The organism is Rhodococcus sp. NPDC058639, assembly GCF_042717545.1.
Lineage (GTDB): Bacteria > Actinomycetota > Actinomycetes > Mycobacteriales > Mycobacteriaceae > Rhodococcus.
On the sequence record NZ_JBHXRF010000003.1, the window covers coordinates 229,664 to 287,047 of the forward strand.

General features: G+C 66.5%; 53 protein-coding genes (2 of these 53 only partly in view). 26 read left to right on the forward strand and 27 right to left on the reverse strand.

The genetic code is table 11. From position 1 onward, the window contains the following. The 3 genes from ACFWU2_RS06790 to ACFWU2_RS06800 all read right to left on the reverse strand — a co-directional run. Window positions 1-559 carry the beginning of an NERD domain-containing protein gene (locus ACFWU2_RS06790; RefSeq protein WP_378602919.1) on the reverse strand. 1,100 nt of this gene lie to the left of the window's left edge, so only the first 559 of its 1,659 coding nucleotides appear in the window; its start codon is at window positions 557-559; the stop codon falls past the left edge of the window. A gap of 33 nt (window positions 560-592) precedes the next feature. After that, entirely contained in the window at window positions 593-2,434 is a 1,842-nt protein-coding gene (locus ACFWU2_RS06795) for a TerD family protein (RefSeq protein WP_378602922.1), read from the reverse strand. A gap of 159 nt (window positions 2,435-2,593) precedes the next feature. Next, complete coding sequence (locus ACFWU2_RS06800; RefSeq protein ID WP_378602925.1) at window positions 2,594-3,646, reverse strand: zinc-dependent alcohol dehydrogenase family protein; 1,053 nt, start codon at window positions 3,644-3,646, stop codon at window positions 2,594-2,596. 554 nt (window positions 3,647-4,200) lie between these two features. Here ACFWU2_RS06800 and ACFWU2_RS06805 point away from each other — a divergent pair. The 3 genes from ACFWU2_RS06805 (at window position 4,201) to ACFWU2_RS06815 (ending at window position 6,948) form a co-directional block, all read left to right on the forward strand. Then, window positions 4,201-5,877, forward strand: coding sequence for an alpha/beta hydrolase (locus ACFWU2_RS06805; RefSeq protein ID WP_378602928.1), 1,677 nt, complete (start codon window positions 4,201-4,203; stop codon window positions 5,875-5,877). Window positions 5,878-6,035: 158 nt separating this feature from the next. Continuing rightward, window positions 6,036-6,596, forward strand: a complete 561-nt coding sequence (locus ACFWU2_RS06810) for a DUF3558 domain-containing protein (RefSeq protein ID WP_378602931.1) — start codon at window positions 6,036-6,038, stop codon at window positions 6,594-6,596. Window positions 6,597-6,618: 22 nt separating this feature from the next. Then, window positions 6,619-6,948 carry a hypothetical protein gene (locus ACFWU2_RS06815; RefSeq protein WP_378602934.1) on the forward strand — a complete coding sequence of 110 codons (330 nt, stop codon included), beginning with the start codon at window positions 6,619-6,621 and terminating at the stop codon, window positions 6,946-6,948. 89 nt (window positions 6,949-7,037) lie between these two features. Here ACFWU2_RS06815 and ACFWU2_RS06820 read toward each other — a convergent pair whose 3' ends face one another. Continuing rightward, a complete protein-coding gene (locus ACFWU2_RS06820) occupies window positions 7,038-8,213 on the reverse strand; it encodes an oxygenase MpaB family protein (RefSeq protein WP_378602937.1) in 1,176 nt (391 codons plus the stop codon). A 121-nt stretch (window positions 8,214-8,334) separates the two neighbouring features. Here ACFWU2_RS06820 and ACFWU2_RS06825 point away from each other — a divergent pair, with 121 nt between their 5' ends. After that, complete coding sequence (locus tag ACFWU2_RS06825; protein ID WP_378602940.1) at window positions 8,335-8,892, forward strand: TetR/AcrR family transcriptional regulator; 558 nt, start codon at window positions 8,335-8,337, stop codon at window positions 8,890-8,892. Between the two features lie 4 nt (window positions 8,893-8,896). On the opposite strand, the gene ACFWU2_RS06830 is transcribed toward ACFWU2_RS06825, so the two are convergent. After that, the gene (locus ACFWU2_RS06830; RefSeq protein ID WP_378602943.1) at window positions 8,897-9,523 is read right to left on the reverse strand and encodes an endonuclease; all 627 of its coding nucleotides are present in this window, start codon (window positions 9,521-9,523) and stop codon (window positions 8,897-8,899) included. Window positions 9,524-9,634: 111 nt separating this feature from the next. Between ACFWU2_RS06830 and ACFWU2_RS06835 the strand changes: the two genes are divergently transcribed. From ACFWU2_RS06835 to ACFWU2_RS06860, 6 genes are all read left to right on the forward strand, one after another. Beyond that, a complete protein-coding gene (locus ACFWU2_RS06835; protein WP_378602946.1) occupies window positions 9,635-9,832 on the forward strand; it encodes a hypothetical protein in 198 nt (65 codons plus the stop codon). A gap of 425 nt (window positions 9,833-10,257) precedes the next feature. Then, entirely contained in the window at window positions 10,258-10,815 is a 558-nt protein-coding gene (locus ACFWU2_RS06840) for a DUF3558 domain-containing protein (protein WP_378603748.1), read from the forward strand. 18 nt (window positions 10,816-10,833) lie between these two features. Then, window positions 10,834-11,163 (forward strand): hypothetical protein, encoded by a 330-nt coding sequence (locus ACFWU2_RS06845; protein ID WP_378602949.1) that lies wholly within the window; start codon window positions 10,834-10,836, stop codon window positions 11,161-11,163. Window positions 11,164-11,221: 58 nt separating this feature from the next. Continuing rightward, complete coding sequence (locus ACFWU2_RS06850) at window positions 11,222-11,992, forward strand: hypothetical protein (protein ID WP_378602951.1); 771 nt, start codon at window positions 11,222-11,224, stop codon at window positions 11,990-11,992. A gap of 102 nt (window positions 11,993-12,094) precedes the next feature. Beyond that, window positions 12,095-13,006, forward strand: coding sequence for a hypothetical protein (locus ACFWU2_RS06855; RefSeq protein ID WP_378602954.1), 912 nt, complete (start codon window positions 12,095-12,097; stop codon window positions 13,004-13,006). A gap of 117 nt (window positions 13,007-13,123) precedes the next feature. After that, entirely contained in the window at window positions 13,124-13,435 is a 312-nt protein-coding gene (locus ACFWU2_RS06860; protein WP_378602957.1) for an antibiotic biosynthesis monooxygenase family protein, read from the forward strand. Window positions 13,436-13,509: 74 nt separating this feature from the next. Here the strand turns inward: ACFWU2_RS06860 and ACFWU2_RS06865 are convergent, their stop codons facing one another. The 6 genes from ACFWU2_RS06865 to ACFWU2_RS06890 are packed head-to-tail and all read right to left on the reverse strand — an operon-like array spanning window position 13,510 to window position 20,297. Then, complete coding sequence (locus tag ACFWU2_RS06865) at window positions 13,510-14,997, reverse strand: sodium:solute symporter family protein (RefSeq protein ID WP_378602962.1); 1,488 nt, start codon at window positions 14,995-14,997, stop codon at window positions 13,510-13,512. 20 nt (window positions 14,998-15,017) lie between these two features. Next, window positions 15,018-16,049 (reverse strand): isopenicillin N synthase family dioxygenase, encoded by a 1,032-nt coding sequence (locus ACFWU2_RS06870; RefSeq protein ID WP_378602965.1) that lies wholly within the window; start codon window positions 16,047-16,049, stop codon window positions 15,018-15,020. Next, window positions 16,046-16,822 (reverse strand): hypothetical protein, encoded by a 777-nt coding sequence (locus tag ACFWU2_RS06875; RefSeq protein WP_378602967.1) that lies wholly within the window; start codon window positions 16,820-16,822, stop codon window positions 16,046-16,048. Before ACFWU2_RS06875 ends, ACFWU2_RS06870 begins: the two co-directional genes overlap by 4 nt. Beyond that, complete coding sequence (locus ACFWU2_RS06880) at window positions 16,819-18,789, reverse strand: 5-oxoprolinase/urea amidolyase family protein (RefSeq protein ID WP_378602970.1); 1,971 nt, start codon at window positions 18,787-18,789, stop codon at window positions 16,819-16,821. Before ACFWU2_RS06880 ends, ACFWU2_RS06875 begins: the two co-directional genes overlap by 4 nt. Before the next feature lie 7 nt (window positions 18,790-18,796). Continuing rightward, entirely contained in the window at window positions 18,797-19,453 is a 657-nt protein-coding gene (locus tag ACFWU2_RS06885; RefSeq protein ID WP_378602973.1) for an urea amidolyase associated protein UAAP2, read from the reverse strand. 1 nt (window position 19,454) lies between these two features. Further along, window positions 19,455-20,297: an urea amidolyase associated protein UAAP1 gene (locus ACFWU2_RS06890; RefSeq protein ID WP_378602976.1), complete on the reverse strand. Its 843-nt coding sequence runs from the start codon at window positions 20,295-20,297 to the stop codon at window positions 19,455-19,457. 175 nt (window positions 20,298-20,472) lie between these two features. Here ACFWU2_RS06890 and ACFWU2_RS06895 point away from each other — a divergent pair, with 175 nt between their 5' ends. Beyond that, on the forward strand, window positions 20,473-21,132 hold the full coding sequence (locus ACFWU2_RS06895; RefSeq protein ID WP_378602978.1) for a TetR/AcrR family transcriptional regulator: 660 nt from the start codon (window positions 20,473-20,475) through the stop codon (window positions 21,130-21,132). 16 nt (window positions 21,133-21,148) lie between these two features. Here the strand turns inward: ACFWU2_RS06895 and ctaD are convergent, their stop codons facing one another. Beyond that, window positions 21,149-22,903: a cytochrome c oxidase subunit I gene (ctaD, locus tag ACFWU2_RS06900; RefSeq protein ID WP_378602980.1), complete on the reverse strand. Its 1,755-nt coding sequence runs from the start codon at window positions 22,901-22,903 to the stop codon at window positions 21,149-21,151. Window positions 22,904-23,024: 121 nt separating this feature from the next. Then, entirely contained in the window at window positions 23,025-24,056 is a 1,032-nt protein-coding gene (locus ACFWU2_RS06905; protein WP_378602983.1) for an LLM class flavin-dependent oxidoreductase, read from the reverse strand. Between the two features lie 147 nt (window positions 24,057-24,203). On the opposite strand from ACFWU2_RS06905, the gene ACFWU2_RS06910 reads away from it, so the two are divergent. The 4 genes from ACFWU2_RS06910 to fadD1 all read left to right on the forward strand — a co-directional run bounded on the left by ACFWU2_RS06910 (window position 24,204) and on the right by fadD1 (window position 29,024). Then, complete coding sequence (locus tag ACFWU2_RS06910; protein ID WP_378602986.1) at window positions 24,204-25,013, forward strand: SDR family NAD(P)-dependent oxidoreductase; 810 nt, start codon at window positions 24,204-24,206, stop codon at window positions 25,011-25,013. A 134-nt stretch (window positions 25,014-25,147) separates the two neighbouring features. Further along, entirely contained in the window at window positions 25,148-26,473 is a 1,326-nt protein-coding gene (locus ACFWU2_RS06915; RefSeq protein ID WP_378602989.1) for a flavin-containing monooxygenase, read from the forward strand. Beyond that, window positions 26,470-27,441, forward strand: a complete 972-nt coding sequence (locus tag ACFWU2_RS06920) for an alpha/beta hydrolase (protein ID WP_378602992.1) — start codon at window positions 26,470-26,472, stop codon at window positions 27,439-27,441. Before ACFWU2_RS06915 ends, ACFWU2_RS06920 begins: the two co-directional genes overlap by 4 nt. Window positions 27,442-27,452: 11 nt before the next feature. Next, entirely contained in the window at window positions 27,453-29,024 is a 1,572-nt protein-coding gene (gene fadD1, locus ACFWU2_RS06925) for a fatty-acid--CoA ligase FadD1 (RefSeq protein WP_378602995.1), read from the forward strand. A 48-nt stretch (window positions 29,025-29,072) separates the two neighbouring features. Here fadD1 and ACFWU2_RS06930 read toward each other — a convergent pair whose 3' ends face one another. The 5 genes from ACFWU2_RS06930 to ACFWU2_RS06950 form a co-directional block, all read right to left on the reverse strand. After that, a complete protein-coding gene (locus ACFWU2_RS06930) occupies window positions 29,073-29,834 on the reverse strand; it encodes a hypothetical protein (protein ID WP_378602998.1) in 762 nt (253 codons plus the stop codon). A 126-nt stretch (window positions 29,835-29,960) separates the two neighbouring features. After that, complete coding sequence (locus tag ACFWU2_RS06935; protein WP_378603751.1) at window positions 29,961-30,452, reverse strand: hypothetical protein; 492 nt, start codon at window positions 30,450-30,452, stop codon at window positions 29,961-29,963. A 32-nt stretch (window positions 30,453-30,484) separates the two neighbouring features. Beyond that, a complete protein-coding gene (locus ACFWU2_RS06940) occupies window positions 30,485-31,342 on the reverse strand; it encodes a ParA family protein (RefSeq protein ID WP_169622677.1) in 858 nt (285 codons plus the stop codon). A gap of 78 nt (window positions 31,343-31,420) precedes the next feature. Then, a complete protein-coding gene (locus ACFWU2_RS06945; protein ID WP_378603001.1) occupies window positions 31,421-31,801 on the reverse strand; it encodes a hypothetical protein in 381 nt (126 codons plus the stop codon). A gap of 234 nt (window positions 31,802-32,035) precedes the next feature. Then, on the reverse strand, window positions 32,036-33,235 hold the full coding sequence (locus ACFWU2_RS06950) for a hypothetical protein (protein WP_378603004.1): 1,200 nt from the start codon (window positions 33,233-33,235) through the stop codon (window positions 32,036-32,038). A gap of 773 nt (window positions 33,236-34,008) precedes the next feature. On the opposite strand from ACFWU2_RS06950, the gene ACFWU2_RS06955 reads away from it, so the two are divergent. From ACFWU2_RS06955 to ACFWU2_RS06965, 3 genes are all read left to right on the forward strand, one after another. Beyond that, the gene (locus ACFWU2_RS06955) at window positions 34,009-39,486 is read left to right on the forward strand and encodes a carboxyl transferase domain-containing protein (RefSeq protein ID WP_378603754.1); all 5,478 of its coding nucleotides are present in this window, start codon (window positions 34,009-34,011) and stop codon (window positions 39,484-39,486) included. A gap of 193 nt (window positions 39,487-39,679) precedes the next feature. Further along, window positions 39,680-40,129, forward strand: coding sequence for a hypothetical protein (locus tag ACFWU2_RS06960; protein WP_378603007.1), 450 nt, complete (start codon window positions 39,680-39,682; stop codon window positions 40,127-40,129). Between the two features lie 195 nt (window positions 40,130-40,324). After that, on the forward strand, window positions 40,325-40,672 hold the full coding sequence (locus tag ACFWU2_RS06965; RefSeq protein WP_378603010.1) for an excalibur calcium-binding domain-containing protein: 348 nt from the start codon (window positions 40,325-40,327) through the stop codon (window positions 40,670-40,672). A gap of 62 nt (window positions 40,673-40,734) precedes the next feature. On the opposite strand, the gene ACFWU2_RS06970 is transcribed toward ACFWU2_RS06965, so the two are convergent. The 4 genes from ACFWU2_RS06970 to ACFWU2_RS06985 form a co-directional block, all read right to left on the reverse strand. After that, window positions 40,735-41,448 carry a maleylpyruvate isomerase family mycothiol-dependent enzyme gene (locus ACFWU2_RS06970; RefSeq protein WP_378603012.1) on the reverse strand — a complete coding sequence of 238 codons (714 nt, stop codon included), beginning with the start codon at window positions 41,446-41,448 and terminating at the stop codon, window positions 40,735-40,737. A 13-nt stretch (window positions 41,449-41,461) separates the two neighbouring features. Then, on the reverse strand, window positions 41,462-42,283 hold the full coding sequence (locus ACFWU2_RS06975) for a fumarylacetoacetate hydrolase family protein (protein WP_378603015.1): 822 nt from the start codon (window positions 42,281-42,283) through the stop codon (window positions 41,462-41,464). A 6-nt stretch (window positions 42,284-42,289) separates the two neighbouring features. Then, a complete protein-coding gene (locus ACFWU2_RS06980; RefSeq protein ID WP_378603018.1) occupies window positions 42,290-43,351 on the reverse strand; it encodes a cupin domain-containing protein in 1,062 nt (353 codons plus the stop codon). A gap of 107 nt (window positions 43,352-43,458) precedes the next feature. After that, on the reverse strand, window positions 43,459-44,289 hold the full coding sequence (locus ACFWU2_RS06985; RefSeq protein WP_378603021.1) for an IclR family transcriptional regulator: 831 nt from the start codon (window positions 44,287-44,289) through the stop codon (window positions 43,459-43,461). 99 nt (window positions 44,290-44,388) lie between these two features. Between ACFWU2_RS06985 and ACFWU2_RS06990 the strand changes: the two genes are divergently transcribed. Both ACFWU2_RS06990 and ACFWU2_RS06995 read left to right on the forward strand, forming a co-directional pair. After that, entirely contained in the window at window positions 44,389-45,594 is a 1,206-nt protein-coding gene (locus ACFWU2_RS06990) for an MFS transporter (RefSeq protein WP_378603756.1), read from the forward strand. Window positions 45,595-45,626: 32 nt separating this feature from the next. Further along, complete coding sequence (locus tag ACFWU2_RS06995; RefSeq protein WP_378603024.1) at window positions 45,627-46,823, forward strand: FAD-dependent monooxygenase; 1,197 nt, start codon at window positions 45,627-45,629, stop codon at window positions 46,821-46,823. 88 nt (window positions 46,824-46,911) lie between these two features. Here ACFWU2_RS06995 and ACFWU2_RS07000 read toward each other — a convergent pair whose 3' ends face one another. Further along, window positions 46,912-47,253 (reverse strand): winged helix-turn-helix domain-containing protein, encoded by a 342-nt coding sequence (locus ACFWU2_RS07000; RefSeq protein WP_378603027.1) that lies wholly within the window; start codon window positions 47,251-47,253, stop codon window positions 46,912-46,914. A 72-nt stretch (window positions 47,254-47,325) separates the two neighbouring features. Here ACFWU2_RS07000 and lhgO point away from each other — a divergent pair, with 72 nt between their 5' ends. From lhgO to ACFWU2_RS07025, 5 genes are all read left to right on the forward strand, one after another. Continuing rightward, window positions 47,326-48,522, forward strand: a complete 1,197-nt coding sequence (gene lhgO / locus ACFWU2_RS07005) for an L-2-hydroxyglutarate oxidase (RefSeq protein WP_378603030.1) — start codon at window positions 47,326-47,328, stop codon at window positions 48,520-48,522. Window positions 48,523-48,599: 77 nt separating this feature from the next. Beyond that, window positions 48,600-49,259, forward strand: a complete 660-nt coding sequence (locus tag ACFWU2_RS07010) for an SDR family oxidoreductase (RefSeq protein WP_378603033.1) — start codon at window positions 48,600-48,602, stop codon at window positions 49,257-49,259. Between the two features lie 81 nt (window positions 49,260-49,340). Then, complete coding sequence (locus tag ACFWU2_RS07015) at window positions 49,341-49,877, forward strand: DUF1772 domain-containing protein (RefSeq protein ID WP_378603036.1); 537 nt, start codon at window positions 49,341-49,343, stop codon at window positions 49,875-49,877. Between the two features lie 341 nt (window positions 49,878-50,218). Next, a complete protein-coding gene (locus tag ACFWU2_RS07020; protein WP_378603039.1) occupies window positions 50,219-51,328 on the forward strand; it encodes a sensor histidine kinase in 1,110 nt (369 codons plus the stop codon). Next, on the forward strand, window positions 51,325-51,984 hold the full coding sequence (locus ACFWU2_RS07025; RefSeq protein WP_378603042.1) for a response regulator: 660 nt from the start codon (window positions 51,325-51,327) through the stop codon (window positions 51,982-51,984). The genes ACFWU2_RS07020 and ACFWU2_RS07025 overlap by 4 nt, the downstream gene beginning before the upstream one ends. Before the next feature lie 9 nt (window positions 51,985-51,993). Here the strand turns inward: ACFWU2_RS07025 and ACFWU2_RS07030 are convergent, their stop codons facing one another. The 3 genes from ACFWU2_RS07030 to ACFWU2_RS07040 all read right to left on the reverse strand — a co-directional run bounded on the left by ACFWU2_RS07030 (window position 51,994) and on the right by ACFWU2_RS07040 (window position 54,655). After that, window positions 51,994-53,340, reverse strand: a complete 1,347-nt coding sequence (locus ACFWU2_RS07030; protein ID WP_378603759.1) for a permease prefix domain 1-containing protein — start codon at window positions 53,338-53,340, stop codon at window positions 51,994-51,996. Beyond that, on the reverse strand, window positions 53,340-53,696 hold the full coding sequence (locus ACFWU2_RS07035) for a PadR family transcriptional regulator (protein ID WP_378603045.1): 357 nt from the start codon (window positions 53,694-53,696) through the stop codon (window positions 53,340-53,342). Before ACFWU2_RS07035 ends, ACFWU2_RS07030 begins: the two co-directional genes overlap by 1 nt. A gap of 74 nt (window positions 53,697-53,770) precedes the next feature. After that, complete coding sequence (locus tag ACFWU2_RS07040) at window positions 53,771-54,655, reverse strand: hypothetical protein (RefSeq protein WP_378603048.1); 885 nt, start codon at window positions 54,653-54,655, stop codon at window positions 53,771-53,773. 184 nt (window positions 54,656-54,839) lie between these two features. Here ACFWU2_RS07040 and ACFWU2_RS07045 point away from each other — a divergent pair, with 184 nt between their 5' ends. Beyond that, complete coding sequence (locus ACFWU2_RS07045) at window positions 54,840-56,210, forward strand: wax ester/triacylglycerol synthase domain-containing protein (RefSeq protein ID WP_378603051.1); 1,371 nt, start codon at window positions 54,840-54,842, stop codon at window positions 56,208-56,210. Window positions 56,211-56,236: 26 nt separating this feature from the next. On the opposite strand, the gene ACFWU2_RS07050 is transcribed toward ACFWU2_RS07045, so the two are convergent. Next, on the reverse strand, window positions 56,237-57,384 hold the 3' portion of the coding sequence (locus ACFWU2_RS07050; RefSeq protein ID WP_378603054.1) for a hypothetical protein. Its footprint extends 1,048 nt past the window's final position; 1,148 of the gene's 2,196 nt are visible here — the last part of the coding sequence; its start codon lies off the right edge, out of view — the gene reads right to left on this strand; it ends in the stop codon at window positions 56,237-56,239.

The window sequence follows — 57,384 nt, forward strand, 5'->3', positions numbered from 1 at the left end:
CTCGTCCCGACAGCACCTCTGCCAGGTCGAGAATCGACTCGGCGTCGATACCGGTCCGCGCAACATGTTGTTCGAAGAGCACCCGCCTCAGTTTGGAAACGATGCCCTTCAGATCCTCGCGATCGACGACCTTCCAGCGCGGACATTCCGGGCGCCCGAAATCGGCAGACACGGAACTGTTGGGGAACACGACGACGTGGTCCCAGCGTGCGCGGCCGGATGCGCTGGTTCGCCTCGGATCGTTCTCCACGTAGCGACGCAACGCGTACATCGCCCCTCGTACCTGACCCACCGGATCGATAGGGGCCGGCCCATCGGGGCGACGCTGGTACCAGGTGTCGTTCTCGTGCCAGATCTCGCCGCCCTTGACCTCGAGGCAGATCACACCGTAGCCCTCCAGCGCCACGACGAAATCGATCTCGTGGTCCTTGTCGTGGTCGGTGACACGCTGGTTCGCGACCACGAGGTCGTTCGGGCCGAGCTGGTCGATCAGTGCACGCCACACCACTTCTTCGGTGACATGCGCGAACCTCGGCTCCTGGGGAATGCGAATGCTCATCGCGGGTCTCGCGAAGGCAGTCCTCGTGAACGTTCAGGCATCGACGTCGACCCCGTAGCGCACAGCAAGGGCCGCAAGGTCGTCGTCGTAGCCCTGCCCCACCGCCCGCAGACGCCACTTGCCCGCCCGGCGGTAGATTTCGGTGAGCACCATCGTGCGTTCGGTGGTCCCGGCGTCGAGGACGAAGGTCGCCGCGGTGCCTTCGTCGCTGTCGACGCTGACGGAGACCGCGCCGAGGTCACCGAAGGTACGGTCGCCGTCGATGGCCGCCGCGATGGCGATGCGCTCGCACTCGGCGGGCAGCGACGCTAGATCGACGCGGACGCACTGCTCGCTGCTGCCGTCGATGGTCAGTTCCACCGCCCCGTCGTCGAACACCGGGTTGTTGTAGAAGACGAAATCGTCATCGGTGTCGACCTTTTCGTCGGAGCCGAGCAGGAACGCGACGATGTCGATGTCGAACTCGTCGTCGACAGCTTCGGCTTTCCACGCGATGTTCACCGACCAGGACGTGATCTTCGCGGGCAGGTCGGTCACCTCTCCTAGCGACAGCACCGGCGCGGAAATCCGGGATTCGGTCCGCATGTGCGGTGGGATCACACCCTTCTCCACCGCGGCGTTGACGTCGTCGGGGGTGAGGACGGGCAGCGCGCGTTGCAGCACCCGGGACATCCGCTTGTCGCTTTCGCCGCCGCCGAGGACCAGCGCGTCGGTGACCGCGGCCGTGAAGTTGAGGGCGGGCCTGGCACCGAGTTGCGCGATGCGTGACCGCATCATCACCGCTTCGAGATGGGTTCCGCCCAGCAACAGCACTTTTCGGCCCGACCACAACTTGGGCTTGTGGCCCTGCAGCGCCCAGCCCTGTGCCGGCGCCGTGTCGTCGGGGGCGGGGACGGTGACGACCTGCGGAGTCTCCACCGCGATCTGTGCCTGCGGCACGACATCGATGACGGTGGCGACGTTGGGCTCGCCGGGAGCGACCCGGGTGAGAAGGTCGTCGAGGTGTCGCTCGCTGATGACGGGAATGCCTTCGGCCATCGCCTTGCGTACCTTGGCGGTCTGCACGACGGGGTCGTTGCACACCAGCACACTGGTCTGCCGGCTCACCTGGTTGAGGACGTCGAGCCCTGCTTCGGTGAGGCGCTCGGCGAGTGCCGTCCGCGGCGTGGCGGTCGACCCGCTGATCACGACCTTCATACCCTGCACGAGACCGGCGTCCGTGAGCTTGCCCGGGTTCTTCCACTGGCAGGGCACCCGGGTCACCGATGCCGGGTACACCGACTTGCTGCTCCGGCAGTTCACAACCGGAAGCGGAAGTTGCAGTGTCTCAGCCATTCCGGCGCTGCGCAGGAAGATTTCGGTCAGCACGCGCGCGTCGTCGTACGCATCGTGCGCCTGGAGCTGCTGGATCTGCCAGTGCTCGGCGAGCGTCGAGAGCCGGTAGTTCGGAAGGTCGAGGTCGAGGCGGCGCGACAGCGCGAGCGTGCACAGCCGTTGCTGCACCGGAAGTGCCTTTCCGGCCCGCCGGAACTCGGCGTCGAGAAAGCCGTAGTCGAACGACGCGTTGTGGGCGACGACTGTCCTACCGTCGAGAATGTCCGCCAGCTCCGACGCGATGTCTTCGAAGCGCGGCGCTCCCGCCAGCCGCTCGCGGGTGAGGTTGTGGATGTGCACCGGGCCGGGGTCGCAACCGGGATCGACGAGCGACGAGAACTCCCGCTCGACCGAACCGTCCTCACGCAATGCGAGCGCGGCGACGCTGAGCACGCGGTGAGCGTTCGCACGCACACCGGAGGTCTCGACATCGACCACCACCCAGCGATGGCCTCGGGGCAGCGTGACGGTTCCACTCGCCGGCGCACGAAGATCGATCACGTCTACCCCTCCGGATGTCCTCCCGGCCGAGCTGAAACTCGGTCCGATCGGACATTCTTACCGGAGGATTCGACGCCTGAAAACTCGCCCCCACACTTCTGCCGGCGCTGTAACGCCGCCGCTCATCCTGTCGATATGTGTGGTTCCACCAACCGCCGGTCAGGTCGAAGAATGTGCCGTGAGCAGCACTTTCAGTGCCCCTGTCTCCCCTGCCCGGCCGAATACGTCATATGCCTCTTCGAAGTCGTCGAGGTTGAACCGATGGGTGATCATCGGCGACGTGTCGAGCCGTCCACTCTCCACGAGCCCGATGAGCGTCGGGGTGGAATACGTGTCGACGAGGCCCGTCGTGATGGTCAGATCCTTGATCCAGATGTCTTCGAGATGCAGTGTCGCGGGCGAGCCGTGGACGCCCAGGTTCGCGACGTGTCCACCGGGTCGGACAAGCGCCACCGCCTGCTCGAACGTCTGGGGCACACCCACCGCTTCCATCGTGACGTCGGCTCCGAGCCCACCGGTGAGGTCCCGCACGACCGCCGCGACGTCGTCGCGGCCGCCGTTCAGAGCGATGTCCGCTCCGAAGGACTTCGCGGCTTCCAGGCGACTGTCGGCGAGGTCGACGGCCACGATGTGGCTCGGACTGAACAACTTGGTGCCGAGGATTGCGGCGAGACCGATCGGCCCGGCGCCGATGATGACCACCACGTCGGCCGGCCGCACACACCCGTTGAGTACTCCCACCTCGTACGACGTGGGCAGGATGTCGGCGAGCATGAGCATCTGCTCGTCACTGACCCCTTCGGGGATTTTGTAGGTCGAGTTGTCTGCGAAAGGAACTCGCACCAGTTCGGCCTGGGTTCCGTCGATCAGATGTCCGAGAATCCAGCCGCCTCCGTTGAGACATTGGCCGTACCGCGCCTCGCGGCAGTATCGGCATCGGCCGCAGGCGGACACGCACGAGACCAATACGCGGTCACCGGCCATGAGATTGCGAACACCCGAGCCGACTTCGACGACAGTGCCCACTGCTTCGTGACCGAGGATTCGTCCGTCCGTCACCGCCGGAACGTCTCCGCCGAGTATGTGCAGATCGGTGCCGCAGATCGTCACCGCGTCGACGCGCACGATCGCGTCGGTCGGTTCCGTGATCGTGGGGTCGGGGACGTCTTCCCACGCGCGTTGTCCCGGACCATGAAATACCAGTGCTTTCATCCTCGGCCTCCCGCCGATCGATGGTGATTCACCCTCCAGAATGACACCGGCCGGGACGTCTCCGGGGCATATCCGGGCTTTCGGACGCCACGACCGCACGCATGCCGAGCACGCCGAATCCCGTCCGGAGCAACCGATATGCCGCTTCCGTCCGCATCGAGACGCAACGGCCCCGGCGCGGACGAGACCACTCCTCATCACCGGCACGTACCCGTCGTAACCGGCCCGGTCCGCGCCGAGCGACCCCACGAGTGCTGCGCGGCGCGGTCCACTCCGAACCGTGACCGGATGCGGCTCCGGAAAAAGCGGGGCTGTCGATTGGTATTGCGTCGGCTCTTCTCCCGAGAATTACCCCCGCATTCTGCTAGTTTTCGTCGAACGGCATCGAATTCCGTCTCCTCGACGTGGCTCCGGCGCAAAGTCGAAACGGAATGGACGAGCTTTTGCAGCCCGCCGGCAGGACGTCCTTACGACGAAAGCGACCGCCCGTGATCACGACGACCGACACCGCTCCGGCCCCTGCCCCTCGTGAACGCGCCTCCCTCCCCGGACGAATGCGGCATGGAATCGTGAAGTGGCTCAGTCGGTTCAGCTTCCTCGGGCTTGTGGTCGCGTTGCTGTTCTACTGCTGGTCGCTTACGCCCTCGCTGCTTCCGCGTGCGTGGTATCTGCAGGGAGTCGCCACCGGAATCAGCATCGTGACGGGCTACGGGATCGGCGTCCTGGTGGCATGGGGGATACGCAAATGCGGATTCGACGTCCGATTGCCACCGAAAGCCGCAAGGGTTCTCTGGATAATGCTCGCAGTGGTGGCGATCGTGGTGGTGCCGACGTTCCTCGCGCTCGGGTCGCGGTGGCAGAACATCAGCCGCGAACTTGTGGGCATCGAGAGCGGGAGCAACTGGGACTATCCCGGTGTGCTGGCCGTAGCCCTGCTCCTCGCGCTGATCCTCCTGTTCATAGCTCGAGGTCTGCGTCGTATCGCGCAATTCGTCGCTCGGCAGGTCGTGCGGATTCTGCCGGCGCCGGTCGCGCGGGCAGTGAGTGTCGTGGTGGTGGGAGCCGTCGTGTTGCTGGCGCTCCAGGGCCTGCTCGCGGCCGGGATCACGCGTATCGCCGACGGATCGGCGAAGGTGGTGGACGAGGGGACCGCAGCGGGCGTCGTGCAACCGCAGTCCCCCGACCGTTCCGGATCCGACGCGTCGGACCAACCGTGGGACTCGCTCGGACGCGAAGGACGGACGTTCGTCGCCGGCGGACCGACACCGGAGCAGATCGGTGCGGTCACGGGTACGCCGGCCATGATGCCGATCCGGGTTTACGCGGGTTACCGCTCGATCGAGAACGCCGGAGGGCAGTCCGAACTCGAAGAGATGGAAACACTGGCTTCGCGTGTGGTGGCGGAACTCGACCGCACGAATGCGTTCGATCGGGAATATCTGGCCGTCGCCACCACGACGGGACGCGGATGGGTCAACGAAGACGTCGCGTCGAGCCTCGAATACCTCGCGGACGGAAACTCGGCGATCGCCGCAATGCAGTACTCCTTCCTGGCGAGCCCGCTGGCGTTCCTCGCCGACCGGGTTTCGCCGCGCAACGCCGGTCGCGCACTGTTCGAGGCCGTGTACGACCGCTGGAGCGACCTGGACCCGAACACACGGCCGAAGCTTCTGGTCTTCGGTGAATCTCTCGGATCGTACGGCGGCCAGTCGGCGTTCTCCGGGGCACAGGACATGATCACCCGCACCGACGGCGCCCTGTGGGTGGGCACCCCCAATTTCACCGAGCAGTGGCGCAGGATCACCGAATCGCGCGACCCGGGCAGCCGCGAAATCCTCCCCGTCATCTACGGCGGTCAGAATGTGCGTTTTGCGGCGACACCCGCCGATCTGACCGATCTCGCCGGGCTGCGCCAATGGGAGTTCCCTCGCATCGTGTACTGGCAGCACCCGAGCGACCCGATCGTGTGGTGGTCCACCGACCTGATCCTGAATCGTCCCGATTGGCTCCGGGAAGAGCGCGGCGCCGATGTCGACAAGAGCATGTCGTGGATCCCTTTCGTGACGTTCTGGCAGGTGACCCTGGACATGGTGTTCGCCGCTGACGTACCCAGCGGCCACGGCCATGATTACGCCACCGACGCAGCGTATTTCTGGGCGGACATCCTGGGAATTGAGGACCAGGCATTCGTTCAGCGCGTCTTCGATGCCCTCTCTGCGGGAACGGGCTGAGGGCGCGGACTCCGCCCGAAGTCCGTTTCACGAACGGCGCCGATGCGTGCTTCACCGCCTGCTCCGCCGATCCGGGTGTGCTAGCGTCTGGCGCCAACTGCGGATCCGGGGGGCTCATGAGCAGGCGGGGCTTGGTGACGTGTTCTCTAGTGGCCGCAATGGCTGTCACGACAGGATGCGGGTCTCCACCACCCCCCGACGAACTTGCCCGACCCGACACAGTTGTCGAGACGTCGGATATGCGCACGCCGCGCGTCGTCGACGACTCCGGACGTCCTCCCGTCACCTTCGATCCCTGCCTCGACCTCCCCGACGGAGTGATGCGGGAAGCGGGATACGACGCGGACCACAAAGAGTTCTCGGATATGCCGATGGGGTCGTACACGTTCTTGGGTTGCACATACCGGAAGTCCGACCCGATTCCCGGCGTAAGACGGGGATACAGCCTCAGTGTTCTCGCAGGCAACGTATCCCTCGACGAAGAGATCGCGAAGAACGGACACGTGGCTACCGCCACCACGGTAAACGGCCGAACCGCGCTCCTGGAACTCGACCCGAGCATCAAGGACGCATGTACATACGTCCTACAGAGCATGTTCGGAGTCGTCATATTCAGCAGGCTCTACAACAAGGATCATGCCGGCCCGGTTCCACAGAATGAGTGGTGCGCAGATATGGAACCTCTCGTGCGAGCGGCTGAACCATTCATCGGTAGTTGATCCGCCCATCCCAAAGGGAGCCATGTCAGAATTCATCAGACTCGACCCACCCGTCATTGCTGAGATCGTCGCCATTTGCGACACGATGCTCGCCGAGTTCGAAAGCTCGAGGATCAGAGCAAAAAACCTCGTCTCCGCGAATGGCTTCGGCGACCTCGAATCCGCCCGGCAACTCGCCGCCGGTTACAGCCGTAAAGGCGCCGGCACACCCGAATCCGCCTACGAACGGATCGAGCAATTCATCGAAACTCTGACCCAACTGCGCGACGCGTTCGCGGCTGGAGGTGAGGACTTCCTCGACACGCAATTCGACTGGGCACGCGCACTCGACACCGTGGACAGGGACATGTAGATCCTGGATTCGCGAGCCGAACGGAGATCCGCTCACGATGTTCACCGCGCAAATCTCCGTCCGGCGCGCATTTCCTCCCCTACAGGTGGTCAATGAGGAGCGGCGTCCACCAGGTCGTGGTCGACGCCGTAGTCCACGCGCATACGATCCATCGCTGCGTCCCGAACCTTGTACGCCCGCGCTGTGGTCCGAACCCTGTCCGGGTAGCGCCGCTCCTGGATCCGGTTGACGAGGGCGAGCGCGGGGCCGGCCCGACGCACCACGTGCTTGAGTGGGCTGTCCGGGATACCCAGCGCATCAGCATCCGCATCACCTACGAAGACACGCTGCAGACTGTGCATCAGCGTGAGAGCGAGAGATGTTCGCACACGGTCGTTTCCGGGCAGAAGATTCGCAAGTTCAGGGACGAGATAATCGTCGGTGAGCGCGGCCACGAAATCCCGGTCGTCCTGGCTCGGTCCCGGAGAGGTCAATCGGTACAACTCCTCGACGAGCACGTGATCGGCTTCTTTACACAGGTTGAGTTCGTCGCTCATGCCGATCACATGCCCGACGTAACGCCACAGGTGGTAGATGTCGTCGAGTTCCGTCTGGGTGAAGCGCACGCCGAGCGTCTGCATCGCTTCGACGCAGATATGCCCGAATTCGGCGATGGTGAACGCCATGTAGGACTGAGGGATCGGCACACCCCATGCGTCCTCGTCCCAGAGTCCGCTCGCGACGATGCCCCGGCGCACATGTGCGTGGATGAGCCGCACCCGGACAGTGAACGCGAAACCTTCTCCGTTGCGGCGCATTCCGTCACGCGCGATCACGTGCCGCAGCCACTCCCCCACCTCGACGGAGCGCACCGCGGGCTGGCTCACGTACCGACCGGTCAGCGCGAGAGGCTTCCCGGCGATCTCGCTGGCGGCACCACGAAGGAGGGACGCCGCGCCGAGCACCATGCCCATCACGGGGGTGTGACGGATGAGGGCATCGGCAGCGTTGTCCAGGCGGTCGTGGTCGAGCCAGTCGGGTTCGTCGTCGAGGCGTGCGAACAGCGCTCGAAGCGACTCGGGAGCGTTCGGGACAGCGTCGATCCCGTCTGCTAACGCCCTGCGTACTTCGGCTGTGGCCGAGGAGGAATCGAAGTCGTCGGCGACGACCGCGTCGGCCAGTGGGTCGGCCTGCCACATCCCGTCCAGCCACCTGCTGCCGAGGTCGCCGTAGCGGCGCACGGCGAGATCTGCGTTGACAAGTTCGCGCGGAATGCGTCGATTCATACATTCCATGCAAACACGAGAATTCCTCACTTACTATTCATTTCTTGTGACCACTACACCGAATGGCAATTCAGCAGGTAGAGGGGTACGAACATCCCCGACTCAGCGGCGTGCCAGAGAGATGCGCACGCACCTTCTCACGTCTACTCACGAACTCCTCGCGCGCCGGCCGGGGGCACGCGTGAGCACGACCGCTCTCGCCGAACACGCCCATGTGAGCATCGGTACCGTCTACCGCTACTTCCCGGACATGGACGCCATCATCGACGAACTGAGGATGACGGCCGTCCACAACATCACCACGGCGCTGTCGACGGCAATCGCCCGCGCGATGGACCAGGCACCCCTCGACTCGATGGCCACGGTCGTGGAGGGACTCACCTCGGCGTTCGAGAAGCACGCCGCGGTCCTCCGGGTGTCCTACACCTCGAACGAGGCCGAGTTCGGCTTCGCCTGGGCCGAAATCGAGGCCCCCCTCCGCCCCTTGGCCCGCATCATTCCCACACGCCTGCGCCCCGATCTCGACGACGACGCACTCGACGATCTGGTCTTCATCGTCATGGGTGCCACTGCGAGTCTGTGCTCCCGGATCGCCCTGCTCCGGCCCCCGGGTGCCGACCGGACGAAGCTGATCGCGGTAGCGGCGAAGATGCTCCTGGCGGCAGTCGAAGGTGCGTGACGGATCAGCCGCGCACGTCGTCGAGTAGTTCGTCGTCCAGCGACACCCGTACGAGCGCCGCGGCAAGCGGTGCGAACCGCCCATCGGGAGCGTGCTTTTCCAACTGTTCCGACTCGGCGGGCACCCCGAGCGCTTCGGCGCCTTGCTGTGCACGTTTGTCGAGGTAGGGCCGGAGCCAGGTCCACACGTCCTGGACTTCGCGCAGGAAGATCTCCGCACCCACAGGTCCGATACCGTCGAATTCCTCCAGCAGACGGGCCGCGGCCGCAGCGTCACCGTCTGCGCGCTGTGCCAGTTTTCTCAGGTCGCCCTGGTACTCGGACTCGACTCGTTCGCCCATCTCGCGCAACCGCGTGGCGGTGCTCTCGTCGTACCGAACGTAGTGACCGCGTCCTAGCGCAGCAATGACGTCCGCACGTGGCGCTTTCGCCATTGCCTCCGGAGTGCGCCATCCTGCCTGGAAGAGTTCCTTCGCGGCAGCGACGGCGATGTCCGCCGATATTCGCGTACTCGACAGCAGCGCGAGGACAAGGAGTTCGAACAGGGGCTTCGGGGTGTCTTTCAGTGTGATGCCCGCGTCCTCCGCATACGTTCGTCCGGCGCGATCGAGCAATTTGGTCACGGTGTCCATCGACATCCTCCTGGGAGCGGCTGGTTCTGTCGTGGTACCCGAATTCCCGACACGCACACTCACCCACATCGACGGGGATACGCTGCTTCGAAGCCCCTTCGAAGGAGCCTGATGACCGAGGACGCACCGAATCGCTCCCCCGCCGGAGCAACCCTCGACGAGAAGGCGGGTTTGACCAGCGGGCTGAACTTCTGGTTCACCAAACCGATTACACGGTGGTGGAGGGCGGTGTGTACACCGTCGATGCCGGCGCGTCGAGCCGCGATATCCGGGTCTCGGCGACTGCGGAAGTCGCCGGAGATCCCGTGAACATGCCGTTGACGTTGGAGTCGTCGATCGGTGAAGTTCTGGCGACCCGGCTGCCGCCGAGACGTGCTCGAATACCTTCGCGGCATCGGGAGACCTGCAGGCTCCGGCCCTCGACCCTGCGGTCCTCACCATGGCCGCGTCGATGCCCATCGGGAGGATTCTCAGCTTCGGCGATTTGGGGGTCGGCGAGGATGAGATTCAGTGTCTGCTCGATTCCGCCAACGAATAAGCCTTCTAATTTGCGCGGTGAATTGTTATCTGCCAACACTATTGCGTGAGCAGGTCGCGATTGAGCGCGCAGATCACGGCAATACGGTTCTGCGTTCCCTGTGCTAGCGTCTGCGGCAATCAGCGGATCGGGGGGTCGCGTGGGTGGGTGGAATCGTGTCGTGCGAACGGTCCTATCACTGGCTGTTGTGGTGACAGTGGCAGGATGCGCATCCGGGGCGGCGACGCCGAGCGAATCGGAAGCTGTCGACACCCCGACCTCGACGACGAGGACGCCCCGGGTCGTGGACGACTCGGGTCGCCCGCAGATCACGTTCGACCCGTGCCTGGATATCCCCGACGAACTGTTGCTAGAGGCTGGTTACGACACGCGGAGCAAGGAACCGACGGACTACCCAATGGGCACATACTCGTTCATTGGTTGCCGGTTCAAGGGCACACTCCACATTCCGGGGGTGCTCCGACGGTATGGGCTCAATATTCTGTCCGGCAATGTAACTCTCGAAGAGGAACTCGCCAAAGATCGACTCATCGCAACCGAAACAACGATCAATGGTCGACGAGCGCTCTTGGAAGTCGACAGCAACAACCAAAATTCCTGTGCGATCGCGGTAGAGTCCGAGTTCGGCATCGTCATCTTCAGCCGTACATACTTCCCCGATCACACACGTGGCGTACCCAGAGAGCAATGGTGCAGCGGTCTCGGTGAGCTCGTGTCATCGATCGAACCGCTTCTCGACCTGCCTCACAGCTGACTCGGAAGGATCACATCCATGGCTGAGTTCGTCCGCCTTGACCCTGGTGTCGTCGACGAGATTGTCGCAATCTGCAACACGATGCTCGATGAACTGACTTCTGCACAGGGCATCGCCGACGGGCTTGTCGAGACCCGCGGTTTCGGGGACTGTGAGTCCGCCCGACAACTCGCCGACGGCTACGCACGCAAAGCCGCCGGAACCCCGGAATCCGCACGCGAGCGCATCGACCAATTCATCACGACCCTCACCGACCTACGCGACGCTTTCGCTTCGGGAGGGGAAGCATTTCTCGAGGCCGAATTCGACTGGGCTCGGCAACTCCAGGGGATGGAAACCGAGCTGTGATGATGCTGCCGTGTGTGTCGGACATGGAACGTCGAGCGCCCGTGGCAGGCTCACGAGAATGCATCTGTACGACGAAGGATTCGAGCCTCCGAAGGCGTGTGCCGAGTGGTGCCGGGCACGGCCCTTCGAACTTCAGGTGCTCGACGACGGCGTGACCGTCGATCTGCAGTGGTGGAACGATCATCTCGACGACGCGGGACACGAGATCAGGTTGCGTGGGCGAAACCTCGACGGCCGCATCGTGACCACCGGCACTGCGGTCGTGCAGCGCAACGACCTTCGATTGGGTAGCGACCTTATCGATGCCGACCATGAGGGTCTCGGCCTGTTGTTCCTGTGTGCGGCATGGCGCAGCGCACATCCACGACGAAAAGCGGTGCGGCGGTTCCCCGACGTCCGCGACGTGCGTACCCCGAAAGGTCGCCACCCGCTCGCGAAGATCAAGGGTGTCCTCGACTATTGCGCAAAGACGAAAGGGCTGCCCGACACGTCTCGTCAGACCTGGTCGGGCTGGCCCGACACTCCGGGAGTGGGTGTGCCGTTGATGGCGACCTACCTGTGGGCGGTGGAGGCGCGCACGGACACCGGTCCCGCGCAGATGCTGGACCAGTACGGCGTGTCGACGCTCGTCCACGAGGGATGGCTCGAGGACCCGTCGGTCGCAGACTTCACTGTGCGTCGCTATCACCGGTACGTCGAACTGCTCAACACGTGGGCTGGTCTCATGTCCACGCGACCGGAATTGGTCGAGATGTGGCTGGTCGATCGGTGGCATGCGCGCGTCGTCGAAGCCCGCGACGGATCCCAGGCGACGCCGCGCCTGTTCTGATCCGCGCGTACTTGTCCGCAGACATAGCATTTGTCCACAAGGGCGCCGGCACGTCGCCTTCGAAAGCTCGGACCCGTGACCTGATCGGGCACGATCCCCTGCATGGGCGAGCCGGAAGCACTGACGAGGAAGTCGCTCACCGCGGCTGGCACATCGGACAACGACTTACGAAACTCGCTGCGCGCGGGCACACTCGTCCTGCTTGCCCGCGGTGTCTACCTGCGGCGGACCGATTACGACGCGCTCGACGAGGCGGGGCGCCATCGCGTACACGCGCGCCACGTCGGTTCGCATCTCGAATCGGGTGAAGCGATCAGCCATGTGTCCGCGGCGGTTCTGCATCATCTCGATATTTGGAAGGTGCCTCTCGCCCGCGTGCACGTCTCGCGTCCGGGGCGAAGCGGGCGGGTCACGCCACACCTGCACGCGCACCGCACGACGTGGGGCGATGACGATCTCGTGGATATCCGCGGAGTCGCGGTCACGTCGGTCGCCAGGACGGTCGTCGATCTCGCCCGCACGCTGCCGCGCGACGAGGCAGTGGCAATCGGAGACTCCGCTCTACGCCTTCACCCGAACACACGCCCACACTTGGCCCGGGTACTTGCGCGGGCACGACACCGCACCGGTACGACTGCCGCGGCGTCGATTCTGGAGTTCCTGGACGGGAGAAGCGAGAGCGTCGGTGAATCGCTGTCGCGGATCCGTATGCGGGAGGCCGGTTTACCCGTACCGGATCTGCAACGCGAGGTGGTCGTGCGCGACGGACGACGATACCGTCTCGACTTCTTCTGGGACGGCCTCGGCATCGTCGGCGAGTTCGACGGCAACATCAAATACCGCGACCGTCGTGACCTCCTCGCCGAGAAACGACGTGAAGACGCATTGCGCGACCTGGGGCTGGAAGTGGTCCGCTGGAACTGGGCAGAGTTGGATCGGTTCGAGGTGGTCGCCGGCCGGTTCGCACGCGCCGTCGCCCGTGCACGCTCCCGGTATGCCGCAGTTGCGCGGTGAGTGGAGAGTTGCGCACGCTGTTTCGCGAGTCGATCCCCACTTACCGCGCAATATCCCCGGCCACCTGCGGCGTATGATTTCCGAAGAAGCACCACCATTGCCGAGAAAGGCCCCACCGTGTACGTCATCACCAACCGCATCGAGGTTCCCGCCGAGACGGCAGAGGCATTCGAGAAGGTCTTCGTCGACAGCATGCGTGAGACCCTCGACGGCGTTCCCGGTCTCAACCGCACGACGCTCCTCCGTCCGGCAGCCGAGGGCCTCCCCTACCTGTCCACGATGGAGTTCGACTCGAAGGACGACTTCCTCGCCTGGTTGCGTTCCGATTCGTTCAAGGCCGCGCACTCCGACGATCAGGCACCGGGTATGCAGGCGCCGTCCGCCGTCGAGCAGCACACCCTCGTCGAGGACATCGTCTTCGAGAAGTAGGAAACACCCTCTTACATGCGGCGGCGCCACCGGAGAACTTTTCCGGTGGCGCCGCCTCATGCGGTCGGGACGGCCTACACCGCGACGGGCTGCCGTTCGGGCGCCACGACCGGCACGACCACCGGCGCCTGCGGCTGCGTCGCAGGCCGGGTGAGCAGTGCGACCGTCACGTAGGCGACGAGTGCCACGATCGCCCCGAGGAAGGTTGTCCAACCGTCGGCGGCTGCGGTGACGAGATCGTTCGGGATGTAGAACAGGGTGTTGTCGACGCCGTAGATCGTCGGGGTGAGTACGAAGAACCCGACGCGCACGCCGATGCCGCAGATCGCTGCCGCTGCGACGGCCCGGCCGTCACCCCGCTTCCAGAACAACCCGAGGATGAACGGCACCACGAGCGACGCCAGCAGCAGGTCGAAGGTCAAGGTGAGCAGGATGCCGGTCTGCGGAACGCGCAGCGCGACCAGCGCACCGAACGCCGCCATGGGCAGCATGCACAGGCGGGTGGCCCGCATCACGTCCGAGGACATCGCGGCGTGCTCTCCGCCGACGCGGAACAGGTTGCGTACCAGCACCGTGGCAGTGGAGAGCAGGACACCGCTGATGGTGGTGAGCGAGGCCGTCACGAGTCCGGAGAGCACCAGGATCGACAGCCACTTCGGGGCGTACTCGCCGAGCAGCACATACAGGATCGGGCCGTCCACGGCGCTGTCCCCCACGATGGAGATTGCCGCAAGCGCGACGAACGAGAGCGGTACGCACAGGACGAGGATGCCGGTAGCCGCCGAGAAGCAGGCCCGCTGCGCGGCGTGCGGGCTCTTCGCCGAGAACACCCGCTGCATCAGGTCGATCGCGACGATGTTGCCGAGTCCGAGGGCGATCAGCGTCGCCCAGTTGATCGCGGCACCCTGCGCAGGGTCGGTGAGTTGCCCGAGACCCCCGATGCCGAGCCCCTCCGGAGCCGAGAATCCGGGACCGAACGCCACCCATCCCAACAGGCAGACGATGCCGACCGCCATGACCGCGAACTGCACGACACCGGTGTAGACACTCGCGAACATTCCGCCCGCCATCGTGTAGGCCAGAACGAACGGGATCAGAACCAGCACCGCGACGGTGTAGTTGAGCCCCACGAAGTATTCGAGAAGGTATCCGAGCGCGACGAGGTTGCCGGCGAGGAGGATGCCGAAGCTTCCGACCGTCAGGACGGACGCGGTGATCTCGGTGCCGCGCCCGAAACGCTGCGCGAAATACTCGGGCAGGGTGACGACACCGGTCGCCCTCAGCTTCTTCGCGAAGAACAGCCCGACGAGCAGCACGCTCAGCGCGACGCCCAGCGGCATCGCGGCGCCGGCCCAGAATCCGAAACCGGCAGCGAGATCCGCGCTCCCGAGCGTGGCGTTGGAGTCGATGACCTGCGACATGAGCAGCACCGCGAGGATCGGTGCCCCGAGCGATCGTCCTGCAAGGAGGAAGTTCCCCGCATCGCCCCGGACCTTACGGGTGGAATAGAAGCCCGCGCCGAGAAGAACGACGAGGCATACGGCAACACCGGTGATGATCATGGCAACTCCAGATGAGGAGGTCAGACGGCAGGAGCGCTGCGTTGGGCTTCGCGTCCGAGCGAATAGAGGGGTCGTGCGTTGTCGGGAAGGGTGATCTCGCCCGAGGCGAGTCGGCGCTGCAGGTAGGTGAAGCTCTGCGCGGTTTGCGCGAACAGGTGGTCGCCTGCCCGCACACCGTCGTATCGCGGTCCGTCCGTGGTGACGAACTGAGGCAACGGCTCGACCCACGTGTTGTAGTCGACGTTGAAGAACAACGGGAACGAATAACGCTCGTGCGATACCTTACGCACCCGATGTGACGTCGCCGTAAACTCTCCGTTGGTCCAGATCTCCAGCAGGTCACCGATATTCAACACAAACGCATCGTCGGCGTAGGGAACTTCGATCCACGTCCCGTCGGCGTTGACGACCTCGAGCCCGGGCGCGGTGGGCCGGAGCAGCGTGAACACCTCGTAGTCCGTGTGGGCGCCGATGCCGGGACGGTCTGCGGCGCTGGGATCGTGCGGATAGTGGATCAACCGCAACTGGGCGGGCGGGGTGCTCACGTGTCTGTCGAAGAGGTCCGCGGGTTCTCCGAGCGCTTCGGCGAAGGCGCGCAACAACAGTCGCCCCAGCGAGAAGACCTCGTCGTAATAGGTGGAGACGGGTTCGGCGAAGTCGTCCAGTTCGGGCCATTGGTTGGGACCGAGCAGGGGGTTACCGGCCAGGTAGTCCGGGTGATCGGACGGGAGGTCTATCGACAGGTCGTAGGCTTCCTTGTGGTCGGGAGTCGCACCCGCGAACACTTCCTCACCGGCGGGGACGTACCCCCTGTGGTTGGTCGAATTGCCGATGTACACCTTCATTTTCACATCGGACGGTTGCGCGAAGAACCGCTCGGCGGCACGCTGCACCGCCGCGAACGACGCGGGGTCGATGCCGTGTCCTACGATCTGCGCGAACCCTACTTCTCGTGCGGCACGACCCAATTCGTCGATGACGGCGCTGCGTCGCGCCGGATCACCGGTGACGAGTCCTGTGACGTCGATGGTCGGAATGCTGGTGAACGTCACGCTGTGCCTTTCCGTTCTGTTTCGGGAAGATCGAGTCGGCGCCAGCGGCGCGCCACCGGGTGGCCGTCGACATCGATGTCGGACGTCGACAGGATCTCTCCCGGCAGGGGGTCGAGGGCGGCGCCCACTCGGTACGGGAGCGTGGAGGCGGCGATGCGCCACGATCCGAGTCGTATTCTCCCGAAGGATATTTCACAGTTCATCAGTTCTCTCGCAGCCGAGAGTGTGCCGGCGCCCCGGATCTGCTCGTGCAGCGGCGCCCCCGCGATCGGGCGGGTTCGCCCTCGGGCGAAGGCGAAGTCTTCGCCGACGCGGACCAGGATTCCGGGAGCACCGGTCTCGACGTCTTCGAGCAGGTACTCGTCGATGCTCGACGACGTGGCACCGATACGCCAGTGCTCGAGGTAGTCCTCGAAGACACCGTGCTCGGCCACGGTCGTGGCGTCGAGCAGCTCCAGACTGCCCGCGTCCGGATGTGGGCCGGCCGGGTGGACCGCCACTGTGCGGGTCCATTCCACATGCCCGCCATGGGAGAGCAGACGCCCCGCGAACCCGTCCTGGGTCGCCAGGACGAGCAGGTCGTCGATGCTCGTCGCGCCCAGCGACCGGGCCTGCACCGGGACTTCCGCCGCGGGCTGACGCAGGTCGCAGTACAGGCTCGCACCCTGCAGCCAGACGACCCGGCTGGTGGTGTCGGGCGCCGCGCCCGGGCGCGCCAGCAAGGTGCGCTCGAAACGGGTGCCCGAGATCGCCAGGGTGTCGACGGCACTCATGCGCCGCCGGCTTCCCAGCGCGCCCGTTCCTGCGCGAAGGCAACAGACTGGACCGCCTGGAAGGACTCGATCGATTCGGTGTTCTCCGAGAGGAATTCGCGATGCTGCGCGAGCGAGAACGTGCCGTCGGTGATGTCCACTCCCCCGCCTCTGCCGGCCGCGAGGTCGGCCCGCAGGTCGAGGAGTTCCTCGGGGTCGACCGGGTACCACGAGATGCGGTCGAAGAACCTGAGCAGCCACGGGGTGCCGTTCTCGAACGCGCCCGCGGGTTGCGGGTGCCGGTGGTTCCACACCTGGGTGGTCCGGCCGACGAACTGGTACCCGCCGGGTCCTTCCATGCCGTAGATGCACAGGTAGGCGCCACCGATACCCACCGCGTTCTCCGGTGTCCACGTGCGGGCCGGGTTGTACTTGGTGGTGACGAGGCGGTGCCGCGGATCGAGCGGCGTGGCGACCGGCGCTCCGAGGTAGACGTCGCCGAGACCGAGCACCATGTAGTCGGCAGCGAAGACGGTGTCGAACACGTCGGCAACCGTGTCGAGACCATTCATCCGGCGGATGAATTCGATGTTCCACGGGCACCACGGCGCGTCTGCGCGCACACCGTGCATGTAGCGCTGGATGGCCTCCCGGGTCGCGGGGTCGTCCCACGACAGCGGCAGGCGCACCTGCCGGCTCGGCACTTCGAGTTCGTCGCTGTCACCGATGGCTTCTTCGGCTTCGGCGAGCAGACCCAGGAGCTTCGGGACGGGCAGCACGTCGGGATCCACCTTGACCTGCAGGGACCGGATGCCCGGGGTGAGTTCGAGAAGGCCGGACGGACGCTCACCTTCGAGACGCTGGTGCAGCGCGTGGACGCGAGCCCGCAGCGCGAGATCCAATGTCATGTCGCCGTATTCGACGAGCACGTTGTCGTCACCGCTGCGCCGGTAGGTGACGGCGGTGTTGCCGTCGCGGCGAGCGAGCACTCCGTCGTCGCCGTCCCCTCCGGCCGACGACACGAGCGAAAGGCCCGCACGTCGTGCAACGCCGAGGTCGCGACGTGACGCCGCGTGCTCCGACCGCACGGGCACGAAACGGATGGTGTTGCCCGGGGCGAGTTGCCCCAGCTTCCAGCGGTCTGCTGCGACGACCGTGACGGGGCACACGAAGCCACCGAGGCTCGGTCCGTCCGGGCCGAGCAGGATCGGAGTGTCACCGGTGAAGTCGAGTGCGCCGATCGAGTACGCGTTGTCGTGAATGTTGGACGGGTGCAGGCCCGCTTCCCCACCGTCGGCGCGTGCCCACTGCGGCTTGGGACCGATGAGCCGGACGCCGGTGCGGTCGGAATTGAAGTGCACCTCGTATTCGGTGGCGTAGAGCGCGTCGATGTCGTCGCGTGTGAAGAATTCGGGCGCTCCGTGCGGTCCTTCGGTCACCGCGATCTCCCAGTGACTGCTCAACGCGGGCACGTGCTCGGAGGGCACCGCAGCGCAGTGCCCCTCGGTGACGTCGCCGACGACGAGGACATCACCGTCGCGGAGGGTGCGGCCTTCGTGTCCGCCGAAAGTACCGAGGGTGAATGTCGAGGCGCTGCCGAGGAATTCGGGTACGTCGAGCCCGCCGCGTACGAGAATGTAGGCGCGGAGTCCGGGGCCGGTCACCGCCCCGACGTCGAGCAGACCACCCTCGGGGACGATGACGGGCCGCCACTGCGGGACGGGGGTGCCGTCGACGCGCACCGTGACGGGCGCTCCGGTCACGCAGACCTCGGTGGCTTCGGTGAAGCGGAGCGCCGGCCCGGCCATGGTGGTCTCGAGCCCGGGGGCACCCTCGGGGTTCCCGAGCGCGACGTTGCCGAGGCGGAACGACAGGTCGTCCATCGGCCCCGACGGGGGCACTCCGACCTGCCAGTAGCCGGTGCGGCCCGGGTAGTCCTGGACGGTGGTGAGCATTCCCGGTCGTTCGACCGTGATCTTGGTGGTCATGGGCGTCTCACGCCTCCCGCGGCCGGGTGACGATCATCCGCACCGGAGTCGGATCGAAACCGTTGCAGGGGTTGTTGATCTGGGGGCAGTTCGACACGAGAACGAGCACGTCGCGTTCGGCCCGGATCGCGAGGCGTTTGCCCGGGGCCGACAGACCGTCGACGATGCCGAGCGTGCCGTCGGCCTCGACGGGCACGTTCATGAAGAAGTTGATGTTGGACACGAGGTCACGCTTGCCGAGGCCCCATTTCGCGCCTTCGATGAGGAAGTTCTCGACGCATGCGTGCTGGTGCTTGGTGTGATGCCCGTAGCGCAGGGTGTTCGATTCCTGCGAGCAGGCGCCGCCGACCGTGTCGTGGATTCCCACCTCGTCGGCGACGAGCGTCATCAGCGGTCCGCCGTCGGCGTCGCGCAGTACCGATCCCGTGGTCAGGAACAGGTTGCCCTGCCCCGCGACGGTGGCTGCGGCGCTGTAGCGGGCGGCGTGGTCGTGTGCGTCGTAGACAAGGGTGTCGACAGCCTGGTTGCCGTGGAGATCGACGATGGTGAGCACGTCGCCCGCGGCGACGACGGTGGACCAGGGTCCGCGTACCCCGACGACCTCGTCGAGCAGGACGCGGCCGGAAACGAGGGCGAGGTCCGTGGAGTCGAGCGTGGCGGTCATGTCAGTTCTCCATTCCGGAAGCAGCGGCAGCCCAGGCGTCTTCGGTGTTGAGCACGGCGCGCTGGTATTCGGGGTCGGTAGCGGGGAGCGAGTCGAGGTCGGCGGGTGCACGCCACGCGAGGATTTCGAGCGTGCTGGTCGGGAACTGTTCTGCCGGATCCAGCGGATGCGCGGTGTTGGCGAGCAGCACGATCACCGGCAGGTGGAGAATCAACTCGACGTAGGTGTCGGGCCCCGCCGAGCCGGTGCTCGTCAGCGTGCCGTCGTCCTCGACACGCACGCCGTGGAACAACGACAGCGACGGGGGCAGGTCACGCGGGGCGAGATCGTGTTTTGCGGCGGCGACAGTGAAGAGTTCCCGTCCGGCGGGGGCCTCCGAGTGCAGCGCTCCCGCTCCATATTTCGCGGTGTTTCCCGCGAGGTGGGTGGTGCCGCACAGCGCGTCGTGGCGGCCGGAGGTATCGGCGACGATCGTGGCGAGCACTCGGCCCTGATCCGACAGCAGCGGATGGCCGGTTCCGAGATACGCCTGCCACGGCACTTTCAGGGTGTCGGCGACGTTGAGCCGCTCGTGCGGGGCGTCGGCACGGAACAACAGGAGGTTCGCGCAGGCCGCACCGTGGATGTCGCGGAGCCGCAAGCGGGTTCCCCGGGCGAGCACCTTGCTCGTGTAGCGGCCACCGGGCACGGTCTCGGCCCAGACGAGGGAGGCGGCACGTCCGGTGGGAGCCGCCGGCCACGCGGACGCCGGAACGGTCGGCATGCCGTCGGTGACGATGCCCGACTGTGCCCGTGCATGGGCGCGGGCGGCGTGGGTGGTGGCCGTCGCGAGGGTCTCGGTCATGGTGCTCCGATCGTGGCGCTCGGGGAAACTGTCACTCGACAGTTTTCCGGTCGCGCATATTCGGCGAATTGCCGCGCCGTAACGTCTCCGTGACCGATGTTTCGTCCGGATTTCGGAATTCTCACGCCGGGTTCCGGCCGTGCGTCACGCGCCTCGGCTGTGCCATGGTGAGTGGGTGACCCAAGCAGGACCGGGCCGACCCCGGCTACGAGAACCGCGTCGCCCCGGCGCCACCGCGCGTGCCGAAATCCTCGATGCCGCAGCCGAACTCTTCACCACCCGAGGGTTCGCCTCGACGTCGACCCGGCTCATCGCCGACGCGGTGGGCATCCGGCAGGCGTCGCTCTACAACCACTTCGCGACGAAGAACGACATCCTCGTCGCTCTGCTGGAGGACACCGTCGAACCCACGATCGAATTCGACGCGAGTCTGGACGGCAACCATCCCGCGGCGGTGCGATTGTGCGCACTGGCATGGTTCGACACCGCCCAGTTGTGCGCGGGCAGATGGAATCTCGGTGCGCTGTATCTGCTGCCCGAGGTGCGCACCGAGCGGTTCGGGCATTTCCGGGCGGAGCGGGAGCAGTTGGCGGTTCGTTATCGAGATCTGGCGACCGAGATCGTCGGGGAGAACGATCCCCGGGCGGGCCTACCGTTCCGGCTCGTCGAGTCGGCCATCGCGATCCGCGCCGACGACGAACGAGTCGACGCGAAGCTTCCCGAAATGCTCGCGACAGCGTCACTCGACGTTCTCGGCGTCAACGACACCGCCACTGTGAAGCGCCGCGCACGCGCTCTCGTGATCGGGGTCCCCGACCCGTCTCCCGGCCCCTGAGGCACGGGAGGTCGGGTCACCGGCTTTCGTCGGTGCTATCCGACGGGGAACGATCGGCCCCCTCGAGCACATTGACCTCGCGCTTGTTGCTTCCCGGTCCGACGTGCGCCTCGGTGCGCATCTTCTCGGACATGTGCGGGTAGTGCAGTTCGAACGCGGGACGCTCCGACCGGATGCGCGGCAGTTCGGTGAAGTTGTGCCGCGGCGGCGGACAACTGGTTGCCCACTCGAGCGAGTTACCGAAGCCCCACGGGTCGTCGACCGTGACGACCTGGCCGTAGCGGTAGCTCTTGAACACGTTCCACACAAACGGCAGCGTGGAGGCACCCACGATGAAGGCCCCGACGGTCGAGATCGTGTTGAGCGTGGTGAACCCGTCCGACGGCAGGTAGTCCGCGTAGCGGCGCGGCATGCCCTCGTTACCGAGCCAGTGCTGCACCAGGAAGGTGGTGTGGAAGCCGATGAAGGTCAGCCAGAAGTGCCACTTGCCGAGGCGTTCGTCGAGCATGCGCCCGGTCATCTTCGGGAACCAGAAGTAGATGCCGGCGTACGTCGCGAACACGATGGTGCCGAAGAGCACGTAGTGGAAGTGCGCCACGACGAAGTACGAGTCGTGCAGGTGGAAGTCGAGCGGCGGGCTTGCCAGGATGATGCCGGACAGGCCGCCGAACAGGAACGTGATGATGAAGCCGACGGCAAACAGCATGGGTGTCTCGAAGGTGATCTGCCCTTTCCAGATCGTGCCGATCCAGTTGAAGAACTTCACGCCCGTCGGGACTGCGATCAGGAACGTCATGAAGGCGAAGAACGGCAGCAGCACCGCGCCGGTGGCGTACATGTGGTGCGCCCACACCGCGATCGACAGCGCGGCGATGGCGATCGTCGCGTAGACCAGACCGCTGTAGCCGAAGATCGGCTTGCGGCTGAAGACCGGGAAGATCTCCGAGACGATGCCGAAGAACGGCAGCGCGATGACGTACACCTCCGGGTGGCCGAAGAACCAGAACAAGTGTTGCCAGAGCATCGCGCCACCGGTCGCGGGATCGTAGATGTGACCTCCGAGCACCCTATCGACAATCGCGCCCATGAACGCTGCCGCGAGCAGCGGGAACACCAGCAGGATCAGGATCATCGTGATGAAGATGTTCCAGGTGAAGATGGGCATGCGGAACATCGTCATACCCGGAGCGCGCATGCAGACCACCGTGGTGATCATGTTGACAGCGCCGAGGATGGTGCCGAGACCCGTGATGACCAGGCCGAGGAACCAGAGGTTCGCGCCCACACCGGGAGTGTGTTCCTCCGAGGCCAGCGGCATGTACGACGTCCACCCGAAATCGGCGGCACCCCGGGGGGTGACCAGGCTGTAGACGACCGTGAGCGAGCCGAACAGGAAGAGCCAGTAACTGAACGCGTTCAGCCGGGGAAAGGCGACGTCGGGGGCGCCGATCTGCAGCGGGAGGATGTAGTTCGCGAACCCGAACACCACCGGGGTCGCGTACATCAGCAGCATGATTCCGCCGTGCACGGTGAAGAGCTGGTTGTACTGCTCGTTGGACAGGAACTGCAAGCCGGGACGCGCAAGCTCGGTGCGCATCAGCAACGCCAGCAGGCCGCCGATGAGGAAGAAGACGAAGGAGGTGACGATGTACATCAACCCGAGCGTCTTCGGATCGGTCGTGGTGATCAGGTCGCGAATGACCGCGCCCTTCGGCTTGCGTCGAGGGGGATACGGCCGCTTCGCCTCGACCGGAGCAATCACCGCGTTCATCGGGCCTCCTCACGCCGCACCGGGCGACGATCTCGACGATGCAGACGGACCAGCGCGCGTGCGACGGCGCGCGTCGTCAGCCTGCGGGGCAAGCAGATGCGTCTCAGCGTAAGGCGTGTACCTATCCCGCGGAGCGGTTCTCGGTGATTACTTTTCGATCCTCACGCAGTGCCGGCACTACCTTCTCTCCGAGCAACCGCATGCTCTCCCACGAGGGATCCTCCGGCATTCCGGCACACAGCGGATGGGTGGTGACGACCGGGAGAATCCCCTCCCTGCACCGGCGGATCAGGCCGTCGGGCGTATCCACGAGATAGGTGCCCGCGGCACGGAGTTCTTCGATCGTCGTGGATCGATCGAACACGTGCGACAACGCTGTACCGCTCTGCTGCCAAGCGGCATAGCCACGGGCGTCGGCGAGCAGATGATGCCCGTATCGCGCCCAGAACTCGTCCGGATCGGCGGCGCAGAACACCGTCGCCGGTCCGGGCGGCGGCATCATCACGTGCCCGGGCCGACGCCCGAGCCTCTCGCATTCCGCGCGGTAGAGGTCGCGCAGCGCTTCGTCGGCGATCTGCGGCTGGAAATTGAGGCCGAGCCTCGCCGCCCGGCGCGCAGCCGTCGGCGTGCCACCGCCGTAGTAGGCGAAGGGGTGCGGGCGGGACAGGGGTGCCGGGGTCACGGCGCCGACCCGCCCGGCGCGGTCCACGCGCTGGGTCCGCAGCGCCTCGAGCACCAGTTCGAGTGCGGTTTCCGTGTCTTGCCCGCGACTGGTCCACGGTCGCCGGTAGAGCGCGTACTCCTCGGTGCGATACCCGAGCGCGAACACGTACGACACGCGGCCACCGGACAGCAGGTCGATCACGGCGATGTCCTCGGCGAGCCGCACGGGGTCGTAGAGATTGACGATCAGCGCAGAGACGGTGATGGGGATCGTGTGGGTCCGGGCTGCGAACGCCGCAGCGACCGGGAGAGGGCTGGGCAGATACCCGTCCTCCGAACCGTGATGTTCGGAGAGCATGACGACGTCGTGCCCGGTGGATTCCGCGTACTCGACCTGTTCGAGTGCGCGCGCGAACAGCGCCTGCCGGTCGCGCGGTGTCGCATCGGGCGCACGGAAGTCGAAACGGGTCGCGAACAGGGTTCTGGACACGGCAACACTCGTTTCTCTCCGGCGTAACTCGGCACGGCCACAGCGTCGTCGTTTCACGCTGTGGGCGATTACCTTGCCGAATCACCGGACAACTGTCCAGACTCCTCGGTACGCGTGTTCCGGATGTCGACTCAGGAGGATCGGTCCATGGACGGCAAAACAGCAGTGGTGATCGGCGGAGCGTCGGGGATCGGCTGGGCCACGGCCCGGCTTCTCCACACTCGCGGAGCGACCGTGGTGATCGCGGACATCGACGGGCGCGCCGCCCGCGCGCGGGCCGGCGAACTGGGCAATGGGGCGCGGGCGAGCACCGCCGACGTCACGGACGAGAGCAGCGTAGAAAGCCTCTTCGCCGACGTGGTGGCGAGCGAAGGCGCTCCGGACACGATCGTCGAATGTGCCGGAGTGTCGATGCCGGGGCGGATCACCGATCTCGCCCTCGAGGACTGGCGGACCACTGTCGATGTGTGCCTGACCGGTGCGTTTCTGGTGATGAAGCATGCGGGGCGCGTGGTGCGCGACGGCGGCAGCATCACCACGATCGCGTCGCTCAACGGGCGGCAACCCGCTCCCGGGATGGCTGCGTACTGCGCGGCGAAGGCGGGTGTCCTCATGCTCACCGAGGTTGCGGCGCTCGAACTCGGTGCACGAGGAGTACGAGTGAACGCCGTCTCCCCCGGCCTGGTCGACACCCCGCTCACGGCAGGGGTCGCGCTGGTGCCCGGTCTCCGCGAGGACTATCTCGAGAACACCCCTCTCGGACGCGCGGGACGTCCGGAGGAGGTCGCCGAGGTGGTCGCGTTCCTCGCCTCCGATGCGGCGACGTGGATGACCGGCGCGACGATCGACCTCAACGGCGGCGCCCACACGCGCCGCTATCCCGACCTGCTCGCGCACCTCGCCGCGATGGCATCGCCGCACGAGGCGGTGCCGGGCGCCACCAACCCGGGAACGTAACCGCAATCCACGCCGGTCGGGCGGTGCGTCCCGGCAGCGCGGACGAGGCATGGCCCAACCCGAGAACGTGTTCTACATTGTGACCGTCGTCACCGAACAATCCGGATCCACCCGACGTTGGGGGAAGGTCAAACATGTCGGCACCGAGTACCGCTGTCATCGGCGCGGGAATCAGCGGCCTGACCACGAGCAAGATGCTGTCCGATTACGGCGTGCCCTACACGTGCTTCGAGATGTCCGATCGCGTGGGCGGGAACTGGGCCTTCGGTAACCCCAACGGACGCAGTAGTGCCTACCGTTCGCTGCACATCGACACGTCGAAGCATCAGTTGTCGTTCAAGGACTATCCGATGCCGACGTCGTATCCCGATTTTCCTCACCACTCCCAGATCAAGGACTACCTCGACGGCTATACCGACGCCTTCGGCCTCCGCGACAACATCGAGTTCGGCAACGAGGTGCTCCGCGCCCGGCGCCTGCACGGAGGCGGCTGGGAACTCGACCTGGCAGACGGCGGAACGCGGCGGTTCGAGTTCCTCGTTGTCGCCAACGGGCATCACTGGGACCCACGAGTCCCACGATTCCCGGGCGAATTCACCGGGGAGGCGATTCACTCCCACCACTACATCGACCCGCAGACTCCGCTCGATTTCGCGGGCAAACGCATTCTTGTCGTCGGCATCGGCAACAGTGCCGCCGACATCGCCGTCGAACTGTCGTCGAGGACGCTCCGGACGGAGGTCACCCTCTCGACTCGGTCGAGTGCGTGGATCGTCCCCAAGTACATCGCCGGGCGCCCCGCCGACAAGTACTACCGGACGGTCCCCTACGTGCCGCTCGCCTGGCAGCGCAAGCTCGCACAATGGGGGCAACCCCTGCTCTCCGGCAGGCCGGAGTTGTACGGCCTCCCGTCGCCCAACCACAAATTCTTCGAAGCCCACCCCACACAGTCGGTGGAGTTGCCACTACGTCTGGGTTCGGGCGACATCACCCCGAAACCCGATATCGAGCGATTCGACGGCCGCACAGTGCATTTCGTCGACGGTAGCTCAACCGAGATCGATATCGCCGTCTACGCAACCGGATACAACATCACTTTTCCGTTCTTCGATCCCGATTTCCTCAGTGCGCCGGACAATCACATCGCGCTCTACAAGCGGATCTTCGCGCCGGGACTCCCCGACCTCGCCTTCGCCGGTTTCGCCCAGGCGACGCCGACACTGTTCCCCTTCGTCGAATGTCAGGCGCGGGTGATCGCCGCGTACGCCGTCGGCCGCTACGCGCTGCCCGCGGACGACGAGATGGAACGGATCATCGCCGCGGACCAGCAGAAATTCACCGGGCACATGCTCGACCGTCCACGGCACACCCAGCAACTCGATTACTTCGCGTACGAGCACGACATCCGCACACACGAACTGCCGGCCGGACTTGCCCGTGCCCACGGAGGCGACCGATGACATTCCACTCCTTGCAGTTCCGGTCACGCGACGCCGATGTCGACGCCTGGCACTTTCCCGCGAAACCGGGACGGCTCGACACGTCCGGACGAGAGCCGGTCGTCATCATGGCGCACGGACTCGGAGGAACGAAGGACTCCGGGCTCGCCCCGTTCGCGGAACGCTTCGCGGATGCGGGGATGCACGTCGTGGCGTTCGACTATCGGGGGTTCGGCTCGTCCGGCGGTGACGACCGTCAGCGCGTGGACCTCGACGGCCAGCTCGCCGATTACCGTGCCGCGATCGATGCGGCGCGACGCCTCGAGGGAGTGGACCCGGATCGCGTCGTGCTGTGGGGTGTCTCGCTGTCGGGCGGTCATGTCCTGACGATCGCCGCACACGACTCGGGTATCGCAGCGGTTGTGGCACTCACACCACTGGTCGACGGCCTCGCCGCCGGACTGCTCGCCGCGCGCCACACACCTACGACCGCCCTACTGCGATCCACCGCCACGGGTGTTCTGAGCAGGGTCGGATCGCGAATCGGTCGCGGGGCCAACCTTATTCCGCTGGTCGGGGAACCGGGCGACACCGCAGCGTTGAATCTCGACGGGCATCGCGAGGACTATCTCGCGATCGCGGGCCCGACGTGGCGCAACGAAGTCGACGCGACGATCGTGCTGGAGCTCGGTACCTACCGTCCCGGTCGCCACGCCGCGTCGATCCGGTGCCCGGTACTGGTGCAGATCGCGGACTTCGATCGCAGTGCGCCACCCCACTCCGCTGCCCAGGCGGCATTCCGCGCGCGCGCCGAGGTTCGCCACTATCCCTGCGACCACTTCGACGTATGGCCCGGCAACGACTGGTTCGAGTCGGCAGTGACGCACCAGATCTTCTTCCTGACACGGCATCTCGTGGATTCTTCGACTCCGAAGCCGGACACCCCGGAGGTCTCCGGCCACCCCGTCTCTCCCCTCCCACCACACTGAGGACGACCACCATGGCCGACACCGTTCAGCAGGCACTGCGCGCACTACTCGACGACGACACCGCGGCGATCGTTCACGACACCGGACGCTGGACCTGGCGAGAGCATCTGGCGGAGGCGTCGGCACAGGCCTCGGCACTGCTCTCGATTCTCGACCACACCCGGCCGGTACATGTCGGCACGCTACTCGGCAATACACCCGACATGCTGCACGCCGTGGCGGCCGCAGGGCTCGGAGGGTTTCCACTCGTCGGTATCAACACCACGCGACGTGGTGAGGGCCTGGCCGGAGACATCCGGCGCGCCGATTGCCAGGTGGTGCTCACCGATCCGGCGCATGCGCCTCTCCTCGACGGACTCGATCTCGGCGACATCACGGTGCTCGACGTCGCGAGCCCGCAGTGGCGGTTGCTCGTCGAAGGTGCTTCTCCGCTCGAGCCGTACCGCGAAGTGGAGATGATGGATCCGTTCATGCTGATCTTCACATCCGGTACGAGCGGCGACCCCAAACCCGTTCTGCTCGCTCAGATCATGGTGATCTTCGCGGGCAACAACCTGGTCTCGCGCTTCTCGATCACCCCGGACGACGTCGCCTACCTGTCGATGCCGATGTTCCACTCGAACGCGATTCTCGCCGGGTGGTGCGTGTCGCTGTGCAGCGGCGCAGCCATGGCGCCGGCAACGTTCTCCGCGTCAGGCTTCCTCGACGACATCCGTCGTTACGGAGCGACGTACATGAATTATGTCGGCAAGCCTCTCGCATACCTTCTGGCGACGACCGAACAGCCGGGCGACGCCGACAATCCGCTGCGGGTGGCCTTCGGCAACGAAGCAACCGACCGCGACATCGACGAATTCGCGAGGCGGTTCGGGTGCACCGTATGGGACGGCTTCGGTTCGACGGAGACAGCCGTCATCATCACCCGAGAGGAGGGCACGCCCGAAGGGTCCATCGGAAAAGGACTCGCCGGCGTCGAGGTGTACGACCCTGTCACCGTCACGCAGTGCGCGTCGGCCGAGTTCGACCACAACGGTGCCTTGATCAACTCGGACAAGGCCATCGGCGAACTCGTCAACACGCAAGGGGGCGGCTTCTTCACCGGCTACTACAACGATCAGGACTCCACCGACGAACGGATGCGGCACGGCATGTTCTGGTCGGGAGATCTGGCATACAAGGACGCCGACGGCTGGATCTATCTCGCCGGCCGAACCGCGGACTGGATGCGCGTGGACGGTGAGAATCTCGCGGCAGCGCCGATCGAGCGGATCCTCCAGCGGCTTCCGCAACTGAGCCGGGTCGCGGTCTACGGCGTTCCCGACGCACATGTCGGCGACCAGGTGATGGCAGCCATGGTACTCCGCGACGACACCACACTGACTCCGGACGAATTCTCCGAATTCCTTGCTGCTCAGGCAGATCTGTCACCGAAGGCGTGGCCGCGCTACGTCCGGATCGACGCCGACCTGCCGGTCACGGCGACCAACAAGATCCTCAAACGCGAACTGAAGGGACAGGGAGCAACCGCCGGAGCCGGCGCGCTGTGGGTGCGGTCGGGTACCGACTACGCCGTCGTGTCGTAAACCGCCGGCCACGCGGGCACGGGTCGTGCAGGGCCGCTCGCCGACCGCTCAGCTACTACGCGCGAGGTATTCACCGAGCGCGGGAGCGTTCGGTCCGTCGAGGCGCCAGAAGGTGTCTCCGTCGTGCGACTCGATGTCCCCGCTGAGGAAGCCCGCGACAGCGTCGGCGGCGGTGGTGGGGTCGGGGAAACGTCGTCCCTCCATCGGTCCCCGCGTGATCTCGAGCGCGCCCGTAGTCGCGTCGAAGCGTCCCTGCACGCGGTAACCGCCGACATCGGCGCACACCGCGACGCGCGGGTCGATCTCTTCCGGCAGCGCTGCGGGACGTGCGGCGGGGGCTGTGGCCCGGCGTGTGCTCCGCCGTGTGGGAGCGCACGTGCGAGTGGTGTCCTTGACGGCGTCGAGCCCGAGCAGGTCCCAGCGGTCGAGACCGTGTGCGACACCACTGAGCGGGATGGGATGACTCCCGGTCGCGGTCCGGCCCGGACGCTCGGTGAGCCACAGCGCGACCTCTTCCTCGATCCCGGCCTCGATCTCGGCCGACTCGACGATATAGAACGCGGGGGGCTTCTGCCCGAGGTCGACGAAGACCCAGTGCGACGAGCCGGTCTCGTCACTGCCGGCGATGCCGTCCTGCCGGCGAGCGAGCCACGGTCCGCCCGCAGTGGTCCGGACCCGGACCACCCGTTTGACCCCGTCCGCACCACGGACCTTGACGGTGCGGTGGTCGTCGAGCGGATCTGCGCGTCCGCCGCGCTGTTGAACGTCCGTCACAAAAGCGGCCATGCCCTGACCTGCGATATCACCCATGCCTGCTGTCCTTCTCTCGTGCACGAAAACCGACGCGAGGTGGCGTGACGGCGTCGCCGCACAACTCGGGGGGTCTGTTGGTAACCCTACGGGTCTCAGCCTGGTAACGACAGTTTCTGTGAAGCATCACCTAAATACGTCCCCCTTCGTGGTCAGGGACTGGACCCGTTCGACGATGCGATCACGTAGTTTCGAGGGCGTGCGCCACCGCATCGCGAGCTTGTCGTAGTCCATCGCGTGCTCGGCGATGATGTCCTTGAGCCGCTCGACGTCGAGGTCGCCGAGTTGGGTCCGCAAGCCGGGCTCGCCGGCCTCGCGGTACACGGCGAACGGGTCGAACGGGCCGGGTGCGCGCTTGCCGCGACGAGCAGGCGCTCTCTGCGCCGGGGCTGTGTTCTCCGGGTCGGCCGTACCAAGCGCATGTCGGACGCTCGAGGCGCCTCCTGCCCCGGCTGGTGCCGCTCCAGGCGACAGCACAGCCGACAGCGACTTCGCGAAGCGGGGCGTGCGGGCCGCTTCGTCGGCGATGACCCGGACGAGTGCGACGAGTTGTCCCGCCGTCCCCGGCGCGGCTTCGTCGAGCCTGAGCAGTGCGGCAGTCGCTTCGCCGATCTGCATGCGCAGACGAGCCTCGCCGGTATCCGGTTTCGTCACAGGTACACCTGCGCGTTCATCAGAATCGTCTCGGTGAGAATCCGCAACGCGTCGAACTGCCCCGTATTGCCGTACTTGCGCTTGAGCGTGCCGTACGGCACGAACTCCGCGGAGGCGGCGATCTGGTTCGCTTCAGGAACCCACGCGGGTACGACATCGGCGATCCGGTCGTCACGCTGCAACTGTTCGATGATGCTGCGGTGGAGGTTGGACGCGCTGCGGTACTTCGTGATGACCAGGCCGATTTCCCGGAGGGGATGGCCCGTGCGCTGCGCGAACTCCTGAATACGCTTCTGCAGCTGCGGAATTCCGTAAGTCGACAGGATGTCGGGAATGGTCGGGATCAGATATCCGTCGGCCGACCTCAAACCGTTGAGGGTGAGCATGCCCAGGTTGGGCGGGCAGTCGAGGAGTATGTAGTCGTATCGATCGGCGATCGGTTCGATCGCCTTCGTGAGGATCTCGATCGGCCGGTGCGACCCGGGGTCCGCGTACTGCCGGTGGCTGAGACCCTCCTGGATCTCGATGAGATCGAGCGATGACGCGAGGAGGTCCACCCCGCGCACGGCCCGGACCGGCGAGACGTCGTGCTGAAGTGCCTTTTCGATGTCGAACGAGGCGGTATCGGATTCGATCGCACCCCGGAACAGCGCCGCGAGGGTGCGATCGAGTTCGTTGAGTTCCTTCCAGCGCTCCTCACCGATCATCATGGTGGTGAGGTTCGTCTGAGGATCGAGGTCGACGAGCAGTACCCGCTGCCCGAATTCGGCGGCCATGAACTCGCCCAACGCCGCGGTCGTCGTGGTCTTGCCGACGCCACCTTTCAGGTTGATCGTCGCGATTACCCGCGCCACCGTGCACCTCTTCGGAAAGATCGACTGCTCTTCCCGTAGAAACGTACACCGCGATCCGGACAAACATGACGCCCGGTCTTATCTGCCCTTCGCCTCGACACCGACTCTCTCCAGCCCGCCCGAGGTATCCGCGCGGACCACCGAGTCGGCAGTTGCGAACCCACTGAGCGCAAGCGCAGGCGCGCGGTCGACGACCGCGTACACCACGCGACCTTCCGACATGAACACGATCATTCCTTCGGCACCCACCGCCGGGAGGTCCTTCCACACGAGACCCGAGGTATCGAGGATGCGGTTGACCTCGCTCATGAGAAGAGGAACACGGAAGTAGTACATCCGGTCCCAGTCCTCCCCCTGCAGGTCCGCAACCTGCGCGAGATCACCGAGCGTGCGTTCCTGACCGTCGGCGAGCACCGCCCCGAAGGCCGATTCGAGTTGTGGATCGTCCACCACCGTCACCGCAGGATCCCCCCCGCACCCTGCGACGACCATCGCCATCATTCCGGCCGCTATTCCTGCCGATACCCGTCGTGCAAACACCCACGCCACCCCCGTCATTCGACCCCCAGATGAACGCGTGGAAGCTACCACCGAATCGGACATTTACACCAGTGAAGCGTCTCACATTTTGAGGACTGGGTGGCCGGACCCTGCCGCACGCGAGAAACCTGTGACCGGACACAACGGACACGGTCAATCCTTGCCGGTGAGCTCCGCGATGTCGCTCCGGAGCGCGGTATGCAGCGAACCGATGAGTTCCGCGGCCGACCCGAACTGGTCTCCCACGAAGTCGGTGTTCTCGGCCGAGAGCTCGCGCGCGCCCGACCGCCCGATGAGATCGTCGATGCGCTCGTCGAGACTCGCGGTGCGGCGCGCGACGTCGACCATGCCCATCCGGCTTTCCGCATTTCCGAGCAGATCGCCGATCCTGGCGAGCGCCGCCACCCGGGCGAGAAGCTGATCCCAGACGGGATCGAGCGCCGCGACACGCGTGTCCAGCGCAGCCCGTGCACCGGCGCCCCGTTCACCCGGGATGCTCCCGATCGCGGCGCCCAATTCCGCGAGCAGTCCACGCAGCGCCACCGTATCGACGGCAATCTGCGTGATTTCCTCGGCCAGATCGAGTTGGGCACGCTGTACCGCGAAGTACTCGGAGCGCCAGGCGGCCGACGACTCGATCCGGTCGAAGAGAGAGCCCGCCAGGAACAACAGGGTGTCGTACCGGTCGACGAACCGGTCGTCGTCCTCCGGCATCCGGCGCGCGAGGAGATCGGCCGCGCGACGGCCGGCGTCTGCGGCCGGTGTGCGCTCCGACCATCGCGACACACGGTCCACCGCAACGGACAGGGCAGCACCTCGGGCCTGATCGGCGGGCGCGACCGGCAGCGGCGCCGGAGTCTTCCGCAACGCCGCGAACAGGGCTTCCCGCTGATCGAGTTCCAGGTGGAGCCCGTCGCGGCGATCCCGGCGTACCGCACGCACGCCCTGCGCGTAGTGCGACGGCGAATGCACGATCGTCTGCTCCGCGGCACGCAGGCGCTTGGCGAGTTCGTTCGCGCGGTATTCGAGGACCAGGCGCGAGGCCCCGGGACGCTGCTTGCCCAGGCGCGCCACGAGATGAGCATGCTCGTCCGAGAGAAGGCGCAGCGCGCCGAAACCGTCGACGGTGGGGAATCGCCGCCCGGCACGCCGCCGGTTCGCGAGTACCGTGCGTGCCGATTCGTCGAGATGACCCGCGGCCAGCGCGAGTGCCGCCGCGTCCGAGAGCGGGCCGTGCCTGCCGTCGATGGCGCACCGGTCGCACCAACGGCGCACCTGTGCCGCGATGCGTGTCCGTCGCCGGTCGGGCGTCTCGAACTCGTCGGATACTTCGGGTCGGTCTGAGCCGGGCATCGGGGCCTCCTCGTCGCCTTACTGCCTTCCACTGTCCCAGAAAACCGCGGACTTCGATCTGCCCGACGAACGGACGACGCAATGGTCGGACGACGCCCCCACCGCGCGTGTGCGGGTGCATCAGTTCGATTGAGCGAACGCCGTATTCACAATTCGTGATCGATGTCACAGAAAGAGCCGGGGTTGATCTCCCGTCGGGCCGCATGCACCCCCGGATTGCCAAAATTGTTGCGGCACAATCGCCTACCCGGCGGTACGACGAGGGAAGGAAACCCCGCTGTAAGTTACCCACCGGTGTTACCGCGCGGTATGGGCGAACGGGCCCGCCCGAGCCGACCCCTTTTCCCGCGAACCACCCGCGAAAAGCCCTGTACGGCAACGTTCGAAACCTGCACAATGACTAGTTTCCGCTGGTCACACCGGTTCCGGAAGCCAAACGTGACAAAGCCTCATGTTTCGGCCATGCTGTTAGCCGTACGGGGCGTTTCCATCCGCACGGGGGTGTGTGTCGTCGATGGCGACGGCCACCGGATGAGGACAGGGGCGCGTTCGCACCGCCTTGACAATTCGGTTCGACAGAACCCACAACGTCGGCGATCGATACACGCATGCCCACCACACAGCACGAGGAGCCGACCGACCGATGTTCCCGCTCGCGTTTACCGATCCGTGACGTAGGAACTGAAGACCGGATAAATTGTCTTCCTCATTGGGGTGGAGCTTTCGACGCGCGGCACTCACGCGCACAACCATGGAGAACGGTGGCAACGAGTATGTTCAAGCGGATCGCAGTGGTCAACCGGGGTGAGGCGGCAGTCCGTCTCATCCGGGCAGTCCGGGAGCTCAACTCCGAACACGGCTACGGCATCAAGACGATCGCTCTGCACACGGACGCCGAACGCCGTGCCATGTTCGTCCGTCAGGCCGACGAAGGCGTCACCCTGCGCCCTTCGACGACCGCGGCGACTCCCTACCTCGATCACGCAGAACTCGAACGCGCACTCCGCGAAGCGAAAGCCGACGCAGTCTGGGTCGGCTGGGGATTCGTGGCAGAGGATCCCGTCTTCGCCGACCTGTGCGCGCGGCTGAACATCACGTTCATCGGCCCGTCCGCGGATGCGATGCGTCTGCTCGGGGACAAGGTCGAGGCCAAACTGCTCGCCGAAAAGGTCGGGGTGCCGGTCGCCCCGTGGTCCGGCGGACCCGTGGAGTCCCGCGCCGACGCGCGTCGTCATGCCCAGGCCATCGGTTACCCGCTCATCATCAAGGCTCGCTCCGGCGGTGGCGGCCGCGGCATCCGCAAGGTCTACGCCGAAGACGAACTGGAACTGGCACTCGAGCGCACCCAGGGCGAAGCCGAACGGTCCTTCGGCGACCCCGTCGTCTTCATCGAACGCCTCGTCACCGACGCGCGCCACGTCGAGGTGCAGGTCATCGCAGACACGCACGGCAACGTGTGGGCTCCCGGCGTGCGCGACTGCTCCATCCAGCGCAAAAACCAGAAGGTCATCGAGGAGTCTGCCTCCCCGCTGCTCACCGCGGAACAGTCCGACCACCTGCGCTCGGTGTCCGCCGACCTCGTCCGCGCCGCCGGATACTGCGGCGCCGGAACCGTCGAGTACCTCTACCAGCCCCACCTGAAGACCTTCACGTTCCTCGAGGTCAACACCCGCCTGCAGGTCGAACACCCCATCACCGAGGTCACCACCGGCATCGACCTCGTCAAACTCCAAATCCTCGTCGCCTCCGGAGAGCCCCTCGTGGGTGACTGCCCGCCGGAATTCGGCCACGCGGTCGAGGCGCGGCTCAACGCCGAGGATGCGACCAACGGCTTCGCACCCGCGCCCGGCACGGTGCAACTGCTCAAATTCCCGCTGGGGTCCGGCCTGCGGGTGGACACGGGCATCGCGCAGGGAGACGTGATCCCTCCCGAGTACGACTCGATGGTCGCCAAGATCATCGCCTGGGGACGGAACCGCGGCGAAGCGCTCGCACGCCTGCGGACCGCCCTGCGAGAAACCACGGTCGTCCTCGACGGAGGCACCACCACCAAATCGTTCCTGCTCGACCTGCTCGACCGCCCGGAGGTCGTCGACGCGTCCGCCGACACCGGCTGGCTCGACCGCACCGGTGCCGGCAGTGAGTCCGGACCGACGCGAGTCGCCGACATCGCGCTCGTCGCGACCGCCGTCGACGTCTACGACGCCGACGAAGCCCGCGAGCGCACCGCGTTCCTCGCGTCCGCCCGCGGCGGCCGGCCACGCGCCGGACATGCCGTCGGCCGCAAGATCGAACTGAGCTACCAGGGCCAGGCATACGAACTCGTGGTCGGCCAGGTCGGCCCGCACCGCTACCGGCTCGACACCGGCGTGACCGAATTCGACGTCGAACTCGAACGTCTCGGAGACTACGAATCGCGGCTCACGCTCGACGGTCGCCGCCACCACGTCGTCTCGATAGCCGGGCCCGCCCATTTCCTCGTCGAGGTCGACGGGATCAGCCACCAGATCAGTCAGGACGAGGCCGGTGTCGTCCGCACTCCGGCACCCGCTGTCGTCGTCGCCGTCCCCGTCGCGGTCGGCGACGAGGTCGAAGCCGGACAGACGCTCGTCGTTCTCGAGTCCATGAAGATGGAGACCGCGGTCCGGGCACCGTTCGCCGGTAAGGTCCGCGAGATCCTCGCCGTCGTCAACGCCCAGGTGGACGCCGGTGCCCCACTGCTGCGCGTCGATCAGATCGTCGAAGAAGTCGTCACCGAAGCCGTCGAGCGCGTGGAGTTCCCCACACCCGGTCCGGGCCTCAGCGACGATCTCGCTGCGGATGCGCTCGCGCGGCTCGATTCGCTCGGAGCACTCATCACCGGGTACGACGTCTCGGCCAAACGAACCGCGGCGCTTCTCGCCGAGTACGAGCGGCTCTCGGCAGGTGTGCGGTCGTGTGACCTCGTGCGCGCGGAACTCGCTCTCCTGACCACGTTCGCAGACGTCTGCGACCTTTCGCGCAACCGTCCGACCGACGAGGAGCGGAACACCGAAGACCGCGTTCACAGCCCTCGCGAGTTCTTCCACGGCTATCTGCAGTCGCTCGACGTCGAAGTCGGCGGTCTGCCCGACAGCTTCCGTGCTCGCCTCTCGCGCGCGTTGCGTCATTACGACGTGACCGACCTCGAGCGCACCCCTGACCTCGAAGACGCCGTATACCGGTTGTTCCTCGCGCTCGAACGTATCGAGACGCACGTGCCGGTCGTCACCGCGCTGCTCGAGCGCTGGACCGAACGCGACGACACGGAGGCCGGAGTCTCCCACGAGCTCAACGAGGTCCTCGACCGGTTGATCGTCGCGACGCAGGTCCGCTTCCCGGTCATCGGCGACACCGCACGCAACTTGCGCTACAGCTACTTCGAGGAACCGATGATCCGCAAGGCGCGCGAGCAGGTGTACGACGGGGTGCGCGGTTCGCTCGCCTACCTCGCCGAACACCCGCAGGCGGCCGACTACGCGCAGCGTATCGAGTCCCTCGTGACCACGCCTGAACCTCTCATCGACCTTCTCGCCCAGCAGATTTCACGCCCCGGCACCGTTCCCGGCCCGCTGCTCGAAGTCATCACGCGACGCGCGTACAAGATCCGGACCCTCGAGGACGTGCGGTCGTGCGTCGTCGACGGGCGCCAATTCGTCACCGGCAACTTCGATCTGCGAGGTACCCGGCTGTACCTGATCTCCGCGGAGACATCGCATTCCGGCCTCACGTCGGTACTCGACGCGATCGAGGAATCGGCGTCGGCGCTGCCCGGTATCGACAACCTGGTGATCGACCTGTATGTCGCCTGGGAGGATGCGCCGGCCGACGCGGACGCTCAGGCCGCGGCACTGTCCTCGGTCCTGGCCACCCGCGAGACGATCGCGCACGCACGACGCGTGACGGTGACGGTGTGCCACACCGACATCGCCGAAGAGCACGTGTTCACCTTCCGCGAGTACGAATCCGGGTACGCCGAGGAAAGCAACATCCGCGACATCCACCCGTTGACGGGGCAGCGCCTCGATCTGTGGCGGCTGAAGAACTTCGACGGCACACGCCTGCCCTCCAACCCGGACACGTACCTCTATCACATTGTCGCGAGGGACAATCCGTCCGACGAGCGCTTCATTGCCCTCACCGAGGTACGAGATCTGACCCAGCAGCGTGACGACAGCGGCCGGATCGTGAGCCTGCCCGCGTTCGAACGTGCCCTCGCGAGTTCGCTCGACGGCATGCGCCGCGCCCAGGCCGCACGCGGTGGACGACGCCTCGATACGAACCGCGTGGTCCTCTACGTCTGGCCCGTCGTCGACCTCGACGTGAAGGATCTGCGCCGGATCGCCCGGAGTGCCGCACCGTTGACCGTGGGTGCGGGCCTCGAGGAGATCACCGTCATCGGATGGTTGCGCGAGAACCCGGGTCAGCCCGCGCGTGAAGTCGCGTTGCGCTTCTCGTACCGTTCCGGCGCCGGTGTCGTCGTGCGTGTCACCGAACCTCCCAAAGAACCGCTCAAGCCGCTCGACGAGTACACCCAGAAGGTGCAGCGCTCGCGAGCTCGCGGAACCGTGTACCCCTACGAGTTGATTCCGCTGCTGACCGGCAGCGACGGCACATTCGTCGAGTACGACTTCGACGAGCAGGGACAGTTCGTTCCGGTCGACCGCCCGTACGGCCGCAACACCGCCGGCCTCATCGTCGGGATCGTGGACACTCCGACGCCCCGCTATCCCGAGGGTATGACCCGGGTCGCTCTGTTCGGCGATCCCACCAAGGCACTCGGCACCGTCGCCGAAGCCGAGTGCTCACGCCTGGTGGCCGCGATCGATCTTGCCGAGAGTCTCGGTGCGCCGGTCGAGTGGTTCGCGTTGTCGTCGGGTGCCACGATCTCCATGGACTCCGGCACCGAGAACATGGACTGGGTGTCGCGGGGCCTGCGTCGCATCATCACGTTCACCCAGAACGGCGGCGAGATCAACATCGTCGTGACAGGCATCAACGTCGGCGCACAGCCGTACTGGAACGCCGAGGCGACGATGCTCATGCACACCAAGGGCATTCTCGTCATGACCCCGGACAGCGCGATGGTGCTCACCGGCAAGCAGTCGCTCGACTACTCCGGCGGAGTATCTGCGGAGGACAACTTCGGTATCGGCGGATACGACCGCGTGATGGGTCCGAACGGTCAAGCCCAGTACTGGGCACCGAATCTTCGCGTGGCGGTAGAAACACTCTTTGCGCACTACGCGCACGCCTATGTCGCTCCCGGTGAGCGCTTCCCGCGCAGAGCCGACTCCGCCGACCCGATCGATCGCGACGTGCGCCTCTACCCGCACGTCCACCCGTCGAGCGACTTCACCACGGTCGGGGAGATCTTCTCGTCCGACACCAATCCGGATCGCAAGAAGCCGTTCGACATCCGCACCGTGATGCGCTCGGTCGTGGACCAGGACCACGCCGTGCTCGAGCGGTGGGCCGACATGGCCGACGCCGACACCTCGGTGGTCTTCGATGCGCACCTGGGCGGTACCCCGGTCAGCGTGATCGGGATCGAGTCGCGCGCCATCCCCCGCAAGGGCTGGTTCCCGACGGACGGGCCGGACCAATGGACGTCCGGGACGTTGTTCCCGAAGTCGTCCAAGAAGACGGCCCGCGCCATCAACGCAGCAAGCGGAAACAGGCCCCTCGTAGTACTCGCGAATCTGTCGGGCTTCGACGGATCACCCGAGTCGCTGCGTAACCTGCAACTCGAGTACGGGGCCGAAATCGGCCGGGCCATCGTCAATTTCGACGGTCCCATCGTGTTCGTAGTGGTGTCCCGGTACCACGGCGGAGCATTCGTGGTGTTCTCGGGCGCCCTGAACGAGAACATGGAAGTCCTTGCCGTCGAAGGCTCGTTCGCATCCGTTCTCGGCGGCGCTCCCGCGGCCGCGGTGGTCTTCACCCGGGACGTCAACAAGCGCACCGCGAGTGATTCCCGCATCACGGAGATCGAGTCGCGTCTGGCGGCGGCGGAAGACGGGGAGAAGTCCAGGCTCGGTGTCGAACTGGGTGCCTTGCGCGTCGCGGTACGGTCCGAAAAGCTGGGCGAGGTCGCTGCGGAGTTCGAGGCGATCCACAACATCCAGCGTGCCCAGAAGATGGGCTCGGTGCACCGGATCGTTCCCGCCGCCGAATTGCGCCCGCAGATCATCGCTGCCGTGCAGCGTGGAATGGCGAAATCGCTCGCCTGAACTCGGCCGAGCACGGGGGCCCGCACCGATCGGTGCGGGCCCCCGTGCGTTCGGACCCGGATACAGGACACTGTGCAGCACAACCGATCCGGTCCGAAACACACTTCGATTTCTGAATTCTTTCTCAGAAACTTTTCATGTCCCGCTCCTACCTTCGGTAATGAGGACCAGTAAGGAAAGGGGTGCGGAAACAATGCGCATCGACAAGCGATGGCTCATCGCGGGTGTTGCGGCAGTGGCCGTGGCAGCCGGTTCGGTGGGAATCGCAACCGCAGTGGACTCCGACGAGCCCACAGGTCCCGGCGAAGTGGTGGCACAGACCCAGGACGACACACAGGAAGCAGAGGACGGCCGCGAGACCCACGACTCCACGGAGCGGGGCGACGAGCGTCCGGACTCGGCGAAGGCTCCGGACGCGCAGCGCGACGCCGAACGCGGACCGAGTGACCGCACGCGCGACGGTGGAGAACGCCCCGACGGACCGCGTGGACCGCATTCGGACAGCGAGACCGGACCCGAGGAGGGCAACGGCCCCCGCGCCGAGCGCGGACCCGGTGCCCACCATCGTGAGCACGACGGGGAGCAGCACCCGGGCCACGACTCTCGGCCGCAGGACGCCGAGCAGGACGGTACGCACACCTAGTCCCCTGCTCTCCCTCCGGGCAAGATGGATCGACGGAACACCGAAGGGCCCCTCCGTTCATCAACGGAAGGGCCCTTCGTGCCTCGTCAACCGGCTATGCGGTAACCGAGTCTGTAACGCACGGCACCGATCTGCCGACACGGGTACCGAGACCGGACATTTCGGACTCGACAGGATCTCTCGAAAGGTGCCCTGATGAAGATTCGGCGTCTGACTGCCGCAGCCCTGAGTTGTGTCGCGTTGACAGTGGTGGCTCCGGCCACGGCACACGCGTTCACTCTGGTCGATCTGCTCCCCACCGGGGTCGCAGACATTGTCCCGAGCGGTTCCGCGAACCCGTTCGCTCCTCCTGCTCCCGCGCCGCCTCAGTCTGCGCCGCCTCAGTCTGCACCCGCGCCCCGCCCTGCACCGAGCGGAGGCTTCCAGAACTGCACCGACGCGTGGAACGCCGGCGCCGCGCCTGTGTACCGCAACGATCCCGGCTACGCGCCGCGACTCGACCGCGACAACGACGGTGTCGGATGCGAGAAGGATCCGCGCTAGGCCACGCGACGACAAAGGCCCCTTCCATCTCGGATGGAAGGGGCCTTTCGTCTCGGATGCGGTCAGAGCCAGCGCGGGGGCGTCAGGTCTCCGCCTTCGACGCCGACGGCTCCGCGTCCGGCAGCCCACCGCACAACTGCGGGAAGCGGACCGCGCACCACGTGGGTGGGTTCCGCGTCCGGCGTCACGGCGACCGTGCTGCCGCCGTCGACCTCGATCGCGATACCTGCGCCCAGGTCCTTCTTCCGCCACATGCCGACGATGTCGTCGAGCAGGGACTCGAGGACCACCTTCGGGAAGTCACCGAATCGTCCGCCGTTGTCGAGATCCACCGCGTGGATCCAGACTTCGCGCGTGCGCATCCATACGGTTTCCTCGGCAGGAACCAAGCGGCCCTGCGCGGTGCGGACCTGCGCCTGCCACGCGGACTCCGGCAGGTGACGCCACTTCTCGTCGAGCCGGGCCACGGTGTGAGCGAACAGGTTACGAAGCGCGGCGGGACTCAGCGTGGCGCCCTCGGCGATCTCCTGCGCGCGCTGCTCGGTGGAGGCGTACATCGGGGTCTCCACACCGGTGGCAGCCCAATCCATCAACCGGCACAGTGCGGCCGCGTTGTACCCGATATGCGCCGTCAGGTGCTGGCGGGTCCACCCGTCGAGGAGGGTGGGTCCGGCGAGTTCGTCGTCGGTCAGTTCCGCGAGCCGCTGCGACAGGTACGCCGTGCCGCGCCGTGCGATGAGCAGGCGTTCGGAGAGTTCGAGATCGTTGAATCCCACGGTCTTCCTTCTCCTACTTGATGATCGTCTTGTTCTTGACGGACCCGAGGCCCTCGATGGTGACCTCGCAGACGTTGCCGTCCTGGATGTAGCGTGCCGGCTTGCGGGCATGGCCAACACCACCGGTGGTGCCGGTGATGATGACGTCGCCCGGCTGCAGCGTGACGATGTGCGAGATGTAGTCCACGAGCTTGGCCGGGGTGAACACCAGATCGTTGGTGTTCGACGACTGCATGACCTCACCCTCGAGGCGGGTTTCGATTTTGGTGCCGAGCTTGTAGTCGGTGTCGAGGACGGGGCCGAAGCCGCTGGTCTTCTCGAAGGTCTTGCCCTGGTCCCACTGCAGCGTGCGGTACTGGTAGTCGCGCATCGTGTAGTCGTTGATGACCGAGTAGCCCGCGATGTACTCGTCGGCGTCGGTCTCCGACACCTGGTACGCCTGCTTGCCGATGATGACGGCGAGTTCGGCTTCCCAGTCGAGCTGCGAACCGGCGTACGCCGGGACGATCACGTCGTCGTACGGGCCGGTGAGGGCTTCCTTGAACTTGGAGAACAGCGTCGGGAACTCGGGGAGTTCACGACCCATCTCCTGGATGTGGGTGGCGTAGTTGAGTCCGACGCACACGATCTTGCCGGGGCTGGGAACGACGGGTGCGTAGTCGGCGCCGGCGAGGTCGACAGTCTTTCCCGATGCCTGCTCGGCAACGGTCTTCCAGTCGGGGTTGTTGAGCAGTTCGGACAGATCGGCGTAACCGTCGATCACGGTGGCGGTGGAGTCGTCGTCGACACGCACCGCAGCGGTTGCGCCGTCGAGTCGGAGGGTTGCAAGTCGCATGGTGGGTCAGGCTCCTTCGGAGATGATGGTGCGGTTGAAGTGCAGACGCTCCACGATGGGTGCGTCCGAGAACGCGAACAGGTCGACGCCCTCATCGGTTTCGAGCGACCACTCGACCCAGGACGGGACGACGATCATGTCGCCCTTGGCAACGTCGTGCGGGGTTCCGCCGAGATCGAACCGACCCTGGCCTTCGAACACCTGGAAGACGAGCGAGCCCACGTCGCGACGGGGGCGGGTGTGCGCGCCGGCGCGAAGACGGTGGAACTCGGCGCGGATCGTCGGCATGACGTCGCCGCCGGTGGTCGGGTTGGTGTAGCGGATCGCGGCATGGCCGGGCTCCGGCGTCGCGGCGTAACCCTCGTCCTCGAGCGCAAGCTGCTCGGTGAGGGCGCGATCGGTGTGCTCCCAGCGGTAGCAGGCGATGGGCGAGCTGGTCTTGCGGTCGAGCCCGACGAGCGGACGCAGACCGGGATGGACCCACAGACGCTCGGAGCGAGAGATGTCCGGCGTTCCCTCGTCGGTCACGCCGTCCGAACCGAACTCGAAGAATCCGGTGTCGGTGTAGTGAACGAACGGAATGTCGAGGCCGTCGATCCACGCCATCGGCTGATCGGTCTCGTTGTGGTGGCCGTGGAAGTTCCAGCCGGGCGTGAGCAGGAAGTCACCGCGACGCATCGCGACGGGGTCACCGTTGACGACGGTCCACACGCCTTCGCCCTCGACGACGAATCGGAAGGCGTTCTGCGAGTGGCGGTGTTCCGGTGCGGTTTCCTTCGGGCCGAGGTACTGGATCGCCGCCCACAGGGTGGGCGTGATGTACGGGACCCCACCGAGGCCGGGATTCGCCAGGGCGATCGCGCGGCGTTCACCACCGCGCCCGACGGGCACGAGGTCTCCCGCACGCTGCGCGAGCGGGTACAGCGTGGACCACTTCCAGACGAACGGGACCGCCTTGGAGGTCGGCACCATCGGCATGAGGTCCCCGAGCTGCGTCCACAACGGATCGAGATGCTCGGCCTCGAAATCGTCGTAGAGCTTCTGCAGTTCCGGGTCGTGCTCGGTCATGATTTCTCCTCGCGAAACGACACACACGTTGGGCGTTGATCACAACCTATGCCGCACCGTCCGCCAGAGCACACAATATTCTTCCCTGTGGAATCTTGACGTAGATCTCACCCCTCGATGTGTGCGACCTCCACCTCGAGGCCCCGGATCGCCGCCCGCATCTGCTGCACCAGCTGCCCGTGCAGGTGCTGCCGGTACCGGGTCGCGGGTACCGCTGCGGTGAGCGCGGCGATCGCGTGCCCACGGCCGTTCCGCACCGCGACCCCGAATGCCGCGACACCCTGTTCGGTCTGCTCGACGTTGACGGCGAACCCCACGCGCCGGGCCGCTTCGAGTTCGCTGACGAAGATCTCGAACTCACCGGGAGCGAGCCGCCGGTCCGTCTCGGATGCGGTCGGCCCCTGGCTGATGGTCGGCGGGCCTGCCGGACGGAGGTACAGCTGTTCGAGCGTGCGACGGGGCAGTTCGGCGAGCAGGATGCGCCCGCCCGCGGTGAGCTCTGCAGGGAGCACCTGACCTTGCCTGTCCCCCACACGCAGCATCGTTGCCGCTTCTGCCGTGTACAGGAAACGTGCCTGCGACCCGATACGGAGAACCAGGTTGATGGTCTCGCCCGTCATCATCGCGAGCGCCTCCATGTGCGGACGCGCGATATCGGCAAGCTCTCTCGTCCATCCCTGCTTCGCCGGGCCGGCGCCCATCGCGGGACCGGGGTGGTAGCGACGCTTCTCGTCCTGCACGGCGAAGCCCCGGTAGACGAGCATCGCCAGGAGCCGATGCGCGGTCGACGGCGCGGTGCCGAGCGCCTCCGCCGCGTCCTTCACTCGCAGTGCTCCCACGTCGCGAAGCAACTGCAACAGGTGCAACGCGTTGTCCACCGACTCGAGCGAGTACGACGGTTTCGTGATGCGTTTGCCGGGTTTCGGCGCATTCTGCATAGAAGAACTTTATTGCACGGAGCGCGTGAGCACATCAACGTTGGATTTATGCACACCTCCCCAGGGGCCACCGTCGCCTCCGGTGCCCGCCGTCTGCCCATGGCTCCCGGCAGCATCGCAGCAGTCGTCGTCTGCTGGCTGTTCGTCGTATTCGACGGATACGACCTCATCGTCTACGGCAACGTGATCCCCAGCCTCCAGGACGAATGGGGAATCAGTTCCTCGACAGCCGGCACACTCGGCAGCCTCGCGTTCCTGGGCATGATGATCGGCGCCGTTCTCGCGGGGCGGTTGTCCGACGCGATCGGACGCAAACAGGCGGTGATCGGCTGCGTTGTCGTGCTCTCCGTCTTCACGGCGTTGTGCGCAGTTGCCCCCGGCCCGGCCATGTTCGGTGTCCTGCGCCTCATCGCCGGAATCGGCCTCGGCGGACTGGTACCGACGTCCAACGCCCTGGCCGCCGAACTCGTGCCCGACAAGTGGCGTGCCGCAGTCGCGACGATGATGATGTCCGGCGTCCCGATCGGTGGTTCGATCGCCGCTCTCGTCGGCATCCCGGTGATCCCCAACTGGGGCTGGCGACCGATGTTCCTGTTCGCGCTCGTCCCCCTCTTCGTCCTCGTTCCGCTGGCGATCAAACTGCTGCCCAAGCACGCTCCCGACGCTCATCCCGGCAACGCGGCAGGCGGGTTCAAGGAACTGCTCGGCGATCGGTTCCGCGCCATCAGCATCATGTTCGCGGCGGTCACCGTGGTGACCCTGCTCGCGTGGTACGGCCTGGGCACCTGGCTTCCCAAGCTCATGCAGGGTGAGGGCACCGACCTGGGCAACGCCCTGACCTTCTCCCTGGCCCTCAACCTCGGCGCCGTGGTGGGTTCGTTCCTCACCGCCTGGGGTGGCGTGCGGTGGGGTTCGGTGCCCACCAGCATCGTCGCGGCACTGCTGGCCGGTGTCGCGCTGCTGACCCTGCTGCTCGACCCGCCGGTCGCTGCCGTGTATCTGATCTTCGTGATCGCCGGTGTCGGTACCCACGGCACCCAGGCGCTGATCATCGCCGCCGTCGCGTCGTACTACCCCGACCACCTGCGCGGTACGGCACTCGGCTGGGCGCTCGGTGTCGGCCGCATCGGTGCGGTCGCCGCCCCGCAGATCGGTGGCTGGCTGCTCGCCGCCGGACTCGGCGCCCACTCGAACTTCGTCCTCTTCGGCGTCAGTGCCCTGATCTCGGCGCTGCTGCTCACGGTGATCTGGCAGAAGTTCCCCGTCCGCCACGATGCGCCGCGCGGCCCGATCCTCACTCACTGATCCCACAGTTCCCCCTCACCCGAAGGAGTGTCATGTCCGATCTGAAGGACGCGCGAGTACTGATTGCCGGCGGCGGCATCGGTGGCGTCGCCAACGCCCTCGCTCTCGCCTTGAAGGGTGCGAACGTCACGCTCTTCGAGCGCGCCGCCGAGTTCGGTGAGGTGGGTGCAGGACTCCAGATCGGCCCGCACGGCTCGCGCATCCTGCAGTCGCTCGGCGTCTACGACGAGGTCATCGCGAAAGGCGTGCTGCCCAAGAATCTCGTCTTCCGTGACGCCGTGACCTCCGAGATCCTCACCAAGGTCAATCTCGGGCGTGATTACCAGGAGCACTACGGCGGCGTGTACTTCGTGGTCCACCGATCCGACCTGCACTCGGTGCTCGTCGCTGCAGCGCGTCGCGCGGGCGCCGACCTGCGTACCGATTCGACGGTGACCGACGTCGTCACCGAGGGCGATCAGGTCCGCGTCATCCTCGAGAACGGTGACGAGCACGTCGGTGACATCGCCCTCGGGATGGACGGATTGCACTCGCGCCTGCGTCCCAAGATCTCCGACGACAAGCCTGTCGGCTCCGGCTACGTGGCATTCCGCGGCACCTTCCCGATGAACGAGGTGCCGCTCGAAGAGGACATCGAGGACGTCGTGGGCTACATCGGCCCGCGCTGCCACTTCATCCAGTACCCGTTGCGCCAGGGCGAGATGCTCAACCAGGTCGCCGTCTTCCAGTCGCCGGCGTTCCTGCGCGGCGAGGAGAAGTGGGGAAGCCCCGAGGAACTCGCGCACGCCTACGACCACTGTCACGAGAGCGTCCGTTCGGCCCTGCAGTACCTGTGGACCGACCGCTGGTGGCCGATGTTCGACCGCAACCCGATCGATAACTGGGTCGACGGCCGCATGCTCCTTCTCGGCGATGCCGCACATCCGCCGCTGCAGTACCTGGCGTCGGGCGCCGTGATGGCCCTCGAGGATGCCAAGTGCCTCGCCGACTACGCGTCCGAGGACTACAAGGGCGACAACGCGAACTGGCCGAAGATCCTGCACGACGTCAACGCCGAGCGGGCGCCGCGCTGCAACCGCATCCTCACCACCGGCCGGATGTGGGGCGACCTGTGGCACCTCGACGGCGCCGGACGCGAAGCTCGCAACGAACTGTTCCGCATCCGCGACACCTCGAGCTACAAGTACACGGACTGGCTGTGGGGTTACTCCTCGGACCGTAACCGCTGAGCCGGGACACGTCCGCGCGACGATCACGCCTGTGGCCCGCAGATCCGGAAGACACCGGGATCTGCGGGCCACAGGCCTGTCACGCGCCCTACACCGTTGTTTCGCTCAACTCCGCGAGTCGGCGTTCGGCGCGCACCACCGCGTCGCGGGCCTCGGCAAGATCCGCCCGGATCGCCTCGAGGTGCCGTCGGATGCCGAGCGTCATGTCCCCCGGTTCCGGGATCGTGACGACGAAGGAGCCCCTTCCCTGCCGCGTCTCGATGAACCCCTCCTTCCGCAGCACTTCCTGCGCGTCCTTCACGACGGACGGCGACACCGCGTAGTGGGCCGCGAGCTCGTGGATCCCCGGGAGCTGGTCGCCGACCGCCCATTCGTTCCACGTCATCCGGTGCTGGAGATCGGTTGCGACGGCTTCGTACTTGTAGGCCATACCGTCGACCGTAACACTTTTACGTAACACCGGCACAGTGTTATCGCCGGTGCGACTCTTAAGGTGGCGCGTATGGGAACACTGCGCGCGGCGGTGGTCGGCGGCGGAATCATCGGCACCGCGGCCGCACGTCATCTGAGCCGGTCCGGCGTGCACGTCACACTGTTCGAGAAGGAACCCGCACTCGCCGCCCACCAGACCGGCCACAACAGCGGTGTCGTGCACGCCGGCCTGTACTACACACCCGGCAGCCTCAAAGCACGGTTGTGCCGGCGCGGCGTGGACCTCCTCGCCGACTTCGTGGCCGAGAAGAACCTTCCCTACGACGAGTGCGGCAAGTTGGTCGTCGCGCTCGACGCTTCCGAACTCGGCCGGCTCGACGCGATCGAAGCGCGCGCGACGGCCAACGGGGTTCCCGGGCTCAGGCGAGTCGACTCCGACACGATCCGGTCGATCGAACCGCACGCCGTCGGCGTCGCGGCGCTCCACTCACCCCGCACCGCGATCATCGACTACACCGCCGTCACGCACGCGCTGGCGCAGGATGTCGTTGCTGCGGGGGGCGTGGTGTGCACGGGCACAGCAGTCACCGGCCTCCACCCACACGGCGCCGAGGTGGTCGTCGACACCACGGGCGGTTCGTCGGCGTTCGATCTCGTGGTGACCTGCGCGGGGCTCCAGTCGGACAGACTGGCGCGTGCCGCGGGCGACGACGCGAACCCGCGGATCGTGCCGTTCCTCGGCGACTACCACCTTCTGAAACCTGGACCCGCACGGAAGGTCCGGGGTCTGATCTACCCGGTACCCGATCCGCGATATCCATTCCTCGGAGTACATCTGACCAAGCGGATAGACGGACAGATAATGGTGGGGCCCAACGCATTCCTCTCCCCGGCGCGCGAGCTCTACTCGCGGCGCGGCTGGTCCTGGCGGGACCTGCGCGACATCGCCGGCTTCCCCGGGTTCTGGCGTTTCGCCGCGCAGAACCTCCCGGCGGCCTCCCGCGAAGTGCGGACCGCGGTGAGCACCCGGCGGTTCGCCTCCGAAGCCGCGAAGTATGTGCCCGGACTGACCGTCGACGATCTCGTTCCCGGACCGCGCGGTGTTCGGGCGCAGGCGATGAACGCCGACGGCAGCCTCGAAGACGATTTCGTCATCACCGGACAGGGACGCCTCGTACACCTGCGCAACGCCCCGTCACCCGGCGCCACGTCGTCCCTCGCCATTGCCGAATACCTCGTCGCGACGGCCCTCGAACGTGTGCGCTGAGGACTCCCACGCGTAGAGACGCCCGAATGCGGGCATGCTCACCCGGAAGGACTCCCCACAACGCTAGGAGCATCGACATGGCACGTATCGCGGTTTTCGGCGGACACGGCAAGGTGGCGCTCCACCTCGAACGACTCCTCTCCGACGCCGGTCACGAGGTCAGCGCGGTCATCCGCAATCCCGACCACGCCGACGACGTGCGCTCCGCCGGTGGCACACCGGTGGTCGCCGACGTCGAACAACTCGATGCGCTGGCGTTCAACGAGTTGCTGCAGGGCCACGACGCGGTGGTGTGGTCCGCCGGCGCAGGCGGGGGCAGCGCGCTCCGCACCTACGCCGTGGATCGCGATGCCGCGATCGCGTCGATGACGGCCGCGCAGCAGGCGGGCGTCCGGCGGTACGTGATGGTCTCGTACTACGGATCGCGTCCGGATCACGGTGTGCCGGAAGACAACAGTTTCCACGCCTATGCCGAGGCGAAGGCCGCGGCCGACACGCATCTGCGGGCGAGCGAGTTGGACTGGACGATCCTCGGCCCGAGCCGTCTCACGCTGGATCCGCCCACGGGCCGCATCGAGATCGCGGGCCACGGCGCGACCGGACCGGGCGAGGTGTCGCGTGCGGATGTGGCGGCCGTCATCGCTGCGGTACTCGAGCGACCCGAAACAGCCGGGCTCACCATCGAATTCAACAACGGCGACACCCCGATCGGCGAGGCGCTGGACGCCCTCCGGTAATCCGGCCTACGTCGGAAGTCGTACTGCGGTTACGTCGTAGGACGGACGACGGTGACGCGCCGGAAAACTAGCGTCGTCACCATGACACACAACACCTTCTCGCCCCGTACCGCGGTGGTCGTGGCCTACAGCTGGGTCACGCTCATCGCGTTCGGGGCAATCCTCACCGAAACAGTCATCCTCTACCCCAACATTTTTCACGATCCACCCGCGTCGCTGGACCTGACCGTCGAGTTCATGTCGGAAGCCGGTCCGGCGGACTTCTTCCCGCCTCTGGGTGCGCTGACGGTAGCTCTCGCGGTGGCGTCCGTGTTCCTGCTCCGGCGCGACAAGAAGCCCCGACCGTGGGCGGTGGCGAGTCTGATCTCGCTGGTCTTCGGGGAATTCGCGTTCTCGGCCTTCTACTTCTGGCCACGGAACACGATCATGTTCGACGAAGGAACCGCGGTCCACTCCGTCGAGGTACTCCGCCAGACCGCGGTCGAGTTCGAGACAGGCCACTGGGTTCGTCTGACCATGAGCGGCGTGACCGCCGTCCTCGCCTTCGTCGCGTTGTTCAAGGTACTGACGGCCCGCACGTCCACGCCGGTGCCGGTCGAGGCACGGGTCGCCGGGTGACACGCCTGGTAGTCCTGCTCGCAGGCGTACGGCGAGGGTGACGACCCCCTCGCCGTGCGCCTATGTCGGATCTATGACGGCAGAACGCGCTGCACGATCGCGTCGCTGCTGCCATCCGCATTCGGTTCCGGGCCCCGCCGGCCGCCGGTAATCTCGCCGACGTAGCGCCGATCGCCACATGTGCGGGCGTGATCGCCGGGTACTCCGTCAGTGCCTGCCCGGACCGGTGATCCACATGCACGACCGGAGGAAAGGCAACGACCATCTCCGCGCAGACCAGCACAGCAGCCGGAAATACGGTCCGGCGGGACCGCACGACCGATGCGCTCCTCGCCGGTGGATTGTTCGCGATCATCAGCGTCGCGATCTCCGCCGATCTCGGGGGCGACGAGCAGGGGCCACCTGCGCCCGCCTTCCTGTTCGGCGCGTTGTTTGCAGCACCCGTCTTCTTCCGCCGGCAGCGACCGATCACCGTTCTGCTCGTCACGGCCGCTGTCCTGGTGGCGTACTACGCCTTGTCTTTCCCACCCATCGGGTTGGCCCTTCCGCTCGCGGTGGCGTTGTATTCGGCTGCGGAGTCCGGGCACCTGCGATGGGCAGTCGCCGTCGCGGGCGCGCTGGTGATCCTCTCGACAGCGGTCAGGATGGTCCAGGGCGATGACCTCGCCTACCTGCTCGGCTTCGAATCGGCGGGGTCGGTGGGACTGATGGCGGCGGTGATCGCGCTGGGCGACAGCGTGCGGTCCAGACGCGCACTCCGACGAGAGATGGTCCGCAGGGAACACGCGGCCCGCCTCGAGCGCGAACGCGAGGCCGCCGGTCGCGTCGAGCGCGAACGGTTGCAGATCGCGCGCGACCTTCACGACCTGCTCGCACACACCGTGTCCGTGATCTCTCTGCACACCGACGTGGCCGCCGAGTCCCTCGACGACGATCCCGCCCTCGCGCGCCGATCGTTGGCGGCCGTCCGCGACTCGTGTTCGCGGGCAGTGTCCGAACTGCATGCCACAGTCGAGGCACTCCGCTCCCCCGCCGGCACCACAGCACGCGGGGACCACTCTCCGACGCCCGGACTCGCCGAGATCCCTCGACTTGTCGACACCGTCTCCGACGCAGGCGTGGCGGTACACATCGAATCCAGCGGCGCTCCGGCAACGCTCCCCGCCGTCGTGGACGCGACGGCGTACCGGGTGGTCCAGGAGGCCCTCAGTAACGTCCTCCGCCATTCCGATGCGACGAGAGTCGTTGTCGCACTGGACCACCGCGACGATGTACTGCGCGTCTGCGTGAGTGACAACGGCCGCGGGTCGCGGGGCGGCCGCACCACCGGCTGGGGCCTGACCGGCATGCGCGAACGCGTCGCATTGCTGGGCGGGACAGTCGACACCGGCACTCCGGACGGCGGAGGATTCGTCGTGGATGCCCGCATTCCCGCGGGAGGTCCGTCATGATCCGGGTGGTGCTCGTCGACGACCAAGCTCTCGTGCGTGAGGGGCTGCGCGCACTGCTCGAGCGCACGGACGACATCGTGGTGGCGGGCGAGGCGCACGACGGGGACGCAGGCGTGCGCGTGGTCACCGAGACGCGTCCCGATGTGGTGCTGATGGATATTCGGATGCCCGGGACCGACGGGATCGCCGCGACCCGCCGGATCGTCGACGACCCGGCGCTCTCCCAGGTGCACGTGGTGGTACTCACGACATTCGACACCGACGACAACGTGCTCGACGCGATCCGTGCGGGTGCCGTCGGCTTCCTCGTGAAGGACACCGCTCCCGGCGATCTCCGCAACGCGATTCGCACCGTGGCAGGCGGGGACGCCATGCTCTCGCCCACTGTCACCCGCCGCGTGATGCAGGCCGCCGCACGCGGGGCGGGTGCGCGCGACACCGGACAGCTCGACGGACTCACGAACCGGGAACGCGAGATCCTTGCCGAGGTAGGCCTGGGTCTGTCGAACGAAGGGATCGGCTCGAAGCTGTTCATCAGTCCGGCAACGGTTCGCACGCATGTGACCCGCATTCTCACCAAACTCGGAGCGCGGGACCGTGCCGGTCTCGTCGCGATCGCCTTCCGTACCGGCCTCGTCACGCCGGAGGATCGGTAGACGCCGCCGTTACCCGAACCCGAACAGCGGCGGGATCGCGACGACCGCGACCGCGGCCCACGCTCCGTAGACGGGCAGATAGCGCGTCTGCCAGCGTTCCACAGCGTCGAAGCCGCAACGGCGGCGCAGGAAGCGGACGCCGAACCACCCGGCCCCGAGAAGGTTGACCAGCAGGACCAGGTTCAGCCCGAGCGCCGTCACCTTGTTGGCGGTGAATCCGAACTCGGCGATCCGCGTGAGCATCGCGGCGAGCATGAGTGCGTCGACGGCCAGTGCTGCGGCGACCAGAACGACCTGAAGGGTGTCGAACACGTCCGGAGGCGCGTGCGGGTCGCGGGCGGAGATGGAATACAACAACAACCCGAGGACCAGCACCAGGATCAGATCCATGAGGATGAGCAGTTCGCGATCGACACCCAGGATGCTGCGCGATGTCACGGACGCGACGAACAGCGCGAGCAGCATCGCGACGGTGAGCGGCGTGAACACCCGGGTAAGGACGGGAGCGATGTTCTCGATCACCTCCTGTTTGGCCTCGACGAGCCACGCCGCCGCGATCATCGCCCCGGCGGGCGCGAAGGGCACGACCCACTGTTCGAGGAACCACTCGACGTCGATGCCCAGCGCGCCGAAGGCCCCGAGGGTGAGTCCGAAGAGCACCGCGCCGCCGAGCGCGAGCAAGGTCAGGTAGACGACCCACTCCCCGGTGAACCTCACGAAGTCCATCCGCCGCCGTTGGGACCGCCACTCGCCTCCCACGTACGCGACTCCCACGACGAGCCACAACAGAATGGGGGCGTGGATCGCCGCGATGATCTCGGTGGAGCCGCCGGCGACGAACGGGAAAAGGTTCAGCGCCGGCGCCGTGAGCAGGAACGGAATCGCCAGTGCCGCAGTGGCACGCATCGGCATATCGCGCTTCCAGGCGAAATACGCGACGAGGAACGGCAACACGAACAGCGCCGCATTGCGTACGAGTGCCTGTTCCGGCAGCCACTCCAATGCGGCTTTTACGACCACCCCCGCGCAGGCCGCAAGAGCGATCACCACGCCCAGTTCGCGCGGTTGCCGGACGGATGCGGACTCGGTGCCGGCCGGAACGAGCACGAGTTGCTTCCACAGGCGGTCCGAGTGCTCGCGCGCGAACTCCCGCGAGATCTCGTCCACGCTGCCCATGCGTCCCACCGCGACAAGGAATGCTTCGCTCGACGTCAGCCCAGCGGCCGTAAGATCCTCGACCTGGTCCCGCAGGTGGTCTTCCATCTCGTCGACGTCGAGCGGCGAGATCACCCGATGACCGGAGACGTATCCGCGCCAGCGAGCGATCTGGGATTCGAGTTGCGCGTCGGTGTCCATCACGTCAACCCCTCTGCCGCCGGGGGAAGGGCCGACTGCCACACCTGCTCGAGGGCCGCGGCGACGACCGACCACTGTGCGGCGCGTTCGACGAGCATCTCGGTGCCGGCATCGGTGAGTGTGTAGTGCTTGCGCCGACGGCCGTTCTCGGCGATATGCCAGCTCGCAACCACGCAGCCCGCGCGCTCGAGGCGATGTAGCAGGGGGTAGAGCATTCCGTCGGTCCATTGGATGCGACCGCCGGACAGCTCGTTGACCCGCTTGAGGATTGCGTATCCGTAGGACTCGCCCTCGGCGAGTATCCCGAGGACCAGCGGCGTCGCCGAGGCTGCGACCAGATCCTTGTCGATGAACACGAACCCTCCATACCTAGAACCTCTAGGGATAACGCGAACCTAGCAGCTCGAGGTATCCGCGGGCTAGAGGGCGGTTACGGCCGGTCGGGATCCGCGGCAGATGCCTTGTCCCCGTCGTCGCGGCTCAACGTTTCGGTCACCCGGGCACGACCGCGCTCGAGGACGTCGCCGAGCGCTCCGCCGACCGCTTTGAGGGGACTGTCGATGGAGTCGAGCGCCTCGGCGACATCCGGATCTTCGTCTGCGAGCCAGCCGGCCTCATCAGCGCGGAAGGCCGCGCGGTAGTCCTCGAGATCGCGCCGCAGTGTCGACAATGCGCGCGTGGTGCGGCTCGAGGACAGCCGGCGGACCACCTCGAGGGGCGATCCCTCCGCGAACCGCGCAAGTGCCCTGCGCGCCCGTCGCAACAGGTCGGCGTCCCCCTCGAAGTGCCGGGCGAGCGCCGACCGGGCAGCCGCGACGCCCTCCTGATCGGATCCGTCCCGGGCGATGCGCACGCGATGCCACAGAAACAGACAGTCCTCGACCAGCACGAGTAGCTGGAGTGTCTCGCCCAGCCGTTCCTCGACGGCGATCGTGTGCAGGTATTCCAGGTGCTCCTGCACCGGCGTGTCCGCGTCGGCTCCGTCGAGCAGGGCCGACGCGTGAGCCTGCAAGCGCGCGACGGTCTCGTCGAGCCGCGACCCAAGTTCGGCCAGCGGCGTCCAGTCGGCGTCGGGCAGCGTGCCACGGTGGTCGACTATCGCGGCAGCCCTGGTCAGAGCGTTGTGACGCGCGACGACATCGCCCAGCGCCGGCGCCCCCACCGACGCGAGCACCCGCTCCACGGTGTCCGGAGCCGCGTCCTCGCCCTCGAGTCGGACTATGGCGGCCTCCACCGACGCCACGGCCCCGCGCAGCGCGTCCACGACGGAGTCGGTGGCGGTCGGTCCGGTCGGTTCGGTGCTCGCGTCGGTCATGGCTCCATCGTGCTACGGACGAGAACCGATCGCATCAGCTGCCCCGATCGTGGGCGGCAGCCTGCGGCGGCGCAGAGTCACCACTACCCGATTCCCCTCGACCCCACGATGTCTGTGTCCGGGCGGCCGGCTCGCCAGGTCCGGTGTGCCCGTGGCGGACAGCGATACCTGCGATCCTGGAGGGGTGGCGGACCCGAGTCGGATAGAGCGCATCGGTCCCGGCGACCTGACCGAACTCGTCTCGGATGTCGGGCCGGTGCCCCTCCACGTCGGTGCCGCGATCTTCCTCGCCGGTGACGTCGAGCCGGACCCGGTGGCGTTGCAGGCCGTGCTCACCGACCGACTGACCGGGATTCGGCGACTGCGGCAGCGCCTGTCAGAACCTGCGCTCGGGCTCGGCCGACCCTACTGGCTGGACGACGAGCACTTCGACGTCGATGCTCACCTGTCGCAGGTGCGGTGCCCGACTCCCGGCGGTCGGGATGCCGCCATGGCCCTCGCGGTGGACGCACTCACCCGGCCGCTGCCGCGGTCCCGGCCCCTGTGGCGCGCGATTCTCGTCACCGACATCGCGGATCCGCACGGGCACACAGCAGTGGTGATGGTGATGCATCACGTGCTGGCCGACGGGATCGGAGGACTGGCCGTGCTGGCGCATCTCGTCGACGGAGCAGACGTCTCGGACGAGCTGGGCCGCTCGATTCCGACGCCCTGCCGGCACCGGGCCTCTCCGAGGCCGCGGACGAGAGAACTGCTCGCCGACAACGTGATCGAACGGCTTCGCTGCCTGCGCCGAGTTCCGCAGTCCGTCGCGGATCTTCCTGCAGCGTGGGCGGAACTCGGGCGGGGCACCGGTGGACGTGCCCCCCGATGTTCGTTCAATGCGCCCACCGGTGTTCGACGTGCGGTCGGGACGGTCGAGGTGGATCTGGACGCGACCCGGTCGGAGGGGCGGCGATGGGGCGCGACTGTCAACGATGTGCTGCTGGTCGCCACCTCCGGTGCGCTTGCCGACGTCCTGCGCACGCGTGGCGAGTTCCCGTCCGAGTTGGTGATCTCGGTTCCGGTCTCTGCTCGCGGTGCGAACCCGGACGGGGAGTTGGGCAATCAGGTGGGAGTCATGCCTGTCCGGGTACCACTGGCCGGAACTCCGGCGCAGCGGTTGGTTTCCGTTTCCCGCAGCACCCGCTCGCAGAAGTCGAGTGTGCGCGGGCTGTCGGCGGCCCTGATCGGTCCGCTGTTCGACGTCCTGGCAGCCATCCGGATCTTCCGCTGGTTCGTGGATCGGCAGCATCTGGTCAATTCGTTTCTGTCCAACCTGCCGGGCCCGTCGTCACCGCTGAGGGTTGCCGGAGCCGGGGTCACCACGATTGTGCCGCTGATCGTCAATACGGGAAACGTGGGCGTCGCCTTCGTGGCACTGTCGTACGCCGGCACCCTGACCGTGACGATCATCGTCGATCCCGACCTCGTTCCCGAGGTTCGCGAGCTCACAGAAGCCCTGAACGATCAGTTCCAGGCGATCATTGCAGCCGACGGCTCGTCGGCGCAGTAGCCGCGACCGATCTCCGGTGAGCGTGCTCAGCTCGGCACGCGCACCCAGGCATCTTCGAGAAGGGCAACCACATCGGTCTCACGGCGGGCCCGGTAGGCGGACAAAATCCGACGAGGACGGGTTTCCGCGCCCAGGCCCAGGGCGGTCGCGAACGCCTCGTTCATTCGGTCCTCGGGCACCACCTCGGGAGTCGTGTGACCGACCAGAGCGAGCGCCTTGCGCAACGGCTCGGCGTTGTCGGCGACCGTGCGCAGCGGCAGCACGTCGAAATGGCCGTCGGCGCGGAAATCGAGGAAGAGTTCCCCGTCCGCATCCACCCCGAGGTCCTCGAGGAATCTGCGGATCGACCCGAGTTGCGGGGCGAGCCCGGACCAGCGCAGCGTCTGTCCTCCCAAGCGCGAAGTGAGAACGATCTCGCTCCCCGGATCGCACCCGACGATCGCGGCAACCGCCGACGGCACAGCACACTCGGCACCGCGCACGTGGTCGCGCGTGACCGGAATGCGCAGGCGCCATCCGTCGTCGAGCCGGTAGAGCCGCCGGGTTCGCTCGGGTTTCGACATCGGCACGTGGGCACGCGGCCGTCGTCGCACGCGACCGTCGACCACCTCGAATTCGCCCCCGGCAGCGAAGGTGCGGGCCGAACCGCCGGAGATCCCGAACCGCTCCACCAGCGCGGTCTCGACGACGTCGGCCGGAGCGCTGCCGTGTCGATCGTCTACGAGGCGCGCGATGCGGTTGCGGATCGCGGTCACCACATCGGTGTCCCACTCCACGAGTGACCACCGGTCGTCGGCGACCACAAAACGCTCGTCGTCGGCCAGTTCTGCGACGAGGGTGTGCACGTCGGCGTTTACGCCCATGCGGGCGACGAGTTCGTCGGCGGTGTGCGGATCGCCCAGCACTTCGAGTACCTGGGCGGCGCGGCCGGCGAGGTCGTCCTGCGGCGCGAGGAGTCTGCCCTCGAACATCGGGGTTCCGCAGTACTCCGTCCACGCGGCGAACTCGTCCGACGGCAGCGTCCAGGTGGCCTGCACGGCGGCGGGTTCGACGACTCCGTTGCCGGATTCGAACTCCGCGAGCAGGGCGCGGGTCTGCTTCTCCGCGTCGGGCAGATCGGGAACCGCCACCCAGCCGTCGGCCACCTCGAACCGGTCGTCGAGGCGGTGCAATA

Coding starts and splice junctions, on each gene's coding strand:
- ACFWU2_RS06800 (WP_378602925.1), bottom strand. CDS start 3,646: ATGAAAGCACTGGTATTTCATGGTCCGGGACAACGCGCGTGGGAAGAC.
- ACFWU2_RS06805 (WP_378602928.1), top strand. CDS start 4,201: ATGCGGCATGGAATCGTGAAGTGGCTCAGTCGGTTCAGCTTCCTCGGG.
- ACFWU2_RS06810 (WP_378602931.1), top strand. CDS start 6,036: ATGGCTGTCACGACAGGATGCGGGTCTCCACCACCCCCCGACGAACTT.
- ACFWU2_RS06815 (WP_378602934.1), top strand. CDS start 6,619: ATGTCAGAATTCATCAGACTCGACCCACCCGTCATTGCTGAGATCGTC.
- ACFWU2_RS06820 (WP_378602937.1), bottom strand. CDS start 8,213: ATGAATCGACGCATTCCGCGCGAACTTGTCAACGCAGATCTCGCCGTG.
- ACFWU2_RS06825 (WP_378602940.1), top strand. CDS start 8,335: ATGCGCACGCACCTTCTCACGTCTACTCACGAACTCCTCGCGCGCCGG.
- ACFWU2_RS06830 (WP_378602943.1), bottom strand. CDS start 9,523: ATGGACACCGTGACCAAATTGCTCGATCGCGCCGGACGAACGTATGCG.
- ACFWU2_RS06835 (WP_378602946.1), top strand. CDS start 9,635: ATGACCGAGGACGCACCGAATCGCTCCCCCGCCGGAGCAACCCTCGAC.
- ACFWU2_RS06845 (WP_378602949.1), top strand. CDS start 10,834: ATGGCTGAGTTCGTCCGCCTTGACCCTGGTGTCGTCGACGAGATTGTC.
- ACFWU2_RS06850 (WP_378602951.1), top strand. CDS start 11,222: ATGCATCTGTACGACGAAGGATTCGAGCCTCCGAAGGCGTGTGCCGAG.
- ACFWU2_RS06855 (WP_378602954.1), top strand. CDS start 12,095: ATGGGCGAGCCGGAAGCACTGACGAGGAAGTCGCTCACCGCGGCTGGC.
- ACFWU2_RS06865 (WP_378602962.1), bottom strand. CDS start 14,997: ATGATCATCACCGGTGTTGCCGTATGCCTCGTCGTTCTTCTCGGCGCG.
- ACFWU2_RS06875 (WP_378602967.1), bottom strand. CDS start 16,822: ATGAGTGCCGTCGACACCCTGGCGATCTCGGGCACCCGTTTCGAGCGC.
- ACFWU2_RS06880 (WP_378602970.1), bottom strand. CDS start 18,789: ATGACCACCAAGATCACGGTCGAACGACCGGGAATGCTCACCACCGTC.
- ACFWU2_RS06885 (WP_378602973.1), bottom strand. CDS start 19,453: ATGACCGCCACGCTCGACTCCACGGACCTCGCCCTCGTTTCCGGCCGC.
- ACFWU2_RS06890 (WP_378602976.1), bottom strand. CDS start 20,297: ATGACCGAGACCCTCGCGACGGCCACCACCCACGCCGCCCGCGCCCAT.
- ctaD (WP_378602980.1), bottom strand. CDS start 22,903: ATGAACGCGGTGATTGCTCCGGTCGAGGCGAAGCGGCCGTATCCCCCT.
- ACFWU2_RS06910 (WP_378602986.1), top strand. CDS start 24,204: ATGGACGGCAAAACAGCAGTGGTGATCGGCGGAGCGTCGGGGATCGGC.
- ACFWU2_RS06915 (WP_378602989.1), top strand. CDS start 25,148: ATGTCGGCACCGAGTACCGCTGTCATCGGCGCGGGAATCAGCGGCCTG.
- ACFWU2_RS06920 (WP_378602992.1), top strand. CDS start 26,470: ATGACATTCCACTCCTTGCAGTTCCGGTCACGCGACGCCGATGTCGAC.
- fadD1 (WP_378602995.1), top strand. CDS start 27,453: ATGGCCGACACCGTTCAGCAGGCACTGCGCGCACTACTCGACGACGAC.
- ACFWU2_RS06930 (WP_378602998.1), bottom strand. CDS start 29,834: ATGGGTGATATCGCAGGTCAGGGCATGGCCGCTTTTGTGACGGACGTT.
- ACFWU2_RS06935 (WP_378603751.1), bottom strand. CDS start 30,452: ATGCAGATCGGCGAAGCGACTGCCGCACTGCTCAGGCTCGACGAAGCC.
- ACFWU2_RS06950 (WP_378603004.1), bottom strand. CDS start 33,235: ATGCCCGGCTCAGACCGACCCGAAGTATCCGACGAGTTCGAGACGCCC.
- ACFWU2_RS06955 (WP_378603754.1), top strand. CDS start 34,009: ATGTTCAAGCGGATCGCAGTGGTCAACCGGGGTGAGGCGGCAGTCCGT.
- ACFWU2_RS06960 (WP_378603007.1), top strand. CDS start 39,680: ATGCGCATCGACAAGCGATGGCTCATCGCGGGTGTTGCGGCAGTGGCC.
- ACFWU2_RS06965 (WP_378603010.1), top strand. CDS start 40,325: ATGAAGATTCGGCGTCTGACTGCCGCAGCCCTGAGTTGTGTCGCGTTG.
- ACFWU2_RS06975 (WP_378603015.1), bottom strand. CDS start 42,283: ATGCGACTTGCAACCCTCCGACTCGACGGCGCAACCGCTGCGGTGCGT.
- ACFWU2_RS06980 (WP_378603018.1), bottom strand. CDS start 43,351: ATGACCGAGCACGACCCGGAACTGCAGAAGCTCTACGACGATTTCGAG.
- ACFWU2_RS06985 (WP_378603021.1), bottom strand. CDS start 44,289: ATGCAGAATGCGCCGAAACCCGGCAAACGCATCACGAAACCGTCGTAC.
- ACFWU2_RS06990 (WP_378603756.1), top strand. CDS start 44,389: ATGGCTCCCGGCAGCATCGCAGCAGTCGTCGTCTGCTGGCTGTTCGTC.
- ACFWU2_RS06995 (WP_378603024.1), top strand. CDS start 45,627: ATGTCCGATCTGAAGGACGCGCGAGTACTGATTGCCGGCGGCGGCATC.
- ACFWU2_RS07000 (WP_378603027.1), bottom strand. CDS start 47,253: ATGGCCTACAAGTACGAAGCCGTCGCAACCGATCTCCAGCACCGGATG.
- lhgO (WP_378603030.1), top strand. CDS start 47,326: ATGGGAACACTGCGCGCGGCGGTGGTCGGCGGCGGAATCATCGGCACC.
- ACFWU2_RS07010 (WP_378603033.1), top strand. CDS start 48,600: ATGGCACGTATCGCGGTTTTCGGCGGACACGGCAAGGTGGCGCTCCAC.
- ACFWU2_RS07015 (WP_378603036.1), top strand. CDS start 49,341: ATGACACACAACACCTTCTCGCCCCGTACCGCGGTGGTCGTGGCCTAC.
- ACFWU2_RS07025 (WP_378603042.1), top strand. CDS start 51,325: ATGATCCGGGTGGTGCTCGTCGACGACCAAGCTCTCGTGCGTGAGGGG.
- ACFWU2_RS07030 (WP_378603759.1), bottom strand. CDS start 53,340: ATGGACACCGACGCGCAACTCGAATCCCAGATCGCTCGCTGGCGCGGA.
- ACFWU2_RS07040 (WP_378603048.1), bottom strand. CDS start 54,655: ATGACCGACGCGAGCACCGAACCGACCGGACCGACCGCCACCGACTCC.